Origin of the sequence: Natrinema sp. 1APR25-10V2 (assembly GCF_031626495.1) — an archaeon.
GTDB lineage: Archaea > Halobacteriota > Halobacteria > Halobacteriales > Natrialbaceae > Natrinema.
Window position 1 is genome coordinate 225,601 of record NZ_JAMQOJ010000003.1, and the last position, 55,664, is coordinate 281,264.

The following is a 55,664-nucleotide window of genomic DNA, read 5'->3' on the forward strand; positions in this document are numbered from 1 at the left end:
CTCGATGGTGCTCGGGGTCGACAAGGGGATCCGCCGGCTTTCGAACTTCAACATGATCCTCTTCGTCGTCCTCATGATCGCGACGCTCATCGTCGGCCCGACGCTGTTCCTGATCCTGCTCGGTACGCAGGCTATCGGCGGGATGATCTCCGACTTCGTCTCGATGAGCCTCTTCACCGGGGCCGGTGCGTTCGGTGGGGGCAATCCCGAGGCGACGAACTGGATGAACGCCTGGACCGTCTTCTACTGGGCGTGGGCGCTCTCGTGGTCCCCGTTCGCGGGCCTGTTCATCGCCCGCATCTCCAAGGGTCGTACCGTTCGTGAGGTCGCCTTCACCGGGATCGTCGCCACGTCGGCGGCCACCATCCCGTGGTTCACGTTCGTCGGCGGCACCTCGGTCTGGGCCCACCACAACGGCGTTGCCGACTTCGGCGCGGTGATCGCCGGCGAACAGGGCGCGGAGGTCTCCGGCTTCATCCTGTTCGAGGCGTTCCCCATGGGATCGATCTTCATGCTGGCCTTCATGATCCTCGTGACGACGTTCTTCGTCACGTCCGCGGACTCCTCGACGCTGGCCGTCTCGATGATGACGACCGGCGGGAAGGCGCGTCCGTCGACCATCAACCGGATCTTCTGGGGCGTCGTCCTCGGCATGACCGCGGCGATCCTGATGATTCTCGGCGGCACGGGCAGCGCGAACACGCTCCAGCAGGCCGCGATCATCACCGGCACGCCCTTCGCCTTCGTCTGCTTCCTCGCGATGCTCTCGTTGATCAGGGACTTCGGCTCGAACTACGGCCGCGTGCTCCTGCAAGACGAGACCGTCCTCATCGGCTCGAGTAGGAAAGCCGAACCCGAATCGCCCGGTCGGGGCGGCCCCGTCGAATCGGACGACGACTGACCCCGCTCGCGGCCCTCTACCTCCGCCGGTCGACCCCGCGTCGGCCGTCATGCTGTCCGTTTTTTCGCGCGGTCGAATCGACCACGTTCACTTCGACTCGTTAACCGATAACAAGTTTTAATGTACGAGGTACACATAATCTGTGTATGGATAGGGACACGGCGGAACCCGACGCGGACGCGCTTCCGGGTCCGAACGCCCAGCAGTGGGTGAACTTCCACCAGGAGTACTCGGCTCCCAGCGAGTACTCCCACGAATTCGTCTGGGACGTAACCCGGGAGGCCGACGGCCCGTTCGTCACGGACGTCGACGGCAACGTCCTGCTCGATTTTACCTGTCACATCGGCGCGGCACCGCTCGGCTACAACAACGAGAAGGTCCTCTCGAAGGTCCGGGAGTTCGATCTCGTCGAGCCGATGAAGATCGCCGGCCAGGACATGTACTTCGGCTCCGGCCCCAGCCCCGACGAGGCCGACTTCCCCGGCTCGAGTCACCTCATGGAGAAACTCACCGAGGTCTCGAGCCAGTACGGCATGGACACCGTCTTCCTCTCGAACTCCGGCGCGGAGGCGATGGAAAACGCGATGAAGATCACGAACGATTACCGCGCGCCGTCGAAGTACGGCGTGGCCTTCTCCGGGAGCTTCCACGGCCGCACCCTCGGGACGCTGTCGATCACGAAGTCCAAGGACGTTTACACGCGCCACTACCCCGAGATCAGCGGCATCGAAACGGTTCCGTTCTGCGAGGACCGCGGCTGTGACGCCGCCAGCTGCGACTGCGGCTTCTTCGGCGGCGGTGGCTCGCAACTCCGCAACATGCTCGCGCCCGAAGGCGGCTACGTCGACCCCGACGAGATCGCCTTCCTCACGCTCGAGCCGATCCAGGGCGTCGGCGGCTACCGCTTCCCCAGCGAGGAGTTCATGGGGGAGGTCGCGGCCGTCACCGACGAGTACGACATCCCGCTGGTCGTCGACGAGATCCAGGCCGGCGTCGGCCGCACCGGCGAGATCTGGGCCTCCGACCACTACCCGATCGAACCCGACGTGATCGCCAGCGCGAAAGCCCTGCGCGTCGGGGCGACCATCTCCCGCTCCGAAATCTTCCCCGATCAGAAGAACCGGCTCGGCTCGACGTTCGGCGGCGGCGACCTGCTCGGCTCGATGATGGGCGCGTTCACCCTCGAGGCCATCGAGGAACACGACCTCCTCGACAACGCCACCCGGCGCGGCGAGCAGGCCAAAGACCTCCTGCGCGACGACGCGCCCGACTACGTCGAGGACGTCCGCGGCAAGGGACTGATGCTCGCCATCGAGTTCGACACTCCCGAGCGCCGGAGTGCGGTCGTTCAGGCCGCACTCGAGCGCGGCCTCCTGACGCTCGGCTGTGGCAAGAAGACCATCCGGCTGCTCCCGCCGCTGGACTCGACCGCACGCGAGATCGAGATGGGGGTCGGCATCTTCCTCGAGGCGATCGAGGCCGTCGGACCGAGCGCGAAAGTCGCCTGAGTTCGAGCGTTCGGATTTCTCGGTCGAGTTCCGTTCTCAGAGCGACGCGGCTGGGTACCCCCCCCCTGGGACGCAATCGTTTTGACGTTCCTTAGCGTACCTTCGACGATGGTGTTTGTTAACACGGGCCACCATGATGGGAACCCGGCGGTCGCCGACATAGCGTATCTAGCGCGGTCCGAACACCGCATCCCGACGCTCGTCGCACTGACGGAGCGTCCCCGTAGCCGCTCCGAACTCTGCGAGTCGACCGGCGTTTCGTCTTCCACGATGCGCCGAACGCTGGACGAATTCGACGACCGGCACTGGATCCGCAAAGACGGATATCGGTACATGGCGACACGACTGGGAGAGGCAATCGCGTCCGGGATGGAGGACTTGATCGAGCGAGTCGAAACCGAGCGAAAGTTGCGTCACGTCTGGCACTGGCTCCCCGACGCGATCGGCGAGTTTCCGTTCGAGACGTGGTCGGAACTGACCGTGACCGTCGCCGAACCCGATGCCCCGTATCGCCCGGTGGGACGATTCGAGTCGCTTCTTCGAGAGACGACCACCTTACGGTTTCTCCGCCCGGAAGTCGCGTTGATGGATCCGTGTTTCGACGCGCTCCACCAACTGATCGATGCGGGCGTAGACATGACGTTGATCGACCGACGTGAGTGTCACACGTACTTTCTTTCGACGTACCCGGAACGCAGTTCGGAGATGATGCAACGGGACAATTTCACTGTTTTAGAGCACGACGACCTTCTTCCGTACGGACTCGGTCTGCTCGACGAATGCGTTACGATCAGTTGTTACGAGCAGGACAGCGGAACGGTACATGCACTGATCGACACCGACGCACCGGCGGTCCGCGAGTGGGCGGAGTCCGTCTACGAAACCTACAGGTCCGGTGCACGCCGCGTCGAACCGCGAACGAGCGTCGAATGAGGCTTCCAGCGGCGCGATCAGACCGATTACGTTCCAATCGCTTTTCACGGGATCTCGAGGCGTGGTGGGTAACTTACCGTGATCGGATTCGACGAGCGCCGGATTGCAGTCGATGTCTCTTTTGCAGTGAGTGCGTGAACAGCAGGAACTACCGAATTTCCACGAAATAGCTACTATACGTTCAGTCGCGTCGTTACTCTTGCCGGGAGGGGGAACGAACGTTGCTCTGACCGGGGAGAGACACAAACGATGACTGACGAACGACAACTATCGCACGGTATCGATCTCGAAACACTCGAGGGATTCGCCGCACACGCAGCGGAGAGCCCCGAAGCCGTCCAGTTTGGCCTCGGGGCGTCCGCGACCTACGAGGGGACGGCCGCGCACAGCCTGGCGAAAGTCGATAGCTACGAGCTCGGGGGCGAGACGATCGCTCGTGAAACGCGCGAATACACGATTCCCTACGGCGCCTGGAAGGAAGTACTGGATGCCGGCGGGTGGGTCGGCGGGACAGACCGGCTCGAGCCGATAGAAGCGGCGCTATCGGCGCTGGCCGCCTGTATCAACGTCGGCATCACCATCAACGCCGCCGCGAACGGCGTGGATATCGACCACCTCCGGACGCGCGTCCGGACCGATTTCGATCCGGCTGTTCTCTTCAGTCTCGAGGAACTCAGAGAGGCCGACTCGGTCTTCGAGAACCTCTCCGCCGAGGTCGAGATCGAAGGTGACGATCTCGATCGGGACCTGATCGACGAATGGGCGCGGCGGGCACCCGTCTACACGTTCGTCTCGCTCGCTCAGGACGTCGAACTGACCGTCAGCACGCCCGCCGAGGTGGCGGGCGACGACTAGCCGGTGACCACCGATGAGTCAATCACTCGACACGGATAGACTCGAACGCGAGGTCAAGTCGATGTACCGGGACGTCGCCGAGTCCGCCAGCGCGGACTTTCACTTCGAAACGGGCCGCGACCTCGCCGACCGCCTCGGCTACGATCCCGTCGACCTCGAGTACGTTCCCGACGCGGCGATCGACTCGTTCGCGGGTGTCGGCTACCACTTCGACCTGGCCGAACTCGAGCCGGGCGAGGCAGTGCTCGACCTCGGTAGCGGGTCGGGAATGGACGCCTTCGTCGCCGGGGTGCACGTCACCGAGACCGGCACGGTGACGGGCATCGATATGACCCGCGAACAGGTCGAGAAGGCTCGCACCCTCGCTGCGGACAACGGTTTTCACAACGTCGAGTTCCACCACGATCACATCGAGAACCTTCCGTTCGAGGACGGTTCGTTCGACGCAGTGATCTCGAACGGTGTGATCAACCTCTCGGCGGAGAAAGATCGCGTCTTCGAAGAGGCGAGCCGCGTGCTAGATCCCGACGGTCGGTTAGCCCTCTCGGATATCATCAGCGAGCGTCGACTATCGGAGCGCATCAAAACCAACGCGGATCTCTGGGCGGCCTGCATCGGTGGCGCCGAACAGGTCGACGACTATACGGCGATGATCGAAACGCCCGGCTTCGAACTCATCGACGCTCGTGATAACTCGGCGTACGAGTTCACCTCGGAACGGGCGCAGGGCGCGTGCCAGAAGTACGGCGTGAAAAGCGTCTCGCTCGTCGCTCGAAAGCGGTAACTCTCCGTCTTTTCCTCGTTGATTCGAGGCGTATGCAACGACCTCTCCGTGCCGCGTAGATGCCTCGTCTCGGCGTGCGGCTACTGATATCCTCCGGACGGATCGGTCGTCACTCCGTTGCCTACGTTACCAGCACGATTATTCGAGCGACCGTTCGACGACGGACACCCCATCGAGCCCCGCCAGCGCCTCGAGCACCCCCTCGAGATGATCGAGGCCGCTCCCCTCGAGGCCGATCGTCACCGGCGTCCGGTTCGGATGGTCGACCCCGGTCCGTCGAGCGCGCTCGAGGACGTCCAGTTCTGCACCCTCCGATTCGACGGTCTCGACCACGTCGCCGACCGTCGTCGGCCAGCCGTCGAGCGCGAGTCTGGCCTCCGCGTAGCGCTCGAGTTCGTGCAATCCCGTCCGCGTCAGTTCGGCGTGCTCGGTGAGGTTGACGTTCCCGCCCGAGACGACGACGCCGACGTGTTCGCCCGCGAGGTCGAGCTCGTCCGACAGCGCCCCGGCCAGCGGCGCGGCCCCGGCGCTCTCGGCGACGGTCTTCGCGCGCTCGGCCAACAGAGTAACTGCAGAAGCGATCTCCCGGTCGCTCACGCTAATCACGTCGTCGACGACCTCGCGGGCGATCGCGAAGGTCGTCTCGAGCAGTCGGGTGTCCGCGATCCCCTCCGCGACGGTGTCGACGTCCGGGAGTTCGCGGATCTCGCCGGCCTCGAGCGACGGCTTGGCGTGGGCGGCTCCCTCGGGCTGGACGCCGATTACGCGCACGTCCGGATCGCGAGCTTTCAGGGCCGTCCCGATGCCCGAGATGAGCCCGCCGCCGCCGATCGAAACGAGGACGGTGTCGATCTCGGGGTATTGCTCGAGCAACTCGAGGCCGACCGTTCCCTGGCCGGCGACGATGGCCTCGTCGTCGAAGGGGTGGACGAACGTCTCTCCCGTCTCGTCGGCCCGCTCGAGGGCGTACTCGTAGGACCGCTCGTAGATGTCGCCTTCGACGACCACCTCGGCCCCGTAGCCACGGGTGGCCTCGATCTTCGCTGCCGGCGTCACCTCGGGGACGACGATCGTCGTATCGATGTCGAGCAGGTCGCCGGCCAGCGCGACGCCCTGCGCGTGGTTGCCCGCACTCGAGGCGATGACCCCGGCCTCGCGCTCCGCGGGCGAGAGCTGGGCCATCGTGTTGTACGCCCCGCGGATCTTGAACGAGCCCGTCCGCTGGACGTTCTCGAGTTTGAGTCCGACCGAGGCCGCGCCGCTCATTTCGGCGAACGTCCGCGAGGTATCCAGCGGCGTCCGGTGGACCACGTCGGCGATGCGCTCTCGAGCGGCCTCGACATCTTCGAGGGTGACTCGAGGCTCGCTCTCGGACCGGTTCCCGCTCATTCGTCGCTCTCACCGCCCGCGTGCGAAACCGGGTGCCGCCGCTCGAGTTCGTGAATCGTGTCGACGAGTACGTCGACCCCGTGCTCGAGGCTGCGCTCGTCCACGTCGAAGGTCGGCGTGTGGTGGCTCGTCGGGTGGTCCGTGCCGACGATCATGTAGGTCGCCAGCCCGCCCTCGTCTTGAACGCGCTCCATCAGGAACGTCGCGTCCTCGCTCGCACCGAAGTCGGCGGCCGGCAGCACGCGCTCGATCCCGTCGACGCTGCCGGCGACTTCGCTTACGATCTCCTGCATCTCGGGGTCGCTGTCGGCCCGCGGCGACTCGCTGACGACGTCGACCTCGGCCTCACAGCCGTGCATCCGCGCCGCCGATTTCACGGTGTGCTCGAGTCGCCGCTTCATGAACTCCATCAGCTCGGTCGTCTCACCCCGTGCTTCGCACTCCATGTGGGCTTTTTCGGCGATGACGTTGCTCGCGGTCCCCGCCTCGGCCTTCCCGATGTTGACGCGGGTCATCCCGTCGCTGTGCCGGGGGATGCCGTAGGCGTTCTCGATCGCGGTCCCCATCGCGTGCATGGCGTTGTCGCCCTCGTTCGGTGCCTTCCCCGCGTGCGCTGAGGTACCCTCGATCGTCGCGTCGACGTGGCACATCGCCAGGGGCTTCTCGATCCCCGCGACCACCTCCCCGGTCGGGTGATCGAGGCCGACGTGAATCGCCAGCAGGTAGTCCAGATCGTCCGCGTACTCGCTTTTGGCCATCGGACAGCCGCCGCCGCCCGTCTCCTCGGCAGGTTGGAAGAAGACGACCAGCCGGCCGGAAAAGTCGCTCTCGGCGATCGCCTCGAGCGCGGCCAGCCCCCAGGTCATGTGGGCGTCGTGGCCGCAGGCGTGCATCGTCCCGTCGATCTCCGAACGAAAGCCCTCCGCGGCGGGAACGTGCTCTCCGTCGGTCGATTCCTCGATGAACAGGCCGTCGATGTCGACGCGAAGGCCGATCGCCGGCCCCTCGCCGCGCTCGAGCACCGCGACCGCGCCGGTCGTGCCGCCCTCGAGTTTCGCCAGCAGGTCCTCGTCTGCGCCGCGCTCGCGGGCGCGCTCGAGCCACGGCTCGAGGTCGTCGTCTGGGATGGCCATCCGGTCGTCGGGATCGTAGGCGTCCGGGCCGACGGCGAGTTCGTCGACGCCGATCTCCCGAATCTCCGCGACGAGCTGGGCCGTGGTGAAGAACTCGCGCCATGCGGGCTCGGGGTGGCGGTGAAAACTGCGACGAACCGTCTCGAGTCGCTCCTGAATCGGTTCGGGCATGCTAGGGACTGACGACCCCCACCCCCTTAATTATACACAATTGCTGTTAACGACGACTACACAAAAAGGATAAGAGAGATGCTGACAATCGTACGGTAGACCACTACCGCGCACGCGGCGCGGACTAACTCACATGAGCACGAATCCAGACATCGTCGTTCTGCGAGAGGGAACGGAAGGGCTGTCGATGGAATCGTACGCCGAAACCCTGCGCGAGCGGCTGCCAGAGCACACGGTCGCGCTCGCGCGGACGCCGAAGGAGGAACGCGAACTCGTCCCACAGGCGCGGATCGTGACGGGAATCTCGATCGACGAGGACCTGCTCGAGCGCGCCGACCGGCTCGAGCTGTTCGCGTGTACCTTCGCCGGCACCGACCACGTCCCGATGGACGCGCTGGCGGACCACGGCGTCACGGTCACCAACGCGGGCGGGATCCACGCCCCCGGCATCGCCGAGCAGTCGATCGGTAACATGCTCGTCTTCGCGCGCCGACTTCACGAGGGCTGGCGGCGCAAGGCAAACGACGAGTGGCGTCACTTCCAGTCGTACGAGTTCACCGACAGCACCGTCACGATCGTCGGCCTCGGCTCGATCGGCCAGGAGATCGTCCAGCGACTCGAGGGCTTCGAGGTCGAGACGATCGGCATCCGCTACACGCCCGAGAAAGGCGGCCCGACCGACGAGGTGCTCGGCTTCGAGGAGGACGACGTTCACGAAGCCTTCTCCCGGAGCGACTACGTCGTCCTCGCGTGCCCGCTCAACGATCTCACCCGCGGACTGGTCGGCGAGGAGGAACTGGCGACGCTGCCGCCGAACGCGGTGGTCGTCAACGCTGCCCGCGGCGGCATCATCGACACCGACGCGCTGGTCTCCGCGCTCCAGTTCGAGGGGATTCGGGGCGCCGCACTCGACGTGACCGATCCCGAGCCGCTGCCGGCCGACCACCCCCTCTGGGACCTCGAGAACTGCCTCATCACGCCCCACACGGGTGGCCACACGCCGAAACACTGGGACCGGCTGGCCGACATCGTGGCGCACAACGTCGAGGCCCTCGAGACCGACGGCGACATAGAAAACGCCGTCTATCGGCCCGACTCGAGCTAACACGATGGCAACCGACGATCACCGTTCAACGACCGATCACAGCGATCAGACCGCGAGTCCGGACGAGACCGACCTCGGGCCGCCGTCGGACCCCCGGGCCGACGATCCGGCGGCCGACTCGCGAGCCGACTACGACTACGTCGGCGGCGAGATCGACCGTCCCGAACTCGTCTCGGTGCTGCGCGAGCGCGTCGACGGCGAGGTCCGGTTCGACGAGTACAGTCGGCGACTGTACGCGACCGACGCCAGCGCCTACGAGGTGACGCCCGTCGGCGTCGTCCTCCCGCGCTCGACGGCGGACGTCGCGAGTGTCGTCGAGTACTGCGCCGAGAACGGCATCCCGGTCCTCCCGCGGGGCGGCGGCACGAGCCTCGCCGGACAGGCGGTCAACGAGGCCGTCGTCCTCGACTTCACCGCGCACATGGGCGACGCGCTCGCGGTCGCGCCCGACGAACGCCGGGCAACGGTTCAGGCGGGGGCCGTCCTCGCGGATCTCAACGACGCGCTCGAGCCCCACGGGCTGAAGTTCGCGCCCGACCCCGCCGCCGGCAACCGCAGCACGGTCGCCGGGGCGATCGGCAACAACTCGACGGGGGCACACTCGCTGCAGTACGGCAAGACCGATGCCTACGTCGAGGAGTGTGAGGTCGTCCTCGCCGACGGCTCCGTCGAACGCTTCGGCGAGGTGACGGTCGCGGAACTTCGCGAGCGAGCGGATCCCGACGGGGGTCTCCTCGAGCGGATCTACGAGGCCCTGCGGCGCGTGATCGACGAGGAGGCCGACGCGATCGCCGAGGTCTACCCGCAACTGAAGCGCAACGTCTCCGGCTACAATCTCGATCGACTGGTCGGCGAAGCGTACGGGGAGCCCGACGCCTTCGACGAGAACACGGACGAGACGGTCGAGATCGACGGCGAACCCGATCCCGACGCGACGGTCAACCTCGCCCGCGTCTTCGCCGGCAGCGAGGGGACGCTGGGCGTGATCACCGAGGCGACAGTCTCGCTCGAGCCCATTCCGGAGACGACGGCCGTCGTCCTGCTCACGTACGAGGACCTGCTCGACGCGATGGCCGACGTCGATACCATCGTCCGGCAGCACGACCCGGCGGCCGTCGAGGCGATCGACGACGTGTTGCTCGAGCTCGCTCGAGACACCGAAGAGTTCGCCGATGTGGCCGCGAAGCTCCCCGCGGGAACCGAGACGGCGCTACTCGTCGAGTTCTACGGCGAGAGCGAGGAAGACGCCCGCGAGAAGGTAGAGGCGATGCTCGCGGATCGGTTGCCCGCTTCGAGCGCACCGGCATCCGACGGCGGCACGACTGCAACTGAGTCGACGACCGATTCGGATCCCGTCCGCGCGTTCGACGCCCTCGAGGCCTACCGACCCGCCGATCGCGCCGAACTCTGGAAGCTCCGCAAGAGCGCGGCCCCCATTCTGCTCTCGCGGACCTCCGACGCCAAGCACATCTCCTTCATCGAGGACACGGCCGTCCCGACGGAGCACCTCGCGGACTACGTCGACGATTTCCAGGACGTGCTCGAGGAGCAGGACACGTTCGCGAGCTTCTACGCCCACGCGGGGCCGGGCTGTATGCACATGCGACCGCTGGTCGACACGAAGAGCCCGGCCGGACTGAACCAGTTCGAAGCGATTTCCGACGCCGTGACCGATCTCGTCGTCCGGTACGACGGCTCGGTCTCGGGCGAACACGGCGACGGCCGCGCCCGCACCCAGTGGAACCGCAAACTCTACGGCGACGAGGTCTGGTCGCTCTTCCGCGAGCTGAAGACGGCGTTCGATCCCGACTGGCTGCTCAATCCGGGGAACGTCTGTGGCGACCACGACATGACCGAACACCTGCGGTTCTCGCCGGAGTACGAGTTCGAAGCCGGCTTCGAGCCCGCCCTGAACTGGGAGAACGACAACGGCTTCCAGGGCATGGTCGAGCTCTGCCACGGCTGTGCGGGCTGTCGCGGCTCCCAGGAGACGACCGGCGGCGTGATGTGTCCGACCTACCGCGCGGCCGAGGAAGAGAGCCTGAGCACTCGCGGGCGCGCGAACATGCTCCGCGGGGCGATGAACGGGGAACTCGACGCCGAGAGCACCGATCCGGAGTTCCTCGCCGAGGTGATGGACCTCTGTATCGGCTGCAAGGGCTGTGCGCGAGACTGCCCGAGTGAGGTCGACATGGCCAAACTCAAGGCCGAGGTGGAGCACGCGAACCACCAGGAGAACGGCGCGAGTCTCCGCGATCGACTCTTCGCGAACGTCGACCGGCTCAACGCCGTCGGCTCCGCGCTCGCGCCGCTCTCGAACTGGGCCGCCTCGCTCCCCGGTGCGGGAACGGTCGCCGAGAAGACCGTCGGCATCGCCCGCGAGCGCGACCTGCCGACGTTCGCGAGCCAGAGCTTCGAGGACTGGTTCGAGGCCCGCGGCGGCTCCCGAATCCCGCTCGAGGAAGCCTCCCGGAAGGTGCTGCTCTTCCCCGATACCTACACCAACTACAACCACCCGCGGGCCGGGAAGGCGGCCGTACAGGTGCTCGAGACGGCCGGCGTCCGCGTGGAGATTCCAGACGGCGTGACCTCGACGGGGCGGCCGGCGCACTCGAAGGGCTTCCTCGACAAATCGAGCGAGCGAGCGCGGACGAACGTCGACGCCCTCGCACCGTACGTCGAGGACGGCTGGGACGTCGTCCTGGTCGAACCCTCGGACGCCGTGATGCTCCAGTCGGACTACCTCGATCTGCTCGAGGGGCGCGACGCCGAGCGAGTCGCGGCGAACGCGTACGGCGTCATGGAGTATCTCGATCGGTTCGAGCTGGTGGCCGGACTGCCGACCGCCGCGCCCGACGAGCGGCTGACCTACCACGGCCACTGTCACCAGAAGGCGACGAAGAAAGACGGCCACGCGGCCGCCGTCCTGCGGGCGGCCGGCTACGAGGTCGACGCGCTCGATTCGGGTTGTTGTGGCATGGCCGGTTCCTTCGGCTACGAGGCCGAACACTACTCGCTGAGCCGGAAGATCGGGGAGATCCTCTTCGAGCAGGTCGACGACAGCGACGGCGAGACGGTCGTCGCGCCCGGGGCGTCTTGCCGGTCGCAGCTCTCGAGTCGAGAGGGCGCGTCGGAGCCGCCCCATCCGATCGAGAAGGTCGCGGCCGCGCTCTCGCGATAAGTCGGGGCCTCGAGTTCGCTTTTCACTCTTCGTCTGCCGATCGGGTTCCGGACGTATCGAACGGCACCGTCGTGCTCGATCCCTTGCTGTCGCCGAACCCGCCGCTCAGCATGCGCGCCATCGCCGATTCGATCGATTCGTCGGTTTCGGTGACGCGCTCCGGGTCGGCCTCGACGACGAACCCCGAGGTGACGTTCGGTGCCGTCGGAATGAACAGAACCTCCTTCCCGTCGGGTGTGACGTGACCGGTCTTGAACGCGGTCAGCTGCTTGTTATCCCAGCTCGTGACTTTGACCGGCTCCTGTAGCGCCTGCTCCTCGCCGAACGTGGTCTCGGCGGCGACTTTCGACGCGTTGTAGACGACGCGCAGTCCCGGGAGGCGGTTGACGACGCCGTCGATACCGTCGGAAAAGAGGTCGCCGATCGTCGTTCGGGTCAGCGAGCCGACGACGACCGTCACGAGCGCGAAAACGGAAAGCGAGATGGCGATACGGAGGATACGAGCGGCAAGCACGCGGGTCGGCTCGTGGCCGATCCAGCCGCGCAGCGCGGCCGCGTCGACTACGGGCACCGGCGTGAGGCCGGTGATGATCGCGTAGAACCGGTAGATCACGTACAGCGTGACGAGTATCGGACCGACGACGATCAGCCCGCTCGCGAACTCCCGTTTCCACGTCGACATACTCGCAGGGTATAGCTGCTGGGACATGAGCGCTTTCCTTCTCTGCCCTCTCGAACGGCCGACCGCGCCGGTAGACGGCGACGGCGGCTCCCGGCGATGGCGGATCTACGGCCAGAGCCCGCGGGTCGCCTTCGCCTCCGCGATCCGGGAGAGCGCCACCACGTAGGCCGCGTCGCGCCACGTCAGCCCCTTCGCGTCGACCTCGGTGCGGACGTCGTCCCAGGCCTCGAGCATGTGCTCTTCGAGCTCGTCGTTGACGCGCTCGAGCGACCACTGCCGGCGGTTGATGTCCTGGAGCCACTCGAAGTAGGAGACGGTGACGCCGCCCGCGTTCGCGAGGATGTCGGGGATCACCGCGACACCGCGCTCCTGAAGAATGGTGTCGGCGGCGAACGTGGTCGGGCCGTTCGCGCCCTCGACGACGATGTCCGCCTGAATAGCGTCGGCGTTGTCCGCCGTGATGACGTTGCCGACGGCCGCCGGGATCAACACGTCGACGTCGAGCTCGAGCAGTTCCTCGTTCGAGAGCCGACGGACGCTATCGTCGTCGCTAAGATCGTTCGCGAAACTGGTGACCGCTTCCGGCTCCTCGTCGTGTGAGGGGATCGCGTCGACGTCGATCCCGTCGGCGTCGTAGACCGCGCCGTTGACGTCGCTCACTGCGACGATCGTCGCGCCCCAGTCCTCGAGCAGGCGGGCGGCGTTGGCACCGACGCTCCCGAAGCCCTGCACGGCGACCGTCGTGGCCGAGACCTCGCGGTCGTAGTACTGGATCGCTTCGCGGGCGGCGATCGCGGTCGATCGGCCGGGGGCCTCCTCGCGGCCGTAGGAGCCGCCGATGACCGGCGGTTTGCCGGTGACGACGCCGGGGATCGTCTCGCCCTGTTGCATCGAGTAGGCGTCCATGAACCAGGCCATCGTCTGGGCGTCGGTGCCCATGTCGGGCGCAGGAACGTCCTTCGTCGGCCCGACGGCGTCGCGCAGTTCCTCGGCGAACCGGCGGGTGAGCCGCTCGGTCTCGTCTGCGGTCAGCGACTTGGGATCGACGGCGACGCCTCCCTTCCCGCCGCCGAAGGGGAGGTCCATCACGGCGCACTTCCAGGTCATCCACATCGAGAGCCCGGTACACTCCTCGGCGCTGACTTCGGGGTGGTAGCGGAGGCCGCCCTTGTAGGGGCCGCGGACGTCGTCGTGCTGGGCGCGGTAGCCGGTGAAGACCTCGACGGAGCCGTCCTCGCGCTCGAGGGGGACCGATACCTGCTGGACCCGCGTCGGGTACTTCAGGCGCTCGATGACGCCGGGATCGACGTCGACGTGAGTCGCAGCGCGCTCGAGTTGGCGGCGCGCGGTGGTCAGCGCCGAGTCCGGTTCGTCGTCCGATTCGCTCTCCGTTGCGGTTGGTGTCGTGCTCATGGAATGGGTTCGTATGTCAGCGAGTAGTCGTCGGGGCCGGCAGCATCAGGCAGTGAACAGCCGCCGCGGGAAGTCAGCCAGCGTCTCCGCGCCGCTGCCGGTGACGCGGAACGTCTCGCTGATCTCCATGCCGATCTCGTCGGTCCAGATGCCCGGGATCATGTGGAACGTCATGTCTTCTTCGAGCACCGTCTCGTCGCCGGGGCGCAGGCTCGCAGTGTGTTCGCCCCAGTCCGGCGGGTAGCCGAGCCCCATCGAGTAGCCGATGCGGTCCTCCTTCTCGAGGCCGTACTGTGCGATCGTCTCGCGCCAGGCTTTCTCGACTTCCTCGCAGGTGACGCCGGGTTCGACGGTATCGAGCGCGGCCCCGATCCCCTCGACCACGATGTCGGCCGTTTCCTCGAGTTCCGCGGGCGGGTCGCCGACGAACGTCGTGCGAGCCAGCGGGGAGTGATACCGGTGGCGACAGCCGGAGAGTTCGATGATGACCGGATCGCCGTCCTCGAACGGCCGGTCGGTCCAGGTCAGGTGCGGTGTCCCGGTGTGATCGCCCGAAGGCATCAGCGGGACGATCGACGGGTAGTCGCCGCCGTAGTCTTCGGTGCCCGTGATGAGCTGTTCGTAAATCGCGGACGCGGCCTCGTACTCCGGCACGCCCTCCTCGATGACGTCCAGGCCCGCCTGCATCGCGTTCTCGGAGATGCGCGCGGCCTCGCGCATGTACTCGAGTTCCTGCTCGGATTTCTTGATGCGCACCCAGCCGACCAGCAGTGTCGCGTCCTCGAACTCCGCCTCGGGGAGGTTCTGCTGCAGTCGGGTGTAGGATTTGGCGGTGAAGTAGGAGGCGTCCATCTCGAGACCGATCCGGCCGTCCGCGACCTCGAGTTCCTCCAAGACGCCCGCGACGTAGTCCATCGGGTGGAGGTCGTGAGGAGAGTGGACGTGGTCGTCGCTGTACGCGCGGATGCTGTCCTCGCCGAGATGGGTCGTCGCCCGCGCGCCGTTGGCGTCCATCCCGCGGCCGATCCAGACGGGTTCGTCCCGGTCGGGCGTGACGACGACGGCCTGGTGGACGTAGAACGACCAGCCGTCGTACCCCGTCAGGTAGTTCATGTTCGCCGGATCCGCGACGACGATGGCGTCGAGATCCTCCTCGCGCAATCGATCTTTCGTCCGATCGACCCGGCGATCGTACTCCGATTCGTCGAAAATATGCTCTCGTGGCATGGTCCCAGGGCCTCTAGTGGGCCATCTATCAGGAACGATAAAACCTTTTCGTGTATGCCGGAAACAGATAGTGTGTACAAATGGCCGGCCGGTGGGCTCGCTCCTCGCCGCCGGCTCGGCGGCCGGCGACGAACCACCGGCGGTTAAGACACACCGGTTCGTCCCCGCGGATATGGCAGTACTCGAGACTATCGCGATCGCGTTCTGGGCGATGTTGCCCGCCTACGTCCCCAACAACGCCGCGGTGCTGGCCGGCGGCGGCCGGCCGATCGACGGCGGCCGGACGTGGGGCGACAGGCGAGTGCTCGGCGACGGGAAAACGTGGCGCGGGACGGCGATCGGTATCGTCGCCGGGCTCGCGCTCGCGGCCGTGCTCACCGTCATCGAGCCGTCCGTCGGCGACGCGCTCGGTTTCGATCTCCCCGAATTCACGCCGCCCGCGGCGCTCGGCCTCGCCGGCGGGGCGATGCTCGGCGACATCCTCGCCTCGTTTCTCAAGCGACGGACCGGCCGCCAGCGCGGCGCGATGTTCCCCGGCCTCGATCAGTTGGACTTCGTCGTCGTCTCCCTGCCGCTGGTCGCCCTGCTCGACTTCGACTGGTTCCGCGAGTGGTTCACGCTCGAGGTCCTCTTCGTGGTCGTCGTGCTCACGCCGATCCTCCACGTGACGACGAATGCGATCGCGTACAAACTGGGGCTGAAGAACGAGCCGTGGTAATGGACTGAACCGACTCCGTCGCTTTTCGGGACGCCGCTTACTCGAGCGTCGCTTCCATGTCCGCGCGGGCGGCCTCGTGGGCCTCGTGGGCGCGATCCAGATCGATCGGATCCGAGATCATGCTGAAGAAGCCGTGGATCATGTCGTCGTAGTTGTGGTACTCGACGGGGACGCCGGCGTCCTCGAGTCGGTCGGCGTACATCGCACCGACGTCGCGCAGCGGGTCGAAGCCGGCGGTGATGATCGTCGCAGGCGGCAGGTCCGAGAGATCGTTCGCGAACAGGGGGAAGGCGTAGATATTCCGCATATCGATTTCCGTCTCGAAGTAGTGGTCGCGAAACCACTCCATGTCGTCTTCCGTGAGGAAATAGCCCTCCTTGTTCTCCTCGTAGGCCTCGGTCGCTGGCGCGTCGCCGACGCTGGGATAGATCAACAGCTGATAGGCGATGTTGGGCCCGCCCCGATCCCGGGCGAGCAGCGACAGGCCCGCCGCGAGGCCGCCGCCGGCGCTGTCGCCGCCCACGACGATCCTGTCGGGATCCGCGTTCAGGTCGTCGGTTTCCCCGGCTACCCACTCGAGGGCGGCGTAACAGTCCTGCAAGCCCTCGGGGAAGGGATGCTCCGGCGCGAGCCCGTAGTCGACGCTGACGACGGGATAGCCGGTGTCGTCGGCCAGCTTCCTGCAGACGCCGTCGTGGGTATCGATGCTCCCGACGACCCACCCACCCCCGTGGAAGTAGACGATCAGCGGCCGATCCTCGCCCTCGGTGCCGGGGTCGTAGCTCCGGACCGCGAGGTCACCGTGTGGCCCGTCGATGGTGTGATCTTCGACGGACTCGAGTTCGATGTCGGGTTCGTCGGTGACGCGCATCGCCTCGAAATTCCGGCGGGCCTCCCGGGGCGTGATCTCGCTGAACTCCGGCGTATCGAGCGACTCGTAGAGCTCGAGAAACTCCTGTACGTCCGGGTGTGGCTCGTTCGCACTGGATGATGTCATCGTGGGGCACACTTTCCGGCGAAGGTAAAAAGCTACCTGTCACGGACGTACGTGACGGTTTCGGCCGGATGTGCGGGGGCCGTCGAGTCGGCCTGCCCGTTCGAGCTTCCGGTCGCGTCCCGTTCCACACCGCTTATTTCGGTCCGGTGCGCCCTCTCGAGCATGACCAACGAGGAACTCATCGCGGCCCTGCGCGCGGCCGACGCCGTTCAGTTCGGCGAGTTCGAACTCTCCCACGGCGGCACCAGCGAGTACTACGTCGACAAGTACCTCTTCGAGACCGACCCCGACTGCCTCGAGTTGATCGCCGGGGCCTTCGCCGACCGCCTGGACGCCGACGACAAACTCGGCGGGGTCGCCCTCGGCGGCGTCCCACTCGCCGCCGCGACGAGCGTCGCCGCCGGCGTCCCCTACGTCATCGCGCGCAAGCAGCGCAAGGAGTACGGCACCGGAAACCTGATCGAGGGCCGCCTCGCCGAGGGCGAGGAGGTCGTCGTCCTCGAGGACATCGTGACGACGGGGACGAGCCTCGTCGAGGCCGTCGAGGCGCTTCGCGAGGCCGGCGCGACCGTCGAGCGCGCGCTCGTCGTCGTCGACCGCGAGGAGGGCGGCCGCGAGAACGTCGAAGACGCGGGACTGGAGATGGAGTCGCTGGTCACCGCGAGCGAGTTGCTCGAGAGTCAGTGAGGGTAGCCGGCGAGTTCCGCTGTCACCCGTTGCCGGGGACGTGTCGGCAATCTTCGACGACCTGGGGCGTCTCAACTCGTTTTCACTACTCGGCGTCCGTGGGAGCCGCGGGCGGGAGCACCGCAGTGGAGAGCCAGAACTCCGTGATCGACTGAAGGCGGTCCGCGAACGCGTCCGGATCGACCGGTTTGAGCAAGTAGGCGTTCGCGCCCGCCTCGTACGCCGCGATCAGATCGCTTTCGGAGTCCGACCCGGTCAGGACGACGACCGGCGTTCGCTTCAGGCGCGGGTCGGACTTGACCTCCTCGAGGAGGGCCTGCCCGCTGACCGCCGGCAGGTTCAGATCCAGGAGAACGAGGTCGGGCACCGGCGCGTCGGCGAATTCGCCGCGCCGGTAGAGCCAGTCGAGCGCCGCGTCCCCCGTCTGGACGGTGTGTAGCTCACCGGGAAGCGCTCGCTCCTCGAACGTCGTCTCGATCAAGTGGACGTCGCCGTGATTGTCCTCGACCAGCAGCACGTCGGCTCCGTCCGTCCCGGTGTCCGCGTGCATCAGTCCGCCGCCCGTTTCGCGAGCGTCACGTGGAACGTCGACCCGTTGCCCGGTTCGGAGTCGACCCAGATGTCACCGTCGTGGTTCTCGACGATCTCCTGACACAGTGAGAGCCCGATGCCGGTCCCCGGATACTGTTCGTCGTGGTGGAGCCGCTTGAAGACCTCGAAGATCTGGTCTGCCCTGTCCGGATCGATCCCGATCCCGTTGTCGGCGACCGTAAACTCCCAGCAGTCCGATCGCTCCTCGGCGTCGATCTCGACCCGTGGCGGGGCGCTCTCGTTGTACTTGACGGCGTTGGAGACGAGGTTGGCGAACAGCTGCTCGAGCTGCTCGCCGTCGGCCGAGACCGTTGGGAGCGAGCCGACGGATATCTCGGCGTTGCGCTCCTCGATCTGCATCCGGTGGTCCGCGAGGACCCGTTCGAGGACGGCGTCACAGTCGACGGGTCCGAACTCGTTGTCGGCCCGTTCGACCCGCGAAAACGAGAGCAGATCGCCGACCATCGCCCGCATTCTGTTTGCCCCGTCGACCGCGAAGTCGATGTACTCCTGGGCCTGCTCGTCGAGATCGTCCGCGTATCGGTTCTCGAGGAGCTGCAGGTAGCTCGAGACCATCCGCAGGGGCTCCTGAAGGTCGTGGGAGGCGGCGTAGGCGAACTGTTTCAGTCGATCGTTGGACTGTTTGAGTTTCGCGACCGTCTGCTCGAGCTCTCGCTGATACTGCTGGTGCTCGAGTTCGTATTTCACCCACTGTCCCATCAGCTCGAGGGACGTGCGTTCCTGCTCGGAGAACGGCTCCGTCCGAGGTCGTGAGGTGACGAACGCGAGCGTCCGATCGGCCTCACCCTCGACCGGGACGTACGTGCCGAGATACGCTTCGACCCCGTAGTCCTCGTAAACGGTGATTTCGTCGAACTCCTCCTCGGTCGGGTCCGACACGCTCGCGGCCTCCTCGATATCGGCTGCAGCCTGACAGTACGTCTCCGACAGCTCGAGTTCGACCCCGGGCTGGAAGTAGTCGTGATCGCCGCTGACGTGTTCCACCTCCAGGTGATCGGCGTCCGGGTCGACGCGGTTCAGGGCCCCCAGGTCGAGGTCGAACTGTTCACAGCCGAGTTCGAACAGGGCCTGCAGCTTCGCTTCGAAGGATTTGTCCGGATCGGACGTGACCCCGTTCAGCCGCTGGAGGAAGCGCTTTTGATCGCTCAACTCCGTCTTCGCTTCCGTCCGCTCCTGTAGCGTCCCCAGCATTCGGTCGACCTCGTGATCCGGCTTCGCTGGTCCGCAGAACTCCTCCGGCGGGGTGTAGTAGAAGTTGTGGCAGACGGTGTTGTCGTGGATGAGGTGGGGATGGACCCGGACGACGTCGCAGATCCCCTCGGCCGGAAAGTGCCGGCGGTCGTAGAGACAGAGCGCGATCGCGTCTTCGCCGTCGAAGACGTCGTTTACCTTGCTCTCGTACTCCATGAACTCCTCGATCGTCACGTCGTCCTCGACGATCCATCCCGTCTCGGCGACCAGCCGAAACGCCTCGTACTCCGCGGTGGCCTCCTCGATGATGTCGGCGTAGCGGTCCGTCATCTCGTCGATACTGAAAGAGCCCCCCTTCAGATACGTGTTCTCGACCGATTCGAGGGTCAGCGCGCCGGACTCGAGTCTGGCGTCGACGTCGATGCCCCGCTCTCGCATCGCCGCCAGCACTTCGTCCCTGTCCTCCTCTTCGACGACGTACATGCACTTCTCACCCCGCTCGAGTCCCTGGCGAAGGAACGGAATCGCGGCCGCGAACTGCTCCGCTTCGCTCTCGTAGACGAGCGCGAAGTGATCGTTGGAGTGGCCGTGTCCCTCGAGGGATTCGACCGGGCCGCGAAACTCCGAGCTCTGGCGGAGTGCCTCGAGTCCGCTATCCAGGCTCAGGACGTCGGACTGATCGCTGCGGTCGCTACGTTGACTCATTGCTACTCAATACAGGAAGTCGCCATATAAGGCTGATTACCGAAACAGTGACACTGTCGGGCCCCGATCGAGGCGGCGGGTCTCGAGATGGAATCGCTGGTGACGGCAAGCGAATCGCTCGAGAGTGGAACCAGCGGCCGGTCGCGGAGAACTCAGCATAATTCGAGGTGAAGCCTCCGACCTCACGGAGCGAGCGAAGCGAGTGAGTAGGTGCGCTGAGGGAGTAGGGAAGGGTAGTTTACGCTCCCTTGATGAGATCGGTCACGCCGACGGTTTCGGCGATGACCCACGCGACGAACAGCCCGTAGGCGGCGAGGAGCACGTAGGACTCGAGGGCGGTGACCGAGAGGTCGGTGCGCAGAAACGAGAACAGGAGGACGGTCGCGAGCGTCAACACGCCGAGCATCGGGACGGCGACGGCGAAGTCCACGGGGACGGTTCCGACGATGAGCACGCCGATCGGAATCGCGACCAGGAGGTCGAACGTGTTCGACCCGAGGACGTTGCCGATGCTCGTGATTCCCTTCCCGGTCTTGGCCGATCGGACGCTCACGAGCGTGTCGGGCAGGCTCGTCGCCCCCGCGATGATGGTGACGCCGGCGAGGAACTCGGGGATGCCGAACGTGTTACCGAGCGATTCGACGCTGCCGACCAGCTGTTCGACGGCCAGGAGGATTACGACGAGTCCGACCGCGAGTCTGCCCCACTCGCGGGCGATGTCGATCCCATCGGTTTCGTCTTCGGCCTCGTAGTCGCTGACGTCCTGCCACTGGATGAAGAGATACAGCCCGTACAGGAGCAGCGGTATCATCGCCAGGGGGCGCGTCAACTGACCGGTGAGTTCCGGGCCGCCGGGGACGGGGACGTAGATGACGGCCAGCGCGAGGGTGACGACCAGCGCGGAGACGGCGATCATGTAGAACTGCGCCTCTTTGTAGACGAGGGTGCGGTTCGTGTCCAGATCGCCCTCCGTAACGAGACCGGATATCGCCGGAATCACGAGGATGTTGAAGATCGCGGAGCCGACGACCGCGCCGACGCCCATATCGAACGTTCCCGCGAGCGCCGTGAACACGACGCTCGAGAGCTCCGGGAAGCTCGAGCCGATGGCGACGACGATCGATCCCTGGACGACCGCCGGTAACCCGTAGTACGTCGAGAGGTGTTCCGCTGATTCCTCGAGCCAGCCGCTGCCGAACCAGATGAAGCCCGTCGCCGCGACGATGACGAGCACGTTGACGACGGGCGTATTCGGGAGGATGCCACCGAGGGCCATCGTCCGTACGTGTCCGCTCGTGCCACATGAGTTGTTCTATAACCGACAGGCAGTGCTGTCGATCGTGAAATCGCGTCGTCGTGGTCGCCTTCAACCGTCCGCTCGCGGGGAGCGGAACGGTGTCGCTTACCATCACAACCCTTTTATCCCGCTCGAGACTACCCGTATCCACGATGGTAGGTGTCCGCTTTACAGGGGCGTTTGCCCGCTTTTAACTCCCACCTACCGCGTATTGTGTCGGCCGCGGTCGACCAGTGTGCGGGACGCGCGGACACGCCACCGGGATTTTCACCACACCCACAGCCATGTCAGAATCAGATTCACAGGAGCAAGTAGCGGTCGTACTGCCCGACGGTTCGGAACTCACGGTCGACGCCGACGCGACGGTCGAGGACTGCGCGTACGAGATCGGCCCCGGACTCGGCAGCGACACGGTCGCCGGGAAACTCGACGGCGACCTCGTCGCCAAGGAACAGCCCGTCTACGACGGCGCGGAACTCAAGATCATCACCGACGGCTCCGAGGAGTATCTCGAGGTCATGCGCCACTCCGCGGCCCACTGCCTCGCGCAGGCGGTCGAACGCCGCTACGACGAGGACGAGGTCAAACTCGCGATCGGCCCGCCGACGGACGAGGGCTTCTACTACGACTTCGACAACCTCGATATCGACGAGGAGGACCTCGCGGATCTCGAGGCCGAGATGGAGTCGATCATCGACGAGGACTACGAGATCGAGCGCGAGGAGGTTTCGATCGAGGAGGCCGAGGAGCGTCTCGCCGACGAGCCCTACAAGCTCGAACTGCTCGAGGAGTTCGCCGAGGAGAACGACACCGTCACGTTCTACAGCCAGGGCGAGTGGGAGGATCTCTGTGCTGGCCCGCACGTCGACTCGACGGGCGAGATCGGCGCGATCGATCTGCTCGAGATCGCCGGCGCCTACTGGCGCGGCGACGAGGAGAACACGATGCAGACGCGCATCTACGGCACGGCCTTCGAAGACGAGAGCGACCTCGAGGCGTTCTTGGAGCGCAAGCGGGAGGCCGAGAAGCGCGACCACCGCCGGATCGGCAACGAAATGGATCTCTTCTCGATCCAGGACGTGACGGGGCCGGGCCTGCCGCTGTATCACCCCGCCGGGAAGACTGTCCTCTCGGAACTCGAGGCGTTCGTCCGCGAGTTGAACGAGGAGGCGGGCTACGACTACGTCGAGACGCCCCACGTGTTCAAGACGGACCTCTGGCACCGGTCGGGCCACTACGAGAACTACCAGGACGACATGTTCATCTTCGACGTCGGCGACGACGAGTTCGGCCTGAAGCCGATGAACTGTCCCGGCCACGCCGCCATCTTCCAGGACCACTCCTGGAGCTACCGCGACCTGCCGATCCGCTACGCGGAAAACGGCAAAGTGTATCGAAAGGAACAGCGCGGCGAACTCTCCGGTCTCTCGCGGGTCTGGGCGTTCACCATCGACGACGGCCACCTGTTCATCCGCCCCGACCAGATCGAGCGCGAGGTCGAGGAGATCATGGCGATGATCACGGACGTCCTCGAGACGTTCGACCTCGACTACGAGATGGCGCTTGCCACCCGCCCCGAGAAGTCGGTCGGTAGCGACGAGATCTGGGAGCGCGCCGAGGAACAACTCGAGAGCGTGCTCGAGGCTCACGGCCACGAGTACGAGATAGAGGAGGGCGACGGCGCGTTCTACGGGCCGAAGATCGACTTCGCCTTCGAGGACGCCATCGGTCGCTCGTGGGACGGCCCGACGGTCCAGTTGGACTTCAACATGCCCGAGCGGTTCGATCTGAACTACGTCGGCGAGGACAACGAGGAACACCGCCCGGTCATGATCCACCGCGCGCTGTACGGCAGCTACGAGCGGTTCTTCATGATGCTCATCGAGCACTACGAGGGCCGGTTCCCGCTCTGGCTCGCGCCCGAACAGGTCCGCGTGCTGCCGATCTCCGACGACAACCTCGGCTACGCCCACCGCGTCGCCAACGAGTTCGACGACTTCCGCGTCGAGGTCGACGACCGCGACAGCACCCTCGAGCGGAAGATTCGCGCGGCCCACGACGACCGCGTCCCCTACCAGATCATCGTCGGCGACAACGAGGAGGAGGCCGGGAATATCTCGGTGCGCGACCGCTTCGAGGACCAGGAGTACGACGTCGAGATCGACGCGTTCAGAGCGCACCTCGAGGCCGAACGCGACGAGCAGCGGACGGAACCGGACTTCCTCCAGGAGTAGTCGACGTCCGCCTTCGGCTATCAGTCACAGCGAGGTACCTCATCTCGATACGACAGCTCCCGTTCGTCCGTGTAATAGAGCTCGATTTCGCGTGGGACACTCGGGTCGGGCGGACAGTCCGATTTCGGCGGAACGGAAACGGTTCCGTTCGCGCCGGCATCGGTTTCGTACTCGATGGTGCGAATCTCGTTGGGGATCGGATCAGTGGTGAACGAGTGTCCTTTCGTCAACTCTCTCCGTCCTTCGTAGATGACTGTGCCGTCCGCTGCTTTGGCCGTCAGTTCGAACGCGGTCGTCTCGTTTTCGTAGTGCGTGTTGATGAGCGTGAGCCGGACCTGCGTTCTGTGTTTCTCGCCGCGGAGTCGCTCTAGACAGCCGGCGGTCGCGGTGAGGGCAACTGTGAGAACCGTTCCGAGGCCTTCACGCCGGCGGTACCGTCGATCGTCAGTCATGATTACTCAGTAGACCGTCCCGAATCGTCGGAACTTGTTAGCGGTATGATTACTATTGGGCAGGGGGATAATATTTCTGATTATCGGAACGAATATTTCGGATGGAATCCGAAATCGCCGGGATGGAGAAAATCCAAAGATTTGCGATGTTCGACGAGTCGACGACTGAACGAGTGAAGCGACGCGAAGGAGTGGACTCGTCGAGGGGCACAGGAACGGTCGAGTAACATCGCTGTCGACCGCTCTCTCGGACGTCTTTCCACAGTGTCATCGCTGCCTCGAGCGTGGCGGGATCTGTGAAGCGGTTTTGAGGACGGGGACTCGAGGTGATCGAAGTCCGCGTGCGTTTCGCGTCGGATCGCCGACGGTCGCCACGGAGACTGCATATCTGTGGTGATCGATGTCATGGCCTCGATCGAAATAGGCATAGTTGTGGAATCGTGCATATCTGTATGAACAGAGCCGAGAAAGCAGCCCTCCAGCTGCGGGCCGTCGACGTGTTGCGAATGTTGAAGGAGACCCGGACCTACGACGAACTCGCGGAGACGACGGGACTACCGGCGGGCGATCTCAACCGGTACGTGAACGGACACGTCCTTCCGGGGACCGAGCGTGCGAGCGAGGTCGTCGAGGACCTGGGTCGAGAGGCGCTGGCCGCGGAACTCGACGCGCGAATCAGCGTCGACGAGGACGGGTACGTCGACAATAGCGCGACCGTCTTCGACCAGCCGTTTCTCGAGCTGGCCGCACCAGTCGTGGCCAACGGGTTCGACTTCGAGCGCCCCGACGTCGTCCTCACGGCTGCGACTGACGGGATCACCCTCGCCGCCGCGCTCGCGAGCTACTACGGCGTCCGGTGTGCCTACGCGAAAAAGCGCAAGGAGACCGCCGTCGAGGAATTCATCGAGGCCCGCCAGCGACTCCAGTCGGGTATCGAACTCACCTACTACCTGCCCGCTTCGGCTATCGACCCCGGCGAGACGGTGCTGGTCGTCGACGACCTCATCCGGTCGGGCGAGACGCAGGAGCTCCTGCTCGACATCGCTCACACCGCCGAAGCCGACGTCGCCGGCGTCTTCGCGCTGATCGCAGCCGGAGCGGACGGCATCGAACGCGCGCGTGAGCGCACCGACGCGCCGGTCGGTGCGCTCACGACCGTCTGATCGATCGCGAGTACCACGGAACGGACGGTTTCACCGCGCCATTGCAGGCGGAAAGGATTTTTGTGTTCGGAGCTCACAGTTCAGCGCACCGAACGGTTCGTTCGACGCTGTCCGCTCGCCAATCGCCGGAGGGAAACCGTGTGAACGATTGGCACATTATTAATCATTAGGTTTATGGTGGTCCCGGCAGTTAGTGGTGGTACGCACATGACGAAGACAGTCATCCTCGGCGTGATCGGGTCGGACGCTCACGTCGTTGGGATCACCATCCTGGAACAGGCGCTGGAGGCAGCCGGATTCGACGTCGTCAACCTGGGAGTCCAGAGCTCTCAGGAGGAGTTCGTTGAAGCCGCGTCCGCCAACGACGCCGAGGCTGTACTCGTCTCGTCGCTCTACGGCCACGCCAAGCAGGACTGCGAGGGCTTCCACCAGCGGATCGCTGAGGCCGACCTCGATGTCACGACCTACATCGGCGGCAACCTCGCCGTCGGACAGGACGACTTCGAGGAGACGCGGTCGTTCTTCCGCAAGATGGGATTCGACCGGGTCTTCGACTCCGAGACCGATCCGGAGGAGGCCATCGAGGCCCTGAAGGCCGATCTGGACATGCGCTCGACCGAACAGGAGAGCCAGACCGTTTCGGCGTAACTGTTTTTCGCGTCGCTCCGAACGCGCTGCCGTCATCCCACTGCTTACCGGTGTCAACGCTCGAGAAGCCGTTGCTCCGGTTCTGTCATCTTCGCGTCGAACGCGTTCCCCTCCCTACCGAACGATCGTCACCGGCACCGGCGACCGACGGGCGACTGTCTCGGCGACGCTGCCCAGTAGAATCCGGCTCGCACCTGTCCGGCCGTGGCTACCGATGACGATGTGATCGACGTCCTGTTCGTCGGCGTAGTCGACGATCGATCGCGACACGCCGCCGATGACGTACTCGGTCTCGATCTCGACGCCGTGATCGGCCGCCTGTTCGCGCGCCGTCTCGAGAATTTCCTCGGCGCGGTCCTCGTGGTGGCCCTGTACCTCGTCGTAGTTGATCGCGGTCCCCTCGACGCCGCCGACGGCGTAGAAGTCGCCCGGGTCGAGGACGTACAGTGCGGTGATCGTCGCATCCGGATACTCCGTACAGGCGAACTCGAGCGCCTCAGTCGACTGTGCCGAGTCGTCGACCGCCACGAGGACGTGCTGTGTCATGCGAGGCGATACGTCCGCCCGTGGAATAAGTCCACCTCTCGGACCGGATCCGTGGGAACGACGCTACGGTCCCCTGTTCGCGTTCGAGAGTCCGTACTGGCGCTGGCTCTCCGGGGCCGGTTCGCAGAAAAATCGATAGTGGGTTCGTCGGTCGCTGACGCCGTTACTTCGCGCGGCCCTGACCGCCCGTGTTCGACGGTCGGACCTTCTCGGCACCCTTGCCGCGGTTGTTGAGGCCGCGGTTGGCTTTACCGGCGTTCGTGAGCCCGCGGAACGCGCGGTTCTGGTGGGCGTCGTCGCAGATCCAGTTGAGATCGTCGTCGTTCTCGATCGCGGGGTGGTTCGGATCGACGAGGATCACTTCGAACCACTTCTGCGAGCCGTCTTCACCGACCCAGTAGCTGTTGAGCACGCGCAGATTGGGGTACTTGCGGGAGACGCGCTCCTCGCCGATGCGCTGGATGTTCTTGCGCCGCCCGATGCGGTTGACACCCTGGCGCTTCGAGCGCCGGCCGGCCTTGAATCGTTCCTTCCGGGCGGTCCCCTTTCGGACCGAAACCCGGGTCACGACGATGCCCTGCTTGGCCTTGTAGCCGAGTTCGCGCGCCTTGTCGAGTCGCGTGGGGCGGTCGATTCGCTCGATCGCGCCCTGCTTGCGCCACTCCTGCTTTCGCTGCCACTGTAGCTCCCCGAGCTTACCGTCGTCGGGGTCTTTCCATGCGTCCTTGATGTGGGAATAGAAGCTCTTTGCCATGCGTATTCACCCGCGGGCGTTTCCTGGTTCAATCCCGACCGGGGCCGAGCCCCGCGGATCACATCCCGACCTGTGACACCGCATCGTACAGGTGCCCGCTGATGCCCGCGAACCAGCGAGTCTACTCCTTCTTCCCAACTCTCGAGTATAAGAGCTTCGAACTCCGCGGGCGCGCTGCTGTGCGGGCGGTATGGCCGTTACCGCCCGAGCGGCACCCGTTCGCGCACGCCGCTGGGCGTGACGCCGTTGACCGCCGCGAAAACGGCTCCCAGGACCAGCCCGTAGACGAGGTGGCCGAGGCCGAAGAGGAGCGCGCTGAACAGTTCCGCTGCCGGCCCCGAAACCGGGAGGTACGGAAGCGGCAGCGTCGCTACGCCGGCCCGCTCCATCGCTACCGGAAACACGACACCGCCGGCGAAGAGGCCGACGACCGTGCCGAACGCCAGCCCGGCGATGACGTAGTCGTTGAACTCGTCGATCTGGTCCTGAATCACCCGTCTCGAGACGATTGCGGCGAAGAGCAGTCCGAACGCGATGCTCAACATCAGGTGGATGGTCCAGCCGACGCCGATGGCCATCTCGGGCTCGGCCGCGAGCCCGCCCAGGAGTTCGATCTGGTTCCCACCGAGGTGGAGGACCAGGCCCATGGCGATTCCGGCGACGAGCCCACCCGTGAGGCCGCCGCCCCAGATGCCGACGCCGTCGAGATCACGTGTGCCATTCACCCTCATACTGGGGGGTACGGCGAGGGGTCAGATCAATGTCATCATTTGCCGGTTGTCGAGAGAATCGATCGAACGGGAGTGTCATCTCGCAGTTCGCGTTCGCGCGAATCGAGTGACCTGTCGAACTCTCTCACCGGTTCGCCGGTCGATCTCGTCCACGGCCGTCGCCGTCGGTGACAAAATATGGGAATACTTATATATCCAAATATTAGCTTCAAATGCTCGTGTCCGCGATATCGCTAGATTCGCTGATAAACAAAAGCAGTACTACATATATCTCGGTCGGGCGCGTACTACTCGTATGGCCTTCAGCATCACCGACGCGATGACCGACGGGTTCTCCCGCGCCACCGAGCGGAACGGGCTCGTCTTCGTCGTCATCTTCGCTATCCTCGCCGTAATGAACGCGCTCGTCGTCCCAACCGGATTCGGCCCCGCAACCGGCGCAGAACCCGCGTCAGGACTCGTCGGCCTCGTCACTGGTCTCCTATCGTTTGCGATCGGGGTCGTCACGATAGCCGCCGCGGTCGTCGCACTTCGGACGTTCGCATCCGACGAGACCGAGACGATTCCACAGGAGTTCCGCCGACGGAAGCTCGGCATCGCCACGCTCAACGCCTTCGTCGGCACGATCGTCTTCGTGCTGCTCGTCGCCGTCGGGAGCGTCTTCCTGCTCGTACCGGGTCTGTTCCTGCTCGTGGCCCTCTACTACTGGAGCGTCTTCGTCGCGGTCGAGGACCAGAACTTCGTCCAGGCGTTCCGCAGCAGTTGGGCGTTGACCAGGGGCAGTCGCCTCCGACTATTCGCGCTCGGCTTCCTCGTCGTCGCACTCGGCATTCTGGTGAACGCCACCGCCATCGTTCCGGCGGTCTTCCTCGGCGATGCCGCGGGGCTCGTCCTCACGCAACTCGTCGCCGCGGCCGTCACGGTCTACACCCTCGCGACCACTGCCCAGGCCTACGACCAGCTCCGCGGCCTCGAGCACCCCCTCGAGACCGAGCCGCAGCCCGGATCGACCGGGATGCCCGCCTGAGCGCTTCGCTCGGGCGAGTAACCGCTGTTTTCCGGTCTTCGGCCCCTCGTATCCATCAGAACACTATTTATCGCTCACTCTAGAGAACTGGCAGTAATGAGATTGCTGTCAGAGACCGAGTCTCAGGGCTTGCCGGTGGAGTACGTCGTCGTCGGCATCGGCCTGGTCGCGGCCGCCGCTGTGCACTATCTGCTTTCGGTTAGCCTCTTCGTGACCGGTCTCTTTGTCTGCGCTCTCTTCCTCGTCAGCGTGATCGCCTTCGTGCCGGGAGTCTGGCCGACGCTGTACCGTACTACCGGGATCGGTGTCGGCGCGTGGCTTCTCGCCGCGGCCGTTGCAGCCGGCGGAATCGCGCTCAGTTACTGGATCGGCGATCCCCAGCCGTTCTGCGACTCGACGCTCTCTCATCGTGGCTGTTTCACCACCTATGGGTGGGCATCGGCGGTTTACCTCGCGAGCGCGTTCGGCGTCGCCATCGCTGCCGGCCACCTCGATCGGTACCGTCGCCTGCGAAACGCGTCGGTCGTCCCCGCTGCCGAGGTCGACGATGGTCCCGTCGCCGTCGAAGGCCATCTCGTGCCGGCAGGCGAACCCATCGCAGGACCGGTATCCGACGAGCCGACGGTTTGGTATCGCAGCGCCGTCGAACGGGCAACGCTCTTCGAAGGCCACCGAGAGATCGACCACGACGCCGGCGGTGGCGAGTTCTACGCCGAGGACGGCTCAGGCCGTCTTTTAGTTCTCCCGGAGCAGCTGGACGACCACGACGTCGCCGACCTCGCTCGCTCTCATACGGACTCCGACGGGGAGCGACGACGGCGCGAGTGGAGCTACGAGCCGAACGACGTGGTCACCGTCGTCGGTGTCGGACGCAGCGTCTCGCGAGCGGCGTACCCGGAACCGATCGTCGTCGGACTCGAGGAACCGGTGATCGTCGGGCTCGGAACCCTGTCCGAACTCCGCAGCTGGGCCGCCACTCGGGTCCTCGTCGGCGCAGCGTTCGCGCTCGTCGGCGGCGGCGGTTCGTTGCTCGTGATGGTGCTGGCTGCCTGATAACCAAAATCTCTCGTCGCCGACAACTGCCACTCGCTGGAGAGCCATCGAGTTGCGCCTCTCTTCCGCACGCCCCTCGATTTGATATACCGATATTCGGTGTACTGGCGAGCGAGTGTCGGATAGTACACTATTCGAACGTGCTCGAGGACGCGTCTCGAGGCGCTATTCGTCGAAGAGCAGAAAACCGTTGCTCGATCGAGGTCGAATCCGCTCGCGTACTCGCTACTGGGCAGCGGCCGATCTCACACGAAGTCCGCGACCGTCTCGAACGAATCCGCGGTGATCGACTCCGCCAACTCGTCGGCCTCGAGAGCGTCGGGGACGTGCTGGGGGTACTTCCGGCGGAAGTAGCCCACGATATTGGTCAGGTCACGCCGGAGGAACTCGTCGGCGTTCTCGTGGTCCGTCGGGACGGCCTGGGGCCAGTCGAAGATTTTCACGCCCGCTTCGTTGACGAAGACGTTGTACTCGCTCATATCGGCGTGGACGTATCCCTTCGCGTACGCGCGCGAGAGTTCCGAAATGAGCAGGTCGAGGACGCCCAGCACCTGCTCGTCCTCGAGGCGGGTCCGCGAGAGCTCGACGCCGTCCATCTTCTCCATGACGATGGCGTGGCGGTTCTGGCCGATCGGCTGGGGGACCGACACGTCGGGGTAGAGGTCCTCGAGAATCCCGTGTTCGCGCTCGGCGGCCTTCCGGGCGGTGTACATCCAGGAGACGTGGTCGTTGTCCGACGTGTAGTCGCGTTCTTTGTGGACCTCCCGGAAGTTCGTGTAGCCCTCACGGTGGTACTTCAGCGCCAGCGGTTTGTACGATTTGACCTCGTAGACGTCGCTCTCCTTGCCGACGCCGAGCGGCGAGCCGAACTCCGAAATCGTATCCTGTTCGACCAGCGCCCGCAGCGCCAGGGTATCGTATCCCTCGAACTGGAGGGTATAGCCCTCGTACTGGATCGTCTTCTTCTCGATCAGCCCGCGCTTGAGACAGCGCTCGAGCCGGTAATCGACCTCCTCCTCGGACAGATCGGCGAACTTCGGGAGCTTCTCGCGTTGGACCCATTCGGAGAAGCGCATCCCCTGTTCGACGCCCGAGAGGAGATAGAAGTCTTCCGTCTCGAGGTCCGGAAGCAATCCGGCGACGTTTCGCACCATACGACGGGATAGCCCGCGGGTACGTAAAAACGGCGTGACGAAGCGCCGAGGGTAGACGGCCGCCGACCGGGTCACCGACGTGACGACAGCGTGGTCCGGCATCGATGGCTGCCGGAATGTCGGGTTACGAGTCAGTAGGTGCGTCAGTCGCCGTCTCGCCGCTGTCACGTCCCTGCCGACCGATAAACCGCATACGATGATAGGAAAACGGCCAACGGGGCGGTCGTCGAACGATACGACGGTCGGTACCGACGGGGGCGTCTCGGTACAGGGGATCGGGTAGCCCCGTTAGCGCTGTCCGGCGCTGAAGAGCCGGCTCCAGTTATCCGTGCTCGCGGTCCGTCCGTCGCTGAACAGCCTGTCCCAGCTATCGGTACTCCGCGTATCGTTTTCGCCGAAGAGACTGTCCCAGCCGCTGGAATCCCGACCGTTTCGGTTTCCGAAGCGGCTATTCCAGCTATCGAAACCGTTGTCGCTCCCGTTAGCGCGTCCCCGATCGAAAGCGCGATCGCTTCTGCCGGTCGGACTCGAGCCTTCGAACCAGCTCTGGCCGTCCTCCTCGCTCGCGTCCGGCCAGAGGTCGTCGTTCCCGAACGGTGAATCGTCGTTTCCGTCCCACTGGCTGCCGTCGGTACCGTCACTCGGTTGTTCACCCATGTTCGACTCGCCGTCGTTGGAATTCGAATCGCTGCCGCCGTCGCTCGAGCCGCTCGCGTCGAAGCTGTTGACCAGATTTCGTGCGATCACCGTCGAGCCGAGGTAGCCGAGGTGGCTGCTGACGGCATCGCTGACGTCGACGTCGGTGAAATTATCGGGAATCGATCCACCGCTGCCGCCGAGGAAGCCGCCACCGCCGCCGCAGTCCGCGCCGTCGGAGCCGAGGCCGCCGCCCGTGGCTCCGTACGCGGAACCGACAATCGTGTCGTTGGTCGAGTAGTAGTTACGCACCTCGCCGGCGTTGGCGGCGATGGCGCTGCCGTACTCGGCCTCGGTACAGACGCTGCTCGAGGGAACGGCCGCGCCGAGGGGTGCGACGGTGTCGATCGTGTACGATTCCCCGATCTGGGCGAGCGTCTCGAGGACGACCAGGCCGCCAAGCGAGTGGCCGACGAGCCGGACGGTGCCACCCGTTTCGTCTTTGTACGCCTCGATGAGGTCGGCCAGCGCTCCGGCGGCGCTGGTCGCTTCCTCCTGTGCGCCGACGAAGTTCGGGTTCGACGCGTTCCAGACCCCGGCGACCGGCGTCGCTTCGTACCCCGCCTCGGCCATCGGTCGATACACCTGGCTCGCCTGTGCCGTCGCGCCCGTGTTTCCGAACCAGCCGTGGACGGAGATCACGAGTTCTTCGTCGGTCGGGAGCGACTGGGGCGAACCGCTCGAGAGATCGATCTCCACGGTTCCGCCGAACCCACCGCCGAATCCGCCGGTCTGGGCGGCTGCCGACCCCGACGAAGCGGCCATGCCCGCTGCCCCGACGATGCCGATCCCGGCGGTCTTGATCACCGTCCGCCGACTCAGGCTGTTCGAACTCGGTTCGTGCTCCGCCGTCTTCCGATCGTTTCCTGCCATTGCGCAGCGAAGGATCGCGTCGCACTGCAGTTTACTATAATTCACGTAACCTCGTCGCGGGATAATTCGAGGCTGCGGGACTGTTCGTCCCGGGGACGATCGAGCGTCCGGATCGGTGAAACGGTCGTGGATCAGCGTCGACGTGGCCGGCGTCGGTCGGAATCGCTTTCCAAGAGCCGCCCGTTGCTCCGAGTATGACGGCGCTTGCAGACCGCCCGTGGCGGCTGATCCGGGACGTACCTCGCGACGGAGCGACGCAAATGGCTCTCGAGGAGGTCGCCGCGCGAACGGCCCTCGAGGACGACGTCCGAACCGTCAGAACCTACTCGTGGGAGCCGAGCACGCTCTCGCTGGGGTACCGTCAGGACGCCGAGACGGTGGACTGGGAGTTCTGCGACCGGGAGGGGATCGACGTGACGCGCCGCCAGACCGGCGGCGGCGGGATCTATCACGACCGTTACGCCGATATTTCGTATACGATCGTCGCTCCGGCCGACGAGGTCCCCGGCGATCTAATGGACTGTTACGAACTGTTCTGCGAACCCGTTCTCGAGGCCTTCGACCGACTGGGCGTCGACGCCGATTTCGCAACGGTCGAGCAGGACGCGATCTATCAGCCGTCGTGCTACCTGCGCGACATCAACCCGGCACACGACATCGTCGCATCCGCCGACGTAGGCGCGCTGGCGAAGAAGATCAGCGGTAACGCCCAGTACCGCCAGCGCGACGTGGTCATCCAGCACGGCTCGATCAGTTACGCCCTCGAGCCCCGGACCCACGTGGGCGTCTTCGACGCCGATCTCGAGGAATCGACGTTCACCGATCGCGTGACGAGCATCAGCGACGAGGCCGGGATCGGCCGCGAGGAAGCCGTCGACGCGATCGCAGGGGCGCTGGGCGACTGGTGTGACGCCGACGAAGCGACGTGGTGCGGTAGCGAACTCGAGGCTGCTCGAGACCTCGCCGCCCGGAAGTTCGGCAGCGACGCGTGGGTTCGAGAGCGGGAGGTCCTCGAAGCGAGCGAGGGATGACGATGGGGTTCCGCGCCGGTCCGTTATACCTATCACGGCCCGGTACTGACGGGAATTTATGACGATGAAGGTCGGCGCACACGTTTCGATCTCCGGCTCGCGCGTCTCCTCGGACGACGAGACGCCGCCGTACGACGACATCCGCAACGCGGTCCACCGCCAGCTCGCCTTCGGCGGCAACTGCGGGCAGATATTCACCACTTCTCCGCAGGTCTGGGCCCAGCCCGAGATCGGCGACGAGGCCGCCGAAGGCTTTCGGGCGGCGACCGACGAGAAACTCGAGGGACCGTGGGTGATTCACTCCGCGTATCTCGTGAACCTCTGTACGCCGAAAGACGACCTCCGGCGGAAATCGATGGAGAGCATGCAGGCCGAACTCGACGCCGCCGAGCGCCTCGGCGTTCCGTACGTCAACGTCCACCTCGGGGCCCACACCGGCGCGGGCGTCGACGGGGGGCTGGACAACGCTGCGAGCGTCATCGACGACCTCGAGGTGCCCGACGGCGTCCAGATCCTCATCGAGTCCGACGCGGGCAGCGGGACGAAACTCGGCGGCGAGTTCGACCACCTCGCGGGGATCGTCGACCGCACCGACACCGATATCGGCATCTGTATCGACACCGCCCACACGCTCGTCGCGGGCAACGACCTCACGACCCCCGAGGCCGTCGACGAGACGGTCGGGCGGTTCGACGACGTGGTCGGGCTCGAGTATCTCGAGTACATCCACCTCAACGACTCGAAACACGACGTGGGCACGCACAAGGACGAACACGCCCACATCGGCGAGGGCTACATCGGCGAGGACGGCATGCGCGCGATCGTGAACCACCCGGATCTGCGCCACCTGCCGTTCGCGCTCGAGACGCCGACGGAGGACGGCCGCGGCTTCGCCTGGAACATCGAGAAGGTGCGGGAACTGCGCGACGACGAATAGCCGAGCGCCCGGCTCCCCGCCGCCTCGAGAAACCGACCCGTTTTTCATCCGAGCCGCCGCGTGTGGAACCGTGCGCGAGTTCTCGGAATCCTACCTCGACCGGACCCGCGAGGGGATGTGGGCCGACTCCCGCGCGGCCCTCGAGCCGCTGGCCCTCGACACTCGCGACCGAATTCTCGACGTCGGCTGCGGGACCGGCGAGTTGAGCCGCGTCCTGGCCGCGGAGTCGTCGGGTGAGGTGATCGCCTGTGACGCCGATTTGGACCTGTTGGCAGCCGCCGCCGAGCACGTCCCGGCCGTCGCCGGTGACGCTCTCCGGTTACCGTTCGCCGACGACGCCGTCGACCTCGTCGTTTGCCAGGCGTTGCTCATCAACCTGCCCGACCCCGCGGCCGCCGTCACCGAGTTCGCCCGCGTCTCGAGTGACCTCGTCGCGGCCGTCGAACCCGACAACGCCGCGGTCGAGATCGACTCGAGCGTCGACGCGGAGGGAACCCTCGAGCGCCGGGCACGGCGGGCGTACCTCGACGGCGTCGATACCGACGTGGCGCTGGGGGCCGACGCCCGCGAGGCCTTCGAGACGGCGGGACTCGAGGTGATCGCGACCCGCCGGTACGACCACGTCCGAACGGTCGAACCGCCGTACAGCGAGGGGGCGCTGACGGCAGCTCGCCGGAAGGCGACCGGCGAGGGGCTGGCCGACGATCGAGAGACGATGCTCGCAGGCGAACTATCCGAGGGCGAGTACGACGACCTCCGCGGCTCGTGGCGCGAAATGGGCCGGGACGTGATCGAGCAGATGCGCGACCGTGAGTACCGTCGCGAGGAGGTCGTCCCGTTCCACGTGACCGTCGGCCGGGTTCCGGAGTCGTAGTTTTCGGCGGCGACGCACCGAAGCCCCGCCGGTCTGTCTGCGACCCGTACTGTGTCGAGTGGTAACATCTGACAATCTCTAAATGCGAGGCCGGTGAACTAGTCCGCCCATGCAAGCGATCGAAAAACCCCGATTCGAGACCGACGACCAGGAACGGCTCTACGACTACGTCGAGCGAAACGGTGCCGTCACCACCGACGATCTCGAGGCGGCGTTCTCGATGGAGCCCCGTCGACTGAAGGAGTCGATCGCCGCACTCGAGGCCGACGGCTACCTCGAGTCCGACGACGGTCTCCTTCGCATCGCGATCGAGGCCGGTGCCGAGACGGAGCACACGGTCGAGGGGCTCACGTTCACGATCCGACCGGCCCAGCAGAGCGACCTCAAGGGAATCGTCGGCGTGATGCGCGAGGTTGCCGAGGAGAACGACTACCTCGTCGCGGAGTCCGTCGTCGATCTGCTCGACCGCGAGGAGGTCGTCTTCCGGCACAACGACATCGAGTCTCGGGTCTTCTTCGTCGCCACCGTCGACGACGAGGTCGTCGGCTGGGTCCACCTCCGCTCGCCCAACTTCGAGAAACTCGCCCACACCGCCGAACTCACGATGGGCGTCTTGGAGGAACACCGCGGCCACGGGATCGGCAGTCAACTGATGGAGCGAGGACTGAAGTGGGCCGACTCGAACGGCTACGAGAAGGTCTATCAGAGCATCCCCGCGACGAATCAGGACGCCGTCCGGTTCCTCGAGGACCATCGCTGGGAGACCGAGGCCATCCGACAGGCCCACTACAAGATCGACGGCCAGTACGTCGCCGAGCAGATGATGGGCGTCATGCTGTGAGCGGCCCCGCTCGCCAACGGTTTTTCGGACCGCTCGCTCGCGACCGGTTGGGCCGTCACGAGTCGGAAATATCCGGCACACCGATATGCTCTCCGCGTGAAACGATCGTATGGCCGCGATCGAACTCGAGGGACTGACGAAAGATTTCGGGGCAGTGCTCGCCAACGACGACGTCACGTTCGACGTCGAGCGTGGCGAGATCTTCGGCTATCTCGGGCCGAACGGCGCGGGAAAGACGACGACGATCCGAACGCTGCTGGGGTTTCTCTCGCCGACCGCCGGAACGGCCCGACTGCTGGGCCACGACGTGACCGACGAGGGAGAGCTACTCGAGGCAAAACGGAAACTGGGCTACCTCCCGGACAGCCCGGCGTTCGACGAGACGGCGACCGGACGCGAGATCATCGACCTGCACGGCTCGATCAAGGGCGACGAGCGCAGCGACGAACTACTCGAGCTGTTCGAGCCGCCGCTGGACCGCGAAGTGCGGGACTACTCGCGGGGGAACGTCCAGAAGCTGGGGCTGGTGACGACGTTCATGCACGATCCGGAGCTGGTGATCTTGGACGAGCCGACCAGCGGACTCGACCCCCTGCTCCAGCAGCGATTCACCGAGTTCGTCCGGGACGAACGCGAGCAGGGGCTGACCGTGTTCTTCTCCTCGCACATTCTGGGCGAGGTGCGGAAGCTGTGCGACCGAGTCGGCATCATCCGGAACGGGCGGCTGGTGACGGTCGAGCCGGTCGATTCGCTTCTGAACCGGAGCGGGAAACTCGTCCGTCTACACGCCACGGAGTCGATCCCGATTCACGATCTCGAGATCGACGGTGTCCACGACCTCGCCGCCGCGTCCGACGCCGGCTCGAGTGCGGACGACGAGTACGTATTCACGTTCACCGGCGACGTCAACGACCTGCTCGCGGCGCTCCGAGAGTACCGGTTGATTGACCTCTCGATCGAGGAAGCGCCCCTCGAGGAGGTATTCATGCGGTTTTACGGCGGCGAGGAAGAGGTCGCTGGCGGCGATCAGAACGATCGAGTGGCCGCCAGTGTCGACACGACGGGTAACGATGTCGGGGGTGGCGACGATGTTTGAACTGACCAGATACGACGCCCGACGGCGGGTTCGCGGCAGCGTCTACCTCTCGGTCGGCCTCTCCCTGCTCGCTGCCATGGTCGTCTGGGTCTACCCGTCGTTCGCGGCCGAGATCGATCTGGATCAGCTGATTTCCGCCTACCCGGAGCCGATCCTCCAGATCATGGGAATCCAGACGATGGCGAGTCTCGGCGGCTTCCTCTCGTTCGAACTCTACACGTTCGGCTGGGTGATCCTGCTCGGACTGTATCTGGCCTACAGCACGGCAGGCGTGATCGCCGACGACGTCGACCGCGGTCGGATGGACGTCCTGCTCGCGATGCCGATCTCGCGCCGCAGGCTGGTCGGTGAGCGCTTCGGCGCGATGGCCGTTCCGATCGTCGGCGCGAACGTCCTCCCGCCGATCGTCGTCCTCGTCGGTGCCGAGTTGATCGACGAACAGTTAGCCGTCGCTGACGTGCTCGCGGTCCACCTGCTGTCGATCCCCTATCTGTTCGCCTGTGCCGGGATCGGCCTGCTGGCCTCGGTCGCCGTCGATCGGGCCGCGATCGCCCAGCGGGTCGCCCTCGGCGTTACGTTCGCGCTGTTCCTCTCCGAGTCGCTGCTTACCGGGACCGACGCCGAGATCGTCGGCGCGATCGCTCCCATGCGCTACTACGATCCGAACGCGATCCTGCTCGAGGGGAGCTACGATGTCGCCGGCGCGGGCATCTTGATCGCGATGGCCGTCGCGTTCCTCGTCGTTGCGCAGCTGTGGTTTACACGCACTGACATCGACTGACCGCGGCCACGATTTCTCGATGGCTCGACCGCTTGCAGGTTACGACGTCCGATCGTCGCGGTAGATCGTGTTCTCGACGAGCGTTTTGACGCCGCGGCGGAACCGTTCGGAGGTCGCGTTCGGCGAGATGTCGAACCGCTCGCCGAGTTCGGCGAGCGAACACGACCGCGGAATGTCGAGGTAGCCGTCCTCGACCGCGGCGACGAGTGTCTCGCGCTGCGGTTCCGTCAGCCCGTACTGGGACCGCGAGTCTTCGATGATTTCGCGTTCCTCGTACAGTTCCCGGATCTCGATGTCGATATCGCGTTCGACAAAGAAGCTGTGATAGCGCTCGAGCGCCTCGTTGTTGGGGAAGGCCACGCGAATGTACCAGCCGTCGGCAGTCGCCGTCACCTCCCGTAAGACGCTTCGGTCTTCGAGTATCGTCTGGTAGATGCTCGAGCGGCGCCCCTCGGACGTCAACTCGAACCGGTAGAGCCGTCTATTGGGGACTTCTGCGACCCGCGAGAACGAATCGATAGTCGGATCGGTCTCGAGCCCCGCCTCGAACGTCTCGTAGTCGTCGCTCTCGACCCAGACGAGCAATTGATGTGTTCCGTCTTCGGTGAAATCGGACTGTTCCCACGTGACCGTACTGTCGGGGGCAGACGAGAGCCCTTCGCGCAAGATAGGGTAGTCGACCCAGAACGTCGTAAGTAGCATACAAGCGATGGTTTCCGCTACGAATCCCTTTCTCTTCCCCGTTTTGGCTCTATCCATCACTAACAACCAGAAACACGAACATAAACGGCGTGAATACTTACGCCGTAGACGTATTCGGCAGCCTCGCCATTACTGAACGATGGCTGACCGGAACACGGAAGGGGGAGCGGGAGACGAATCGATCGACGCGTCCTTCGACGCGCTGAGCGACGCGCATCGCCGATCTCTCTGTCGATACGTGATGCAAACGGCGGGCGACACCGCCACCTACGAAGAGTTCGTCGACCACGTCCTCGAGGACGATTCGGAGACGGCCCTCGAGGACCTCGAGCGGCAGACCGTCGAACTGGAGCTTCGGCACACGCATCTGCCGAAACTCGACGCCGTCGGCGTCGTCGATTACGATCCGCAGGGCGAGACCGTCCGCGTCGATCACGAGACGTTGACGGATCGACTCGAGCGGGTTCGATCGACGGTCGACGACCTGCAGGAGGCGGGGCCGGACCGGGACGACGAGTAGTACGGCGTCAGACCACGTCGCCGCGGACCGTCACGCCGTCCTGGCGCTCGCGCCAGGCGTGGAGTTCCTGTGCCGCGGTTTCGGCCTCGTCGTCGTCCAGACCGAGCATCTCCAGGGCCGCCGACAACGTCGGCAGCGCGAGTTCGCCCTCGCGGAGCTTTCGGAACGCTTCGTCGCTTCTGGTCCCCTCGGCCCAGAGGCAGACCCCGCGCGGGTCGAGCAGTTGCGTGTAGTCCTCGCGCAGTCGCGCGCCGCGCAGCCGCTGGGTGACGTTGTCCTCGAACGGCGCGTTACAGACCTCGAGGTGGACGGGCTCGTCGTCCTCGAGGAGGTGGGCTGCGAGACACTGTTCGGGAGCGGCGTGGCCGTTCGCGTTCGCCCGAAGATAATCGGGATGTTCGCGGGCCCAGTCGGCACGGACGGACTTGCCGATCCCCTCGACGCCGTATTCGGCGGCGATCGCGTCGGTGTCGACCGCCTCGCTGTCGCTGTCGTCGCGCATGAGTATGTCCTTGGTCAGGTAGACATCCAGACGCTCGACGGGGTCGAGTCCGAGCGCGACGTCGCCGAACGCCCACACCTCGCGGACAGGTACCGGCATCCGCTCGTTCGCGACGGTGTCGACGAGGCGCTCGAGGCGGTCGACCGCCGCTTCCCGATCGAAGCCACTCATTAGCTGTGCTGGGTCCCCGAGTCGCAAAACGGTTTCCCGTCTCCGATCCGGCTGCGGCCGATTCCGATGCGCCTCGAGCCCGTGTGCTCGTCCCGTCAGACTCCTTTGGAGCGATCCGTCGTCACGTAGACGGTCTTCCGAACGGTCGCGTGAACGGTTCCCTCGTCGTCGACGAGGTCGACTGTGTAGTGGCGATCGACGGACTCGGTGTCGGCGGCCGCGAGTTCGGCGCAGATCGCCGCGATCTCCTCGTCGGTGATCGTAAACGTCGCGTACAGCGCCTCTCGACCGGGATTTTTGAACCGTATCTCGGCCTCCTTGTCCCAGACGACGTAGCCGTCGCCGAGCTTCTTCAGGAGCATCATCATGTAAAACGGGTCGACGGCGGCGTACATGCTCCCGCCGAAGATCGTGCCGACGTAGTTTCGCGTCCGCCAGCTCAGGGGGAGTTTCACTCGAACCTCCGACCAGTCCGTCGCGATGTGCGTGACGCGGGCACCGGTACCGCGGTAAGCCGGAAAGCAGTTGAACCGATCCGAAAGAGGCGTGCGCGAAGGGACTCGAGCATACGCCGGTTCGGTCGAGCGCGAGGAAAGCGGTTGGCAAACGGCGGGCCCGTGTGCGGCCGTTGAACGGATCTCACCGGCAGGAGTTGTGTCAGGAGCGCAGATTTTTACCGTCGCCCGGTGAACGCCATCTCATGCGACACCGGATCTTCAACGAGGACGGCGACGAGGACCTCGTCTTCGTCATGGGCTGGGGGAACCGCTGGACCCACGAGAACGTCAGCTGGCTCCTCGGGACGCTGACCGAGGCCGGCTACCGGGTGCACGCGTTCGAACTCCCGACCAACATCGACGATTTCAAAGCCGACTGGCTCGAGCCGGTCGCCGAGTACGTCCGCGGCCTCGACGGCTACCAGCTCCTCGGCCACAGCGCCGGCGCGCTGATCGCACAGGCCTTAGACGGCGCGGACAACCACGTCTACCTGAGCCCGTGGTGGGGCTACGGCGGGGGCTTCCCCGAACCGGTGCTCGAGGCGGTGTCGGCGGTGCCGACGACGTTCCCCTGCCTGCCGATCGGCGACCTCGATCGGGAGGCGCTGGGCGAGCGGGCGACCGACCACCAGATCGCCACGACGCCCTCGTGGGTTTCCCCGACGTTCGTCCGGGAGACCCGCCGCGCACAGCGAGAGCTGCTGACGATCGATCACGACGCCGTCGTCTTCTGCTCGCTGCGCGACCCCGTCGTCGATCTCCGTCCGATCGGCGAGCGGGTCCCCGCCGCTCACGTCGTCCTCTACGACGGCGGCCACGAACTGTTCTCCGCCGCCGCCCGCGACCGCTACGTCGACCTCCTGCTCGCCGCCCTCGAGGACGGATCCGACGCCGTCGAGGAGCGCCCGACGGTGCCGGCCTGAAGCGGTCGACTCGGCCGCGTCGACGAGCGCGTTCAGAGCGCTTCGACCAGCGCACGCAGTTGCGGCCCGCCCTCGAGCAGCGCTCGCGGAAACCGCTGCCGTGCGGTCCCGAGCGCCTCGGCGAGGTGGCTCGCAGCGTCGACGAAGACGCCGGTCCCGTGTCCGACGAGGAGCCGTTCGGGCGCGATCCCCGCGAAAACGCCCGTCGGGACGACCGGCCGGAGGAGCAGGTAGACCGCGAGTCGCTCGTCACCCGCGAGGTACGGCGGCGCGGTCCCGAGGAGATCGGGCACGTAGAGCGTCCCGTCCGATCGGCGGTAGGCGATCGCTTCCGACCAGCCCGGCAGCGGGCTCACTTCGCGGACCGCGAACCCCGACCGTTCGAGGTCGCCGTCGAAGCGCTCGAGCGGCGCGTCGAGTCGCTCCGATACGCGGCCCAGCCACCTCGGGACGTAGACGGGCACGTCGAACCGCTTGGCGAATCGGTCGGCGTCGCGAGCGTGGTAAGCGGAACAGACGACGACGCCCGCCACGTCCCCGAGCGCTTCGATCTCCGCGTCGATTCCGGGTGCCTCGAGCGGATCGAACAGCCAGACGCGGCCGTCGTCACCGTACAGGGCGTGACTCGCCCGTAACCCGGCCTCGTCGGGATGGGCGAGCCAGCCGAATCCGCCGTCGAACGCGTCGATCCGCTCGAACCCCGTCGACGGCGTCCTGTCGTAGATCACCATGTGTCGGCGTCGCACGGGTGGCCGGAATACGTTTCGATCGACGCGGCTTCACCACCGTTTCGGAGCCGTTCGACCCGCGGCGAGGCGGGGAGACGAAACGGACATACGCGTCCGACGGCAACGTGAGCGCGATGGACTGCAACCGGTGCGACGAGGAGGCGATCATGCACGCCGCCTACTCCGGGTCCCACCTCTGTGCGGACCACTTCCGCGAGTCGGTCGAAAAGCGGGTCCGCCGACGGGTCCGACGGGACGATCTCGTCCCCCACGACGCGACGCCGGAGAACCCCCAGACGTGGGTGATCGGCCTCTCCGGGGGAAAGGACAGCGTCGTCCTCACGCAGATCCTCCACGAGACGTTCGCCGAGGATCCCCGCATCGAACTCGTGGGCCTGACGATTCACGAAGGGATCGAGGGCTACCGCGATAAATCGGTCGAGGCCTGCGTCGAACTCGGCGAGGAACTGGATATCCGCCACGAACTCGTCAGTTACGAGGAGGAGTTCGGCGTCCGGATGGACGACGTCGTCGAGGACGACCCCGAAAACATGGCCGCCTGCGCGTACTGCGGCGTGTTCCGCCGTGATCTACTCTCGAAATACGCCGAGAAACTCGAGGCCGACCTCCTTCTGACCGGCCACAACTTAGACGACGAGGCCCAGACCGCGCTGATGAACTTCCTCGAGGGCGACGTCGAACAGATGGCGAAACACTTCGACGCCAGCCTCGGGCCGCTCTCCGATCGCGAGGAGCAAGACGAGTTCGTCCCGCGCGCGAAGCCCCTGCGAGACGTGCCCGAAAAGGAGGTCGCCCTCTACGCTCACGTCGAGGACCTCCCGGCTCACATCACCGAGTGCCCCCACGCAAGCGAAGCCTACCGGGGCGAGATCCAGCAACTGCTCTACGATCTCGAGGAGAACCACCCCGGAACGCGCCACTCGATCCTCTCGGGATACGAGGAACTGGCCGAGATCGCCGCCAAGCGGTACGCCGGCGACGACGGCGCGGACCTGCGCGAGTGCGTCGAATGCGGCTCGACCACCACTCGCGAGGTCTGCCGGAAGTGTTCGCTGCTCGAGTCGCTGGCCTGACCCCACCCGTCTTCTCGCGTCGGTTCGACCCGTCGAGCCGTTCGTTCGAGGGCGGCACCGGCACCGCCACTCGGAATCGCCGATTTGAGCGCGTATACGGCCGTAAACGCGAGTTTCGACGCCCTCTCGGAGACGTCCTCGTCTCGAACTCGATACTCCGAGCCCTCTCCCGGCGAGCGTCGCGACTAATCGTATCGAGACCGCAAGCCGCGGCACGGAAACCGGGCCGACCGCGGCGAAAAGTGGTGTGTGTCGTGAGTCGCGTGCCGTCTTACCGGATCACGTCGACGCCGTTCTCTCGCTCGAGTTCGTCGCGGCCGCCGTCGCTCTGTGCGCCGAAGCCGGAACCGCCCTCGACGTTGTTGCTCGCGTCGAAGTTGGCGTCGTTGACGCCTTCGATGCTCTGGCGGGACTTGTCGGCCTGCTTCTGGGTGGTCGGACCGAGCACCTGGGCGCTCTGGACGCCGGTCATGATCGCCATGACGCGGACCTTGCCCTTGTAGTTCTCCTGAATTCGAGCACCCCAGATGACGTTCGCCGAGGCCTCGAGGCGCTCGGTGATGTTGTCGGCGATGCCCTCGGCCTCTTTCAGCGTGAGATCGGGGCCGCCGGTGATGTGGACGAGCCCGCCCGACGCGCCGCGGTAGTCGACGTCGAGCAGCGGGTGGTTCATCGCGTCCTTGACGACCTCGTCGGTCTTGTTCTTGTCCTGGGTCTCGCCGACCAGCATGACGGCGACGCCGCCCTGGTTCATGATCGTGGACATGTCCGCGTAGTCCAGGTTGATCAGCGAGGGCTGGGTGATCGTCTCCGAGATCCCCTTGACGGTCTCGGCGATGATCTGGTCCATCACCGAGAACGCCTTCCCGATCGGCAGATTCGGGACGTAGTCGAGCAGCCGGTTGTTGTCCAGCACGATGATCGAGTCGGCCTGCTCGCGCAGTTTCTCGAGGCCTTCCTCGGCTTTCACCGTGCGGGCGCGTTCGACGTTGAACGGCGTCGAGACCATCCCGACGACGATTGCGCCCTGATCCTTGGCGATCTCCGAGACGACGGGGGCGGCACCCGTGCCGGTACCGCCGCCCATGCCCGCGGTCACGAACACGAGGTCCGCATCGCCGAGGACCTCCTTGATCGTGCTCTGGGCCATCTCGGTCGCGCGCTCGCCCATCGACGGGTCGCCACCGGCACCGAGCCCGTTAGTGAGCGACTTGCCGACGAGGATCTTCGTGTCGGCCTCGATCATCTTCAGGTGCTGTTTGTCCGTGTTGATCGCCACGGTGTCGGCACCGTCGACGCCGATGTTGTACAGTCGGTTGATCGTGTTGTTACCGGCACCGCCGCAACCGACGATGACGATTCGGGGATCCCCGAACTCGTCGTCGTCCATCGAGACGTCCATGTCCCGGGCCTCTTCCTCCGCATTTTCGAGGGCGTCTTGTACGATATCCTGCATCGTTACACCTTGGCCCAGTTGCGCTTGCCGGACTTCTCGCTGGGTGCGTCCTGTTGTTCGTTGATCATCTCACGGACGGCCGACCGGATCGCCTCGCTCCGGTTCGGGAACTCGCCCGAGTCGACCAGTTGTTCGACCTCTTCGATCTGCTGTTTCGGGATTCGCAGTGTCACACGCTCCATGGTTGTATTCCCCGTTGGGGTAAGACGGTGGCGCGCCCCTGTCAGACGCGGCGTGTCTTACGTTCGAACCGCCCGTCATCGGGCGATTTCCCGTCTTGTCGACGGGTGTAAGACAATCCGTCTTACGCGACTAAGGCGATGATTGTCTTGGATAATAAAACTATCGGCGACGGTGACGTTCCGTGTCTTACACTGGTCAGTACTGGTTAGTTTCGGACTCGAGAACGTCCGCTGCGGGTGTCCGACGACCGCAGCCGGGACAGAACGACCAGTCGGACCTGATCTCGTCGCCGCAATCGCAGAACAGCCGCCGGGACGCCTTTTCGCCACAGTTAGGGCAGTACACGTGGTCGCCGTCGAGGTGGTCCCCACACTGGTTGCACTGTCGTCCGCCGTCACGGTCGCGAGGCTGCGTCTCCGCTCGTTTCTGGGCCCGGCCCGTCGATCTGTCGCCTGGTCGATTCCCGTCCGCGGTCTTACGCGCGCGGTCGCCATCGATTCTGACTCGCTCGTCCGACTCGAGTGTCGCGCCCTCGAGCGAGATCGTCAGGTCGAGATCACGTGGCTCGGTCGAGGGCGTCGGTTCTCGCGAGCGCTCGTCAGGAGCGTCGAGTCCGAGTTCCCGAAGCCGCTCCTCGAGTCGCTCGTCGACCTGCTCGCGGACGAGGTCGTCGATCGCGCCCGTCCCATCACGGTCCGGTTCCGCGTCGGCCCCGTCGGTATCGGATGCACCGTCCTCGAGATACGCCCGGAGCGCCTCCCGCATCGCTTCGCTCTTGGACGCGTCGAGCGCCTCGAGTTGGTCGACGAGGTCGTCGTCGGCGCGGAACGTGATCTTGCTCATGCGCGAACTACTCCCGTGTTACCACGCCTCCTATATCAATCATTCTTCCGTTCACGCTCGATTACACGTTCGCACTGCCGAGAATAATAACCCTTATGTGTACCTCGGGGGCTACGTTGGAGTGCCCGCCCTTAGCTCAGACTGGTAGAGCAGTCGACTGTAGATCGACTTGTCCCCCGTTCAAATCGGGGAGGGCGGACTTCGTTCCTCGTCGATTCGCAGCAGACACCGAATAGACCGCAGTCTTGCGATTTCGCACCGCTCGAGACGGCCGCAACTGAATGGAACACGGTCCCTGTTGGGGGGCCGCGCCATCTGGTGAATTGTGTATGACTGGGGCGGCTGGCTGACTCTGATTCGGGTCAGCCGCTGTGGGCAGCGTTTCGTCGACGAGCTCCCCGTCGCCGGCGGAGCAGCTCCGAGCGGTTTCGATGGACCTCTCGGTCACCAGCTACAGGCAGTTCTGTCGGGATATGCAGCGGTCCCCACTTGGTCGGAAGCAGTGAGCAGTCTATCGGGAGTATCGATTTCGGTCGATTCGACTCACGTCGTACACACGCAACAGGTTCGATTACCTGTGGTACCGAGAGACTATTCGGTTTGCAAGGCTGGCACTTTCCCTTCTTCATCGGCTTACTCGCTGTTGGTGGAACCTACCAATGGCTGACGATCGAACCACTCAGTTCCGCGAACGACTCAGCGATTCGCGTCGATCGTTTATGAAGAAGGGTGCGCTCGCGTCGGGTGCCCTCGCATTCGGTGCGTCCGGGACCGCGACGGCACAGGACGGCAGCGGTATATTTGGCGACCTCGACGACGCTTGGAAGGCGCTCATCGCCGTCGACAACTTCCATCCCAACGCTCGATTTACGTTCGTCTCGGGCGTCGTCGAGTGGGCACCCAACTACGGCGACGTACGGGATAGCTGGTTCTCGGAGTACAACACCTATCAGATCCGGTGGCTCAACACCGACGAGATCGTTCCGTTGTTCGTCGCCCAAGACGCGAACATCGGCGAATACGATCAGGATCTCGGCTTCATTCCCGATGCCGACGACGATCAGAACCAGCCGCAGCTGTTCGAGATGAACCGCGAGTGGACCCCCTTCAGCGATAACAACCGGTTCATCACCGTCAACGCGAGCCCCGTCGGCGAGGAAGCGGAAGACGACATCCTCGACAACGAAGACTGGTGGCAGCCGTCCAGCTAGGTGAGCGCGATCCACCCTGAGACGCTCTCTCAACCGACAGCAGAACCGATTCGATCTTTTTGACCCGGCCCGCTGACTCGAGCAGCGTCGCGTCGATTCCGGACTCACCTCGAGTGCGGCGTCGGTTCCGGCGGTCGCGTCGGGTAGCGAATCTCGGTGATGGCCGTTCCGGCCGGTGACGTGATCGCACGCTAACCTGTACGTCGCCGTTTCAACGGCCGCGCCGTCTAAAGGCCGTCCCTACTCTCGGCCCGGCTCTCGGCGACGACGAATCGCCGTCGTCGCGTTGCAGACGGTCTGCGACGGACGGAAACGCTCGTGAGCGATAGCCCCGCTCCGGTCGCGTCGTGCCGATTGTTCACCGCGAAACTCCGGTAACTGGCGGCTGGCAGGGGTAACCGGGTCGAAACAATGAGCCGGTGGGCCGTTCGCTGGCAATGAGATCCCTGGGATGTTCGATCAATCTATGCAGGATTCGCGTTCGTCGGCGACGAGGGGCGACGGCGACGAGCGCGAATCGACGGCGGCCGTTCGGCTCGAGGGCGTCAGCCACCAGTACGGTGCAACCGGTGGCCGGTTTCGCTCGAGCGACGAGCGGACGGTGACCGCGCTCCGCGACGTTTCCCTCGAGCTTCCGTCGGGGACCATCGTCGGGCTCGAGGGGCCGAGCGGGAGCGGCAAGTCGACGATTCTCCACGCCGTCGCGGGGCTGCTGGTACCGACGGCCGGGCGCGTCGAACTGCGCGGCACCGACATCACGGAGCTATCGGACGCGGAGCGAACGCGACTGCGGCGACAGCACATCGGGATCGTCTTCCAGCGGTTCCACCTGCTGCCGTCGCTGTCGGCCCGTGCGAACGTCGCGCTGCCGCTCGTACAGGCCGGTATCCCGAGAGGCGACCGGCGAGCACGGGCGGAGCGGTTGCTCGAGGCCGTCGGCCTGGGCGACCGCACGACCCACCTGCCCGGCGAACTCAGCGGCGGGGAGCGCCAGCGGGTCGCGATCGCGCGGGCGCTGTCGACCGATCCGGACGTGATCGTCGCCGACGAGCCGACGGGGGAACTCGACACGGCGACCGGCGGAGACGTTCTCGAACTGTTGACCGATATCGGGCGCGATCGGGCGGTGCTGGTCGCGTCGCACGACGATGCCACGCTGTCCGTCGCCGACCGGGTCGTCACCCTCCGCGACGGGCGGGTGGTCGGGGATGGCTGACGGCGCTGCCGGCGGTGCCGACGGCGGCCGGCGAACGCGCTGGTCGGGACTCGTTCGCCTGACGATCGCCCGGTGGTGGCAGCGAGCGACGCGGACGACGACGGGTCGAATCGTCTCGACGGTCGGGGCCGTCGCGCTGACGATCGCGCTCCTGGTGGTCGTGACCGGCGTGGCCCTGGCGCTCGCCGACGGCGGCGTCACGGGCGATGACGACGCGGCCGTCGCTATCACGCCCGAGGAGAGCGGCACGCTCTCGTCGGTCGACGGCGTCGAGGGCCCGCGACTCGGCGCGACCAACGAGCGGGCCGCAGCGATCCGCTCGAACGACGGCGTCGACCACGCCTCGCCGGCGCTGGTCGAGACGGTTCGGCTCGAGTCCTCGAGCGGCGAGGCCCGAACCGTCCGACTCGTCGGCGTCGTCCCCGACGAGGAGCCGCGGACCGTCGCGGGCCTGTCGACGGCCGGCCTCGAGTCGGGCGATCCCCACTACGCGAACGGCACGTACGACGGCCCGCGAACGGGCGAGATCGTCCTCTCGGAGACCGCGGCGGAGCGCCTCGGCGCAGAGACGGGCGACGAGCTACCCGTCTCGACGGGGCCGACGCGCTCGAGCAGTCCCTCGGTGACGGTGACAGCCGTCGCTGACGGGGGAGCGGGCGGGACCGATGCGCCGGTCGCGCTCGTCCACCTGAGCGAGCTCCAGTCGCTGTCGAGGAGCACCGACGGCGGACTCGCCGATCGGATCCTGATCTGGGGCGAGCCGTCGGCGGCGCAGTCGGCCGCCGCGGACACCTATCCCGACGCCGCGGTCGAGGTCGCCGGCACCACCGACCCGTCGTCGCTGTTCGACGACGGGCTGGCCTTCGCGACCAGCGTCATCGCGCTCGTGGTCGGCGTGACGATCTGCGCCTCGTTCGTCGCGACCACCATGGGGATGACCGTCGACGAGGATCGTCGTACCCTCGCCGTCCTCGAGTCAGTCGGCGTCCCGACTCACGGCCGCCTGGCGATCGTCGCGGTGTCGACGGGGATCACCACGCTGGTCGGCGCGCTCGTCGGCGTCGGGCTCGGTGCGGCGGGGATCGTCGGGGTCAACGCCGTCGCCGGCGCGACGGTCGCGCCCGGGGCGGTCGCGCAGTTCCACCCGGTTTTCGTCCCCTACGCGATCGCGGTCGCACTCTTCTCGGGGCTGGTCGCAGTGCCCTACCCGCTGGCGGTGGCAGCCCGAACGTCCGTCCTCGAGGAGGTGGGCCGATGAACGCGGCGGGAGCGATCGTCCGGACGCGGGCCGTCGCGGGCCTCGCGCTCGCACAGCTTCGTCGCTCGCCGGGTCGGACCGTCCTCACCGTGCTCGCGGTCACGCTGGCCGTCCTCTCGGTGACGGTGCTGGCGAGCCTCGGCGTCGGCGTCGTCGAGAAGGGCGAGCAGGGGCTCGACAGCGCCGACCGGGACATCTGGATCTCGCGGGATCCGGTCGATCCGTCCGCGAGCGGCACCGAGAACCCGATCGTCGGCGCACACGGGATGGCGGCCGAACTCACCGCACGCGAGGACATCGAAAGCGCCGCCCCGATCGCGATGTACGACGTCTACATCGGGACGAACGAGTCCGACCTGCGACGCAGTCCCGCGGTCGGCGTTCAGGAGACTCACGAGGGTTTCGACTTCGAGTCCGGCGAGGGCTTCGCAGTCGACCGGGACGTCGCCCTCAGCCCGCCCCCGGACGAGCCGCGGACGGGCGAGATCGTACTCGATCCGCGGACCGCCGCGGCACTGAACGTCTCCGTCGGCGACACCGTTTACATCGGGACGAGCCGACAGACGGCACCGAATCACGAGTTCACCGTCGTCGGCACGTCCTCGTACTACTCGCAGTATCTGGGTTCGCCGGCGATGACGGTGCCCCTGGGCGATCTGCAGGCCGTCGCCGGTACGTCGGGGACCGATCGGGCGACGTTCGTCACCGCCGACGTGACGGCCGACGCCGACCGCGCCGCCGTCGCGGACGAACTCGGTGAGGACTATCCCACGTACGAGGTCCGCACCAGCGGCGAACAGGTCGAGGGAATGCTCGAGGAGCGGACGGTCGTCCTCGCGAGCGGGGCGACGCTGGTCGGGCTGGCGATCGTCGGCGGGGTCGTCCTGACTGCCAACCTGTTCGCGCTCGTGGCCCACCAGCAGCGCGAGCAACTCGCGGCGCTGCGGGCCGTCGGACTCTCTCGGGGGGTCCTCGCCGGGACGATCGGGGCGCAGGGCCTCCTCATCGGTCTAGCCGGCGGGCTCGTCGGTCTCGCGGCGACGCCGCTGATCGTGCTCGGCCTGAACCGGTTCTCGACGGCGGTGCTCGGCTTCGAGCGCCTCCTCCAAACGCCGCCCGAGGTCTACGCCGGCGGCTTCGCGCTCGCGCTCTGTGTCGGCACGGTCGTCGCGCTCGTCGCCGGCTGGCGGGCCGGCCGGTACGCGCGCGTCGAGCATCTCGAGATCTGATGTTCGCGGTCCGTCGGACCGCCGCCGCGGCGGGCGGTCGATCGCCGTCTGCCGCCCCTCTCGACTGGTACACCCCGAACCCACTTCCCGGCCGAGGACGTACGACTCGTAATGCGAGTTCGAACACCCGCCAGCGATCGCGCGGATTCGGCGTCTAGCACGCAGTCGACGATCGACTCCTCGTCCGGTAGCCGCCTCGCCAGATACGTTCTCGTTGCCGGCGGCGTCGTCGCGCTCGCCTACGCTATCAGGCGATTCCGGGGCTCGAGCGACGACGGAGACGGCATCCAGTCCGTCGACGAGTTTCAGGAACGAGCGGCGGAAGCCGTCCCCGACGAGCTCTCCGAGCCCGTCGCGACGATTCCGATCGGGGAGCCGGGCGACGAGGCCGAACCCGAGACGCCCGCCGCGGACGAGGGCGGTGACGAGACAGAGACGAACGCGGACGTTACCGACGACGAGCGCTCGGACGAGGAGATCGCCGAGCGCGCGGAGCCGGACGTCAGCGCGGAGCCGGCCGAGCCCGGCGAGATGGCGATCGACGAGGAGGTCGCCGAGGAGCTGGTGGACGACGAAAGCGAGGCGGAATCTGAGGACGAAGGCAACGAGGAATCCGCGGCGTCCGAGGAGTAGCTTCGCTCTCGAGTGCGCCGGAAACGTGGCCCTTATCCGCCGCTCGACCCTACCGTATTTCGATGACTGACGGGGACGTCGCGGCGTTTACGCACCTCGGAGCGACGGTCCGCGGGGCGCTCTCCGAACGCGGCTTTTCGACGCCGACCGCGCCACAGCGACTGGCGATCCCGCCGCTGTCGGCCGGCGAGAACACGCTGGTGATCGCGCCCACCGGGAGCGGCAAGACCGAGACGGCGATGCTGCCCGTCTTCGACCACCTCGTGGCTGACGAGGGTGAGCCGAGCGCGGCGAGGCGATCCTCGTCGGAGGGTCCCTCCGACGGCGGCCCGCCGGAGGGCTTCGGCGCGCTCTACATCACGCCGCTGCGGGCGCTCAACCGCGACATGCGCGAGCGCCTCGAGTGGTGGGGCGAGTATCTCGATCTCGAGGTCGACGTCCGCCACGGTGACACGACCCAGTACCAGCGGGGGAAGCAGGCCGAGGACCCGCCGGACGTGCTGATCACGACGCCCGAGACCGTTCAGGCGATGCTCACCGGCGAGCGGCTGCGCGAGGCGCTGGCGGACGTCTCCCACGTCGTGATCGACGAGGTCCACGAGCTCGCCGCCTCGAAGCGGGGGGCTCAGCTCGCGATCGGCCTCGAGCGACTGCGGGACCTCGCGGGGCCGTTCCAGCGGATCGGGCTCTCGGCGACCGTCGGCGATCCCGGCGAGGTGGGGCAGTTCCTCACGGGCGGGCGGCCCTGCGAGATCCGCGAGATCGACGTGGGGAGCAACGTCGACGTGACGGTCCGCGAGCCCGAGGTGACCGCGGAGGACGAGCGGCTGGCCGGCGAACTGATGACCGAGCCCGACACGGCCAGCCACGTCCGGCTGATCCGCGACCTCGTCGCCGAAAACGAATCGACGCTGATCTTCGTCAACACGCGCCAGACCGCCGAGGCGCTGGGCTCGCGGTTCAAGGAGCTCGAACTCCCCATCGGGGTCCACCACGGTTCGCTCTCGAAGGAGGCCCGGATCGACGTCGAGGACCGGTTCAAAGCCGGCGAGATAGACGGACTACTCTGCACCTCGTCGATGGAGCTCGGGATCGACGTGGGACAGGTCGACCACGTGATCCAGTACAAGAGCCCGCGCCAGGTCACCCGCTTGCTCCAGCGGATCGGCCGCGCGGGCCACCGTCAGGACGAGGTCTCGAGGGGGACGATCGTCACGACCCGCCCCGACGATACGTTCGAGGCGCTGGCGATCGCCCGCCGGGCCCGCGACGGCGAGGTCGAGCCCGCGGCGATCCACGAGGGCAGCCTGGACGTGGTCGCGAATCAGCTGCCGGCGATCGTCCAGAGTCGCGGCGATACCTACGTCGACGAAGCCGTCGAGACCGTCACGCGGGCGTACCCGTTCCGACACGTGCCCGAGGAGACGGTCCGCGAGATCATCTCGGAACTCCACCGCAACCGGATCCTCTGGTTCGACGAGGGAGAAGACCGCATCGAGACGACGGGCGGAACCTGGCAGTACGTCTACGCGAACCTCTCGATGATCCCCGACGAGGAAACGTACGAGGTCCACGACATCGCCTCCGGCGGCCAGATCGGGACCTTAGACGAGCGGTTCGTCGTCAACTTCGCCCAGCCCGGCGAGGTGTTCATCCAGCGCGGCGAGATGTGGCGGATCGCCGAGATCGACGACGAGGACGGGAAAGTGAAGGTCAGCCCGATCGAGGACCCCGCCGGCGAGGTCCCCTCCTGGATCGGCCAGGAGATCCCCGTCCCCGCCGCGGTCGCGGGCGAAGTGGGCGAAATTCGGGCCGTGGCGGAGCCCCAACTCGAGGGAAGCGCGGGGCCACGCTCCGCGGATGACGCGAGCGGACAGCGTTCGCGAGCGCAGGGGGCCGACGCTGCCGCGGTCGGCCGCGAACTCGCGAGGCGCTATCCGGCCGACGAGTACACGTTGACCGAGGCCTGCACACAACTCGAGCGTCAGGTCGACGCCGGCGCGCCGATGCCGACGGCGGATCGACTGGTCCTCGAGCGCCAGGGCCGGACGGTCGTGCTCAACGCTCCCTTCGGGCACACGGCGAACGAGACGCTCGGCCGGATCTGCTCGGCGCTGTTGGGCCAGCGCGCGGGCTCCTCGGTCGGCCTCGAGACCGACCCCTACCGGATCGAACTCGAGGTGCCCAATTCGATCGCGACCAGCGAGGTGATCGAGGTGCTCGAAGAGACCGATCCCGACCACGTCGAGGCGATCGTCGAACTCGGGCTCAAGCGCTCGGACGCGCTCGCCTTCCGGCTCGCGCAGGTGTCGGCGAAGTTCGGCGCGTTGAAACGCTGGGAGGCGAGCGGATCGGGCCGCATCTCGAACGACCGGTTGCTCTCGGCGCTCGAGGACACGCCGATGTACGAGGAGGCGATCCGGGAGGTGTTTCACGAGGACCTCGACGTCGAGCGCGCGAGTGCGGTACTCGAGGGGATCCAGTCGGGCGAACTCGAGCTGGTGAGCCACCGCGGGCGGACGCCGGTCGGCCAGGGCGGTCGGTCGTCGGGCGGGAAAGAGCTGCTCGCACCGGAGAACGCCGACGCGAGCGTCATCAATACCGTCAGAGAGCGGATTCAGGACGACCGGGTCATCCTGCTGTGTACCCACTGCAAGGAGTGGAAGGTGAAGACGAAAGTCAAGCGCGTCCGCGACCAGCCCGAGTGTCCGGAGTGTGGCTCGACCCGGATCGCTTCGCTGAACCCGTGGGCCGACGAGGTCGTGCAAGCGGTCCGTGCCGAGGAGAAAGACGACGAGCAGCGACAGATGACCGAACGCGCGTTCCGAGCCGCGAGCCTCGTCCAGAGCCACGGGAAGCAGGCCGTGATCGCGATGGCCGCCCGCGGCGTCGGGCCGCACAACGCCGCCCAGATCATCAACAAGCTCCGCGAGGACGAGGCCGAGTTCTATCGGGACATCCTCTCGAAGGAACGCGAGTACGCGCGGACGCAGGCGTTCTGGGACTAACCGGCGGTCGCCGACGCGTCGCGACCGTACCGGGGATCGGCGATAGCGACGCCGACGGGGGTCGCTGTGACCGAGCGAAACCGTTCGCGAACGGCGGCGATCAGTCCCGGACGAACGATTCTGCTACCTCCTCCGGCCCAATTACCTCGAGGTCGCCGGCCGACTCGAGTTCACGAACGTAGCCGACCGTCTCCTCGAGGACCGAGAAGGACACCTCGTCGAGCTGGCCGAACGCGAGCGACGTGATGCCGCCCATCCGCGCGGTGAGCGCGAGGGCCGATCGCGCCGTAGCGGCGTCCGGACCGGTGATCCGCGTACAGAGGTGCGGGTTCGTGGCGATTCCCTGCGACGGATAGCGGCCGGCGAAGGCGAGGTCGTGGTGGTCCGCGACGGCCTCGAGCGCGTCCCCGTCGTACTGCCCCAGCGGGTAGGAGAAGTACTGGGCACCGTCTTCGAAGCCCTCGTCCTCGAGCCACGCCTTGGCGTCGCTGATCTCCGCCCCGGGGTCGTACTCCGACGATCCCGTGAGCGCGAGCCCGTGCATCGAGTGGCTTCCGATCGTCCAGCCGGCGTCGGCGAGTTCGTCGAGTTGGTCGCGGACGAGGTGGTCGCCCTCGGCGCGCTCGTCCTCGCGGATCCGACTCGGGGTGACGAACGAGACGGCGGAATAGCCGTGCTCCTCCAGGACCGGCAGCGCGCCCGTGTAATCCGTCTCGTAGCCGCCGTCGAACTGGAACAGGACCTTCCCCGTGTCCGGCGCGGGGACGAACCGGAGGTCGTCGATCCACACGGCACCCTTGTCGTCGTCGCCCGTCCAGCGGAGGATCTGTATCTCGCGCACCGCGCTCAGGTCCGGCTCGCCGTCGACGGTCGCGACGCCGAAATTGTGCTGTACGAGCGGTGTTCCGCTGTGAGCGCGCTGTCTAAAGACCAGTCGGTTCCCCGCTTCGTCGAGCAGTTGCACGACCATATCGGCCTCGTGTTCCGTCGCGACCGCCAGGCTCGGTCGCAGTCCCGAGAGATCGCGCGGCTCGGAGAACTCCCGGACGATCCGGACCTGATCGTCGTCGCCCGACTCGAGTTTCGCTGACTGCGAGCCGGTGTAGGCGC

Annotated in this window: 50 protein-coding genes, 1 tRNA gene and 2 pseudogenes (2 of these 53 only partly in view); 30 read left to right on the forward strand and 23 right to left on the reverse strand. The window is 66.0% G+C overall.

Going from position 1 to position 55,664, the window contains the following annotated elements; translation table 11 throughout:
* The 5 genes from NDO75_RS10450 to NDO75_RS10470 all read left to right on the forward strand — a co-directional run.
* Positions 1-901, forward strand: partial view of a BCCT family transporter gene (locus NDO75_RS10450; protein WP_310906150.1) — the 3' portion only. The gene continues 767 nt to the left of window position 1, outside the view; the window shows 901 of its 1,668 coding nt (coding positions 768-1,668); the start codon falls outside the window, past its left edge; its stop codon occupies positions 899-901.
* 146 nt (positions 902-1,047) lie between these two features.
* On the forward strand, positions 1,048-2,409 hold the full coding sequence (locus NDO75_RS10455) for an aminotransferase class III-fold pyridoxal phosphate-dependent enzyme (RefSeq protein ID WP_310906152.1): 1,362 nt from the start codon (positions 1,048-1,050) through the stop codon (positions 2,407-2,409).
* A 108-nt stretch (positions 2,410-2,517) separates the two neighbouring features.
* On the forward strand, positions 2,518-3,342 hold the full coding sequence (locus NDO75_RS10460; protein ID WP_310906153.1) for a MarR family transcriptional regulator: 825 nt from the start codon (positions 2,518-2,520) through the stop codon (positions 3,340-3,342).
* 249 nt (positions 3,343-3,591) lie between these two features.
* Positions 3,592-4,197 (forward strand): OsmC family protein, encoded by a 606-nt coding sequence (locus NDO75_RS10465; protein ID WP_310906154.1) that lies wholly within the window; start codon positions 3,592-3,594, stop codon positions 4,195-4,197.
* Between the two features lie 13 nt (positions 4,198-4,210).
* Positions 4,211-4,981, forward strand: a complete 771-nt coding sequence (locus tag NDO75_RS10470) for a methyltransferase domain-containing protein (RefSeq protein WP_310906155.1) — start codon at positions 4,211-4,213, stop codon at positions 4,979-4,981.
* A gap of 138 nt (positions 4,982-5,119) precedes the next feature.
* Here NDO75_RS10470 and ilvA read toward each other — a convergent pair whose 3' ends face one another.
* A complete protein-coding gene (gene ilvA, locus NDO75_RS10475) occupies positions 5,120-6,370 on the reverse strand; it encodes a threonine ammonia-lyase (RefSeq protein ID WP_310906156.1) in 1,251 nt (416 codons plus the stop codon).
* Positions 6,367-7,674, reverse strand: coding sequence for an amidohydrolase (locus tag NDO75_RS10480; RefSeq protein WP_310906158.1), 1,308 nt, complete (start codon positions 7,672-7,674; stop codon positions 6,367-6,369). The genes ilvA and NDO75_RS10480 overlap by 4 nt, the downstream gene beginning before the upstream one ends.
* Before the next feature lie 133 nt (positions 7,675-7,807).
* On the opposite strand from NDO75_RS10480, the gene NDO75_RS10485 reads away from it, so the two are divergent.
* Both NDO75_RS10485 and NDO75_RS10490 read left to right on the forward strand, forming a co-directional pair.
* Complete coding sequence (locus tag NDO75_RS10485) at positions 7,808-8,779, forward strand: D-2-hydroxyacid dehydrogenase (protein WP_310906159.1); 972 nt, start codon at positions 7,808-7,810, stop codon at positions 8,777-8,779.
* Between the two features lie 4 nt (positions 8,780-8,783).
* Positions 8,784-11,960, forward strand: a complete 3,177-nt coding sequence (locus tag NDO75_RS10490) for an FAD-linked oxidase C-terminal domain-containing protein (RefSeq protein ID WP_310906160.1) — start codon at positions 8,784-8,786, stop codon at positions 11,958-11,960.
* Between the two features lie 22 nt (positions 11,961-11,982).
* Here NDO75_RS10490 and NDO75_RS10495 read toward each other — a convergent pair whose 3' ends face one another.
* From NDO75_RS10495 to NDO75_RS10505, 3 genes are all read right to left on the reverse strand, one after another.
* Complete coding sequence (locus NDO75_RS10495) at positions 11,983-12,642, reverse strand: DUF502 domain-containing protein (RefSeq protein ID WP_310906162.1); 660 nt, start codon at positions 12,640-12,642, stop codon at positions 11,983-11,985.
* A 105-nt stretch (positions 12,643-12,747) separates the two neighbouring features.
* Complete coding sequence (gene gdhB / locus NDO75_RS10500; RefSeq protein ID WP_310906163.1) at positions 12,748-14,055, reverse strand: glutamate dehydrogenase GdhB; 1,308 nt, start codon at positions 14,053-14,055, stop codon at positions 12,748-12,750.
* Positions 14,056-14,100: 45 nt separating this feature from the next.
* Complete coding sequence (locus tag NDO75_RS10505) at positions 14,101-15,282, reverse strand: M24 family metallopeptidase (RefSeq protein WP_310906164.1); 1,182 nt, start codon at positions 15,280-15,282, stop codon at positions 14,101-14,103.
* Between the two features lie 172 nt (positions 15,283-15,454).
* Here NDO75_RS10505 and NDO75_RS10510 point away from each other — a divergent pair, with 172 nt between their 5' ends.
* On the forward strand, positions 15,455-16,000 hold the full coding sequence (locus tag NDO75_RS10510; RefSeq protein ID WP_310906165.1) for a CDP-2,3-bis-(O-geranylgeranyl)-sn-glycerol synthase: 546 nt from the start codon (positions 15,455-15,457) through the stop codon (positions 15,998-16,000).
* Between the two features lie 37 nt (positions 16,001-16,037).
* Here the strand turns inward: NDO75_RS10510 and NDO75_RS10515 are convergent, their stop codons facing one another.
* Positions 16,038-16,997, reverse strand: coding sequence for an alpha/beta hydrolase (locus tag NDO75_RS10515; RefSeq protein ID WP_310906166.1), 960 nt, complete (start codon positions 16,995-16,997; stop codon positions 16,038-16,040).
* A gap of 162 nt (positions 16,998-17,159) precedes the next feature.
* Between NDO75_RS10515 and pyrE the strand changes: the two genes are divergently transcribed.
* Positions 17,160-17,684 carry an orotate phosphoribosyltransferase gene (gene pyrE / locus NDO75_RS10520; protein ID WP_310906167.1) on the forward strand — a complete coding sequence of 175 codons (525 nt, stop codon included), beginning with the start codon at positions 17,160-17,162 and terminating at the stop codon, positions 17,682-17,684.
* 85 nt (positions 17,685-17,769) lie between these two features.
* On the opposite strand, the gene NDO75_RS10525 is transcribed toward pyrE, so the two are convergent.
* From NDO75_RS10525 to NDO75_RS10535, 3 genes are all read right to left on the reverse strand, one after another.
* The gene (locus NDO75_RS10525; protein WP_310906168.1) at positions 17,770-18,234 is read right to left on the reverse strand and encodes a response regulator; all 465 of its coding nucleotides are present in this window, start codon (positions 18,232-18,234) and stop codon (positions 17,770-17,772) included.
* On the reverse strand, positions 18,234-20,192 hold the full coding sequence (locus tag NDO75_RS10530) for an MEDS domain-containing protein (protein ID WP_310906169.1): 1,959 nt from the start codon (positions 20,190-20,192) through the stop codon (positions 18,234-18,236). Before NDO75_RS10530 ends, NDO75_RS10525 begins: the two co-directional genes overlap by 1 nt.
* A gap of 238 nt (positions 20,193-20,430) precedes the next feature.
* Positions 20,431-21,468, reverse strand: a complete 1,038-nt coding sequence (locus NDO75_RS10535; protein WP_310906170.1) for a sodium:calcium antiporter — start codon at positions 21,466-21,468, stop codon at positions 20,431-20,433.
* Between the two features lie 305 nt (positions 21,469-21,773).
* Here NDO75_RS10535 and thrS point away from each other — a divergent pair, with 305 nt between their 5' ends.
* Positions 21,774-23,723 (forward strand): threonine--tRNA ligase, encoded by a 1,950-nt coding sequence (thrS, locus tag NDO75_RS10540; RefSeq protein ID WP_310906171.1) that lies wholly within the window; start codon positions 21,774-21,776, stop codon positions 23,721-23,723.
* Between the two features lie 20 nt (positions 23,724-23,743).
* Here thrS and NDO75_RS10545 read toward each other — a convergent pair whose 3' ends face one another.
* Positions 23,744-24,175 carry a hypothetical protein gene (locus NDO75_RS10545; RefSeq protein WP_310906172.1) on the reverse strand — a complete coding sequence of 144 codons (432 nt, stop codon included), beginning with the start codon at positions 24,173-24,175 and terminating at the stop codon, positions 23,744-23,746.
* 452 nt (positions 24,176-24,627) lie between these two features.
* Between NDO75_RS10545 and NDO75_RS10550 the strand changes: the two genes are divergently transcribed.
* Together NDO75_RS10550 and glmS are read left to right on the forward strand one after the other, a co-directional pair.
* Positions 24,628-25,338 carry a phosphoribosyltransferase family protein gene (locus tag NDO75_RS10550; RefSeq protein ID WP_310906173.1) on the forward strand — a complete coding sequence of 237 codons (711 nt, stop codon included), beginning with the start codon at positions 24,628-24,630 and terminating at the stop codon, positions 25,336-25,338.
* 207 nt (positions 25,339-25,545) lie between these two features.
* On the forward strand, positions 25,546-25,986 hold the full coding sequence (glmS, locus tag NDO75_RS10555) for a methylaspartate mutase subunit S (protein ID WP_310906174.1): 441 nt from the start codon (positions 25,546-25,548) through the stop codon (positions 25,984-25,986).
* Between the two features lie 114 nt (positions 25,987-26,100).
* Here the strand turns inward: glmS and NDO75_RS10560 are convergent, their stop codons facing one another.
* The 3 genes from NDO75_RS10560 to NDO75_RS10570 form a co-directional block, all read right to left on the reverse strand.
* Positions 26,101-26,532, reverse strand: a complete 432-nt coding sequence (locus tag NDO75_RS10560) for a universal stress protein (RefSeq protein WP_310906175.1) — start codon at positions 26,530-26,532, stop codon at positions 26,101-26,103.
* Between the two features lie 163 nt (positions 26,533-26,695).
* The gene (locus NDO75_RS10565; RefSeq protein WP_310906177.1) at positions 26,696-27,286 is read right to left on the reverse strand and encodes a 50S ribosomal protein L15e; all 591 of its coding nucleotides are present in this window, start codon (positions 27,284-27,286) and stop codon (positions 26,696-26,698) included.
* Positions 27,287-27,483: 197 nt separating this feature from the next.
* Positions 27,484-28,017, reverse strand: a complete 534-nt coding sequence (locus tag NDO75_RS10570; RefSeq protein ID WP_310906178.1) for a hypothetical protein — start codon at positions 28,015-28,017, stop codon at positions 27,484-27,486.
* Between the two features lie 295 nt (positions 28,018-28,312).
* Between NDO75_RS10570 and NDO75_RS10575 the strand changes: the two genes are divergently transcribed.
* The gene (locus tag NDO75_RS10575; RefSeq protein WP_310906180.1) at positions 28,313-29,044 is read left to right on the forward strand and encodes a hypothetical protein; all 732 of its coding nucleotides are present in this window, start codon (positions 28,313-28,315) and stop codon (positions 29,042-29,044) included.
* Between the two features lie 96 nt (positions 29,045-29,140).
* Positions 29,141-30,097 (forward strand): hypothetical protein, encoded by a 957-nt coding sequence (locus tag NDO75_RS10580; RefSeq protein WP_310906182.1) that lies wholly within the window; start codon positions 29,141-29,143, stop codon positions 30,095-30,097.
* 245 nt (positions 30,098-30,342) lie between these two features.
* On the opposite strand, the gene NDO75_RS10585 is transcribed toward NDO75_RS10580, so the two are convergent.
* On the reverse strand, positions 30,343-31,251 hold the full coding sequence (locus tag NDO75_RS10585) for a serine/threonine-protein kinase RIO2 (protein ID WP_310906183.1): 909 nt from the start codon (positions 31,249-31,251) through the stop codon (positions 30,343-30,345).
* Between the two features lie 288 nt (positions 31,252-31,539).
* Positions 31,540-32,820: an alpha/beta hydrolase gene (locus NDO75_RS10590; RefSeq protein WP_310906185.1), complete on the reverse strand. Its 1,281-nt coding sequence runs from the start codon at positions 32,818-32,820 to the stop codon at positions 31,540-31,542.
* Positions 32,821-33,014: 194 nt separating this feature from the next.
* Here NDO75_RS10590 and NDO75_RS10595 point away from each other — a divergent pair, with 194 nt between their 5' ends.
* From NDO75_RS10595 to NDO75_RS10620, 6 genes are all read left to right on the forward strand, one after another.
* Entirely contained in the window at positions 33,015-33,851 is an 837-nt protein-coding gene (locus tag NDO75_RS10595) for a biotin/lipoate A/B protein ligase family protein (RefSeq protein ID WP_310906186.1), read from the forward strand.
* Positions 33,852-33,915: 64 nt separating this feature from the next.
* Positions 33,916-34,788, forward strand: a complete 873-nt coding sequence (locus tag NDO75_RS10600; protein WP_310906780.1) for a deoxyribonuclease IV — start codon at positions 33,916-33,918, stop codon at positions 34,786-34,788.
* A gap of 70 nt (positions 34,789-34,858) precedes the next feature.
* Positions 34,859-35,662 (forward strand): methyltransferase domain-containing protein, encoded by an 804-nt coding sequence (locus NDO75_RS10605; RefSeq protein WP_310906187.1) that lies wholly within the window; start codon positions 34,859-34,861, stop codon positions 35,660-35,662.
* A gap of 109 nt (positions 35,663-35,771) precedes the next feature.
* Positions 35,772-36,503 (forward strand): GNAT family N-acetyltransferase, encoded by a 732-nt coding sequence (locus NDO75_RS10610; protein ID WP_310906188.1) that lies wholly within the window; start codon positions 35,772-35,774, stop codon positions 36,501-36,503.
* A 109-nt stretch (positions 36,504-36,612) separates the two neighbouring features.
* A complete protein-coding gene (locus NDO75_RS10615; RefSeq protein ID WP_310906189.1) occupies positions 36,613-37,599 on the forward strand; it encodes an ABC transporter ATP-binding protein in 987 nt (328 codons plus the stop codon).
* A complete protein-coding gene (locus NDO75_RS10620) occupies positions 37,592-38,380 on the forward strand; it encodes an ABC transporter permease subunit (RefSeq protein WP_310906190.1) in 789 nt (262 codons plus the stop codon). The genes NDO75_RS10615 and NDO75_RS10620 overlap by 8 nt, the downstream gene beginning before the upstream one ends.
* A 39-nt stretch (positions 38,381-38,419) precedes the next feature.
* Here NDO75_RS10620 and NDO75_RS10625 read toward each other — a convergent pair whose 3' ends face one another.
* Positions 38,420-39,082 carry a helix-turn-helix domain-containing protein gene (locus tag NDO75_RS10625; RefSeq protein WP_310906191.1) on the reverse strand — a complete coding sequence of 221 codons (663 nt, stop codon included), beginning with the start codon at positions 39,080-39,082 and terminating at the stop codon, positions 38,420-38,422.
* A gap of 139 nt (positions 39,083-39,221) precedes the next feature.
* Between NDO75_RS10625 and NDO75_RS10630 the strand changes: the two genes are divergently transcribed.
* On the forward strand, positions 39,222-39,602 hold the full coding sequence (locus NDO75_RS10630; RefSeq protein WP_310906192.1) for a hypothetical protein: 381 nt from the start codon (positions 39,222-39,224) through the stop codon (positions 39,600-39,602).
* Between the two features lie 7 nt (positions 39,603-39,609).
* Here the strand turns inward: NDO75_RS10630 and NDO75_RS10635 are convergent.
* Positions 39,610-40,390: pseudogene (locus NDO75_RS10635) on the reverse strand (hypothetical protein).
* Positions 40,371-40,843 (reverse strand): annotated as a pseudogene (locus NDO75_RS10640) (DUF4442 domain-containing protein). Before NDO75_RS10640 ends, NDO75_RS10635 begins: the two co-directional pseudogenes overlap by 20 nt.
* Before the next feature lie 132 nt (positions 40,844-40,975).
* Here NDO75_RS10640 and NDO75_RS10645 point away from each other — a divergent pair.
* The gene (locus NDO75_RS10645) at positions 40,976-41,695 is read left to right on the forward strand and encodes an alpha/beta fold hydrolase (RefSeq protein WP_310906193.1); all 720 of its coding nucleotides are present in this window, start codon (positions 40,976-40,978) and stop codon (positions 41,693-41,695) included.
* A 32-nt stretch (positions 41,696-41,727) separates the two neighbouring features.
* Here the strand turns inward: NDO75_RS10645 and NDO75_RS10650 are convergent, their stop codons facing one another.
* Complete coding sequence (locus NDO75_RS10650; protein WP_310906194.1) at positions 41,728-42,426, reverse strand: hypothetical protein; 699 nt, start codon at positions 42,424-42,426, stop codon at positions 41,728-41,730.
* 131 nt (positions 42,427-42,557) lie between these two features.
* Here NDO75_RS10650 and NDO75_RS10655 point away from each other — a divergent pair, with 131 nt between their 5' ends.
* The gene (locus NDO75_RS10655) at positions 42,558-43,517 is read left to right on the forward strand and encodes a TIGR00269 family protein (protein WP_310906781.1); all 960 of its coding nucleotides are present in this window, start codon (positions 42,558-42,560) and stop codon (positions 43,515-43,517) included.
* Between the two features lie 271 nt (positions 43,518-43,788).
* On the opposite strand, the gene ftsZ is transcribed toward NDO75_RS10655, so the two are convergent.
* The 3 genes from ftsZ to NDO75_RS10670 all read right to left on the reverse strand — a co-directional run bounded on the left by ftsZ (position 43,789) and on the right by NDO75_RS10670 (position 45,999).
* A complete protein-coding gene (gene ftsZ, locus NDO75_RS10660; RefSeq protein ID WP_310906195.1) occupies positions 43,789-44,973 on the reverse strand; it encodes a cell division protein FtsZ in 1,185 nt (394 codons plus the stop codon).
* A 2-nt stretch (positions 44,974-44,975) separates the two neighbouring features.
* Positions 44,976-45,155: a ribbon-helix-helix domain-containing protein gene (locus tag NDO75_RS10665; protein ID WP_310906196.1), complete on the reverse strand. Its 180-nt coding sequence runs from the start codon at positions 45,153-45,155 to the stop codon at positions 44,976-44,978.
* Positions 45,156-45,351: 196 nt separating this feature from the next.
* Positions 45,352-45,999, reverse strand: coding sequence for a zinc ribbon domain-containing protein (locus NDO75_RS10670; protein WP_310906197.1), 648 nt, complete (start codon positions 45,997-45,999; stop codon positions 45,352-45,354).
* 125 nt (positions 46,000-46,124) lie between these two features.
* Here NDO75_RS10670 and NDO75_RS10675 point away from each other — a divergent pair.
* From NDO75_RS10675 to NDO75_RS10705, 7 genes are all read left to right on the forward strand, one after another.
* Positions 46,125-46,198, forward strand: a tRNA-Tyr gene (locus NDO75_RS10675).
* 460 nt (positions 46,199-46,658) lie between these two features.
* The gene (locus NDO75_RS10680) at positions 46,659-47,210 is read left to right on the forward strand and encodes a twin-arginine translocation signal domain-containing protein (protein WP_310906198.1); all 552 of its coding nucleotides are present in this window, start codon (positions 46,659-46,661) and stop codon (positions 47,208-47,210) included.
* Between the two features lie 451 nt (positions 47,211-47,661).
* Positions 47,662-48,426 carry an ABC transporter ATP-binding protein gene (locus NDO75_RS10685; RefSeq protein WP_310906199.1) on the forward strand — a complete coding sequence of 255 codons (765 nt, stop codon included), beginning with the start codon at positions 47,662-47,664 and terminating at the stop codon, positions 48,424-48,426.
* Complete coding sequence (locus NDO75_RS10690) at positions 48,419-49,684, forward strand: FtsX-like permease family protein (protein WP_310906200.1); 1,266 nt, start codon at positions 48,419-48,421, stop codon at positions 49,682-49,684. The genes NDO75_RS10685 and NDO75_RS10690 overlap by 8 nt, the downstream gene beginning before the upstream one ends.
* A complete protein-coding gene (locus NDO75_RS10695) occupies positions 49,681-50,913 on the forward strand; it encodes an ABC transporter permease (protein WP_310906201.1) in 1,233 nt (410 codons plus the stop codon). The genes NDO75_RS10690 and NDO75_RS10695 overlap by 4 nt, the downstream gene beginning before the upstream one ends.
* 111 nt (positions 50,914-51,024) lie before the next feature.
* The gene (locus tag NDO75_RS10700) at positions 51,025-51,546 is read left to right on the forward strand and encodes a hypothetical protein (RefSeq protein WP_310906202.1); all 522 of its coding nucleotides are present in this window, start codon (positions 51,025-51,027) and stop codon (positions 51,544-51,546) included.
* A gap of 62 nt (positions 51,547-51,608) precedes the next feature.
* Entirely contained in the window at positions 51,609-54,554 is a 2,946-nt protein-coding gene (locus NDO75_RS10705; protein WP_310906203.1) for a DEAD/DEAH box helicase, read from the forward strand.
* Between the two features lie 100 nt (positions 54,555-54,654).
* On the opposite strand, the gene NDO75_RS10710 is transcribed toward NDO75_RS10705, so the two are convergent.
* Positions 54,655-55,664, reverse strand: partial view of a polysaccharide deacetylase family protein gene (locus NDO75_RS10710; RefSeq protein ID WP_310906205.1) — the 3' portion only. The gene runs 193 nt beyond the window's last position; 1,010 of the gene's 1,203 nt are visible here — the last part of the coding sequence; its start codon lies off the right edge, out of view — the gene reads right to left on this strand; its stop codon occupies positions 54,655-54,657.

What these genes read in the sequence shown, in the direction of transcription:
- NDO75_RS10700 (WP_310906202.1), top strand. Translation starts at nt 51,025, where the DNA reads ATGCGAGTTCGAACACCCGCCAGCGATCGCGCGGATTCGGCGTCTAGC.
- NDO75_RS10595 (WP_310906186.1), top strand. Translation starts at nt 33,015, where the DNA reads ATGACGGCGCTTGCAGACCGCCCGTGGCGGCTGATCCGGGACGTACCT.
- NDO75_RS10495 (WP_310906162.1), bottom strand. Translation starts at nt 12,642, where the DNA reads ATGTCGACGTGGAAACGGGAGTTCGCGAGCGGGCTGATCGTCGTCGGT.
- NDO75_RS10465 (WP_310906154.1), top strand. Translation starts at nt 3,592, where the DNA reads ATGACTGACGAACGACAACTATCGCACGGTATCGATCTCGAAACACTC.
- NDO75_RS10575 (WP_310906180.1), top strand. Translation starts at nt 28,313, where the DNA reads ATGGCCTTCAGCATCACCGACGCGATGACCGACGGGTTCTCCCGCGCC.
- NDO75_RS10565 (WP_310906177.1), bottom strand. Translation starts at nt 27,286, where the DNA reads ATGGCAAAGAGCTTCTATTCCCACATCAAGGACGCATGGAAAGACCCC.
- NDO75_RS10650 (WP_310906194.1), bottom strand. Translation starts at nt 42,426, where the DNA reads ATGGTGATCTACGACAGGACGCCGTCGACGGGGTTCGAGCGGATCGAC.
- NDO75_RS10615 (WP_310906189.1), top strand. Translation starts at nt 36,613, where the DNA reads ATGGCCGCGATCGAACTCGAGGGACTGACGAAAGATTTCGGGGCAGTG.
- NDO75_RS10670 (WP_310906197.1), bottom strand. Translation starts at nt 45,999, where the DNA reads ATGAGCAAGATCACGTTCCGCGCCGACGACGACCTCGTCGACCAACTC.
- gdhB (WP_310906163.1), bottom strand. Translation starts at nt 14,055, where the DNA reads ATGAGCACGACACCAACCGCAACGGAGAGCGAATCGGACGACGAACCG.
- NDO75_RS10470 (WP_310906155.1), top strand. Translation starts at nt 4,211, where the DNA reads ATGAGTCAATCACTCGACACGGATAGACTCGAACGCGAGGTCAAGTCG.
- NDO75_RS10455 (WP_310906152.1), top strand. Translation starts at nt 1,048, where the DNA reads ATGGATAGGGACACGGCGGAACCCGACGCGGACGCGCTTCCGGGTCCG.
- NDO75_RS10480 (WP_310906158.1), bottom strand. Translation starts at nt 7,674, where the DNA reads ATGCCCGAACCGATTCAGGAGCGACTCGAGACGGTTCGTCGCAGTTTT.
- NDO75_RS10485 (WP_310906159.1), top strand. Translation starts at nt 7,808, where the DNA reads ATGAGCACGAATCCAGACATCGTCGTTCTGCGAGAGGGAACGGAAGGG.
- NDO75_RS10705 (WP_310906203.1), top strand. Translation starts at nt 51,609, where the DNA reads ATGACTGACGGGGACGTCGCGGCGTTTACGCACCTCGGAGCGACGGTC.
- NDO75_RS10585 (WP_310906183.1), bottom strand. Translation starts at nt 31,251, where the DNA reads ATGGTGCGAAACGTCGCCGGATTGCTTCCGGACCTCGAGACGGAAGAC.
- NDO75_RS10580 (WP_310906182.1), top strand. Translation starts at nt 29,141, where the DNA reads ATGAGATTGCTGTCAGAGACCGAGTCTCAGGGCTTGCCGGTGGAGTAC.
- NDO75_RS10530 (WP_310906169.1), bottom strand. Translation starts at nt 20,192, where the DNA reads ATGAGTCAACGTAGCGACCGCAGCGATCAGTCCGACGTCCTGAGCCTG.
- ftsZ (WP_310906195.1), bottom strand. Translation starts at nt 44,973, where the DNA reads ATGCAGGATATCGTACAAGACGCCCTCGAAAATGCGGAGGAAGAGGCC.
- NDO75_RS10610 (WP_310906188.1), top strand. Translation starts at nt 35,772, where the DNA reads ATGCAAGCGATCGAAAAACCCCGATTCGAGACCGACGACCAGGAACGG.
- NDO75_RS10690 (WP_310906200.1), top strand. Translation starts at nt 48,419, where the DNA reads ATGGCTGACGGCGCTGCCGGCGGTGCCGACGGCGGCCGGCGAACGCGC.
- NDO75_RS10680 (WP_310906198.1), top strand. Translation starts at nt 46,659, where the DNA reads ATGGCTGACGATCGAACCACTCAGTTCCGCGAACGACTCAGCGATTCG.
- NDO75_RS10665 (WP_310906196.1), bottom strand. Translation starts at nt 45,155, where the DNA reads ATGGAGCGTGTGACACTGCGAATCCCGAAACAGCAGATCGAAGAGGTC.
- NDO75_RS10570 (WP_310906178.1), bottom strand. Translation starts at nt 28,017, where the DNA reads ATGAGGGTGAATGGCACACGTGATCTCGACGGCGTCGGCATCTGGGGC.
- NDO75_RS10655 (WP_310906781.1), top strand. Translation starts at nt 42,558, where the DNA reads ATGGACTGCAACCGGTGCGACGAGGAGGCGATCATGCACGCCGCCTAC.
- NDO75_RS10620 (WP_310906190.1), top strand. Translation starts at nt 37,592, where the DNA reads ATGTTTGAACTGACCAGATACGACGCCCGACGGCGGGTTCGCGGCAGC.
- NDO75_RS10550 (WP_310906173.1), top strand. Translation starts at nt 24,628, where the DNA reads ATGAACAGAGCCGAGAAAGCAGCCCTCCAGCTGCGGGCCGTCGACGTG.
- NDO75_RS10590 (WP_310906185.1), bottom strand. Translation starts at nt 32,820, where the DNA reads ATGGCAGGAAACGATCGGAAGACGGCGGAGCACGAACCGAGTTCGAAC.
- NDO75_RS10560 (WP_310906175.1), bottom strand. Translation starts at nt 26,532, where the DNA reads ATGACACAGCACGTCCTCGTGGCGGTCGACGACTCGGCACAGTCGACT.
- glmS (WP_310906174.1), top strand. Translation starts at nt 25,546, where the DNA reads ATGACGAAGACAGTCATCCTCGGCGTGATCGGGTCGGACGCTCACGTC.
- NDO75_RS10600 (WP_310906780.1), top strand. Translation starts at nt 33,916, where the DNA reads ATGAAGGTCGGCGCACACGTTTCGATCTCCGGCTCGCGCGTCTCCTCG.
- NDO75_RS10630 (WP_310906192.1), top strand. Translation starts at nt 39,222, where the DNA reads ATGGCTGACCGGAACACGGAAGGGGGAGCGGGAGACGAATCGATCGAC.
- NDO75_RS10695 (WP_310906201.1), top strand. Translation starts at nt 49,681, where the DNA reads ATGAACGCGGCGGGAGCGATCGTCCGGACGCGGGCCGTCGCGGGCCTC.
- ilvA (WP_310906156.1), bottom strand. Translation starts at nt 6,370, where the DNA reads ATGAGCGGGAACCGGTCCGAGAGCGAGCCTCGAGTCACCCTCGAAGAT.
- NDO75_RS10510 (WP_310906165.1), top strand. Translation starts at nt 15,455, where the DNA reads ATGGCAGTACTCGAGACTATCGCGATCGCGTTCTGGGCGATGTTGCCC.
- NDO75_RS10685 (WP_310906199.1), top strand. Translation starts at nt 47,662, where the DNA reads ATGTTCGATCAATCTATGCAGGATTCGCGTTCGTCGGCGACGAGGGGC.
- NDO75_RS10545 (WP_310906172.1), bottom strand. Translation starts at nt 24,175, where the DNA reads ATGACTGACGATCGACGGTACCGCCGGCGTGAAGGCCTCGGAACGGTT.
- NDO75_RS10505 (WP_310906164.1), bottom strand. Translation starts at nt 15,282, where the DNA reads ATGCCACGAGAGCATATTTTCGACGAATCGGAGTACGATCGCCGGGTC.
- NDO75_RS10490 (WP_310906160.1), top strand. Translation starts at nt 8,784, where the DNA reads ATGGCAACCGACGATCACCGTTCAACGACCGATCACAGCGATCAGACC.
- thrS (WP_310906171.1), top strand. Translation starts at nt 21,774, where the DNA reads ATGTCAGAATCAGATTCACAGGAGCAAGTAGCGGTCGTACTGCCCGAC.
- NDO75_RS10625 (WP_310906191.1), bottom strand. Translation starts at nt 39,082, where the DNA reads ATGCTACTTACGACGTTCTGGGTCGACTACCCTATCTTGCGCGAAGGG.
- NDO75_RS10535 (WP_310906170.1), bottom strand. Translation starts at nt 21,468, where the DNA reads ATGGCCCTCGGTGGCATCCTCCCGAATACGCCCGTCGTCAACGTGCTC.
- NDO75_RS10525 (WP_310906168.1), bottom strand. Translation starts at nt 18,234, where the DNA reads ATGCACGCGGACACCGGGACGGACGGAGCCGACGTGCTGCTGGTCGAG.
- NDO75_RS10460 (WP_310906153.1), top strand. Translation starts at nt 2,518, where the DNA reads ATGGTGTTTGTTAACACGGGCCACCATGATGGGAACCCGGCGGTCGCC.
- NDO75_RS10515 (WP_310906166.1), bottom strand. Translation starts at nt 16,997, where the DNA reads ATGACATCATCCAGTGCGAACGAGCCACACCCGGACGTACAGGAGTTT.
- pyrE (WP_310906167.1), top strand. Translation starts at nt 17,160, where the DNA reads ATGACCAACGAGGAACTCATCGCGGCCCTGCGCGCGGCCGACGCCGTT.
- NDO75_RS10645 (WP_310906193.1), top strand. Translation starts at nt 40,976, where the DNA reads ATGCGACACCGGATCTTCAACGAGGACGGCGACGAGGACCTCGTCTTC.